The 43414-nt window shown below is 70.6% G+C and carries 39 protein-coding genes and 1 pseudogene; 12 read left to right on the top strand and 28 right to left on the bottom strand.

Annotated features, from left to right (window positions below; genetic code table 11):
* The first annotated feature begins 276 nt into the window (after positions 1-276).
* Positions 277-2091 (top strand): right-handed parallel beta-helix repeat-containing protein, encoded by a 1815-nt coding sequence (locus tag VGD70_RS21915; protein WP_414638024.1) that lies wholly within the window; start codon positions 277-279, stop codon positions 2089-2091.
* A gap of 143 nt (positions 2092-2234) precedes the next feature.
* Here the strand turns inward: VGD70_RS21915 and VGD70_RS21920 are convergent, their stop codons facing one another.
* Complete coding sequence (locus VGD70_RS21920; protein WP_331084217.1) at positions 2235-2849, bottom strand: TetR/AcrR family transcriptional regulator; 615 nt, start codon at positions 2847-2849, stop codon at positions 2235-2237.
* Positions 2850-2957: 108 nt separating this feature from the next.
* Between VGD70_RS21920 and VGD70_RS21925 the strand changes: the two genes are divergently transcribed.
* Entirely contained in the window at positions 2958-3920 is a 963-nt protein-coding gene (locus VGD70_RS21925; protein ID WP_331084219.1) for an ABC transporter ATP-binding protein, read from the top strand.
* Positions 3917-4738 (top strand): hypothetical protein, encoded by an 822-nt coding sequence (locus tag VGD70_RS21930; protein ID WP_331084220.1) that lies wholly within the window; start codon positions 3917-3919, stop codon positions 4736-4738. Before VGD70_RS21925 ends, VGD70_RS21930 begins: the two co-directional genes overlap by 4 nt.
* Positions 4739-4827: 89 nt before the next feature.
* Here VGD70_RS21930 and VGD70_RS21935 read toward each other — a convergent pair whose 3' ends face one another.
* From VGD70_RS21935 to VGD70_RS21945, 3 genes are all read right to left on the bottom strand, one after another.
* Positions 4828-6045 carry a cytochrome P450 gene (locus VGD70_RS21935; protein ID WP_331084222.1) on the bottom strand — a complete coding sequence of 406 codons (1218 nt, stop codon included), beginning with the start codon at positions 6043-6045 and terminating at the stop codon, positions 4828-4830.
* A 146-nt stretch (positions 6046-6191) separates the two neighbouring features.
* A complete protein-coding gene (locus VGD70_RS21940; protein WP_331084224.1) occupies positions 6192-7259 on the bottom strand; it encodes a cytochrome P450 in 1068 nt (355 codons plus the stop codon).
* Positions 7260-7569: 310 nt separating this feature from the next.
* Positions 7570-7998, bottom strand: coding sequence for an SUKH-4 family immunity protein (locus VGD70_RS21945; RefSeq protein ID WP_331084226.1), 429 nt, complete (start codon positions 7996-7998; stop codon positions 7570-7572).
* A 185-nt stretch (positions 7999-8183) separates the two neighbouring features.
* On the opposite strand from VGD70_RS21945, the gene VGD70_RS21950 reads away from it, so the two are divergent.
* Complete coding sequence (locus VGD70_RS21950) at positions 8184-9443, top strand: MFS transporter (RefSeq protein WP_331084228.1); 1260 nt, start codon at positions 8184-8186, stop codon at positions 9441-9443.
* 15 nt (positions 9444-9458) lie between these two features.
* Here the strand turns inward: VGD70_RS21950 and VGD70_RS21955 are convergent, their stop codons facing one another.
* The 5 genes from VGD70_RS21955 to VGD70_RS21975 form a co-directional block, all read right to left on the bottom strand.
* Positions 9459-10325: a sugar ABC transporter permease gene (locus VGD70_RS21955; RefSeq protein WP_331084230.1), complete on the bottom strand. Its 867-nt coding sequence runs from the start codon at positions 10323-10325 to the stop codon at positions 9459-9461.
* Complete coding sequence (locus VGD70_RS21960; protein ID WP_331084232.1) at positions 10322-11326, bottom strand: ABC transporter ATP-binding protein; 1005 nt, start codon at positions 11324-11326, stop codon at positions 10322-10324. Before VGD70_RS21960 ends, VGD70_RS21955 begins: the two co-directional genes overlap by 4 nt.
* Entirely contained in the window at positions 11323-12615 is a 1293-nt protein-coding gene (locus tag VGD70_RS21965; RefSeq protein ID WP_331084235.1) for a sugar ABC transporter substrate-binding protein, read from the bottom strand. The genes VGD70_RS21960 and VGD70_RS21965 overlap by 4 nt, the downstream gene beginning before the upstream one ends.
* Positions 12612-13388 (bottom strand): carbohydrate ABC transporter permease, encoded by a 777-nt coding sequence (locus tag VGD70_RS21970; RefSeq protein ID WP_331084236.1) that lies wholly within the window; start codon positions 13386-13388, stop codon positions 12612-12614. Before VGD70_RS21970 ends, VGD70_RS21965 begins: the two co-directional genes overlap by 4 nt.
* A 73-nt stretch (positions 13389-13461) precedes the next feature.
* Entirely contained in the window at positions 13462-15807 is a 2346-nt protein-coding gene (locus tag VGD70_RS21975; protein ID WP_331084238.1) for a WD40/YVTN/BNR-like repeat-containing protein, read from the bottom strand.
* Between the two features lie 129 nt (positions 15808-15936).
* Between VGD70_RS21975 and VGD70_RS21980 the strand changes: the two genes are divergently transcribed.
* Both VGD70_RS21980 and VGD70_RS21985 read left to right on the top strand, forming a co-directional pair.
* The gene (locus VGD70_RS21980; RefSeq protein WP_331084240.1) at positions 15937-16407 is read left to right on the top strand and encodes a hypothetical protein; all 471 of its coding nucleotides are present in this window, start codon (positions 15937-15939) and stop codon (positions 16405-16407) included.
* A gap of 151 nt (positions 16408-16558) precedes the next feature.
* Positions 16559-16780, top strand: a complete 222-nt coding sequence (locus VGD70_RS21985) for a hypothetical protein (protein WP_331084242.1) — start codon at positions 16559-16561, stop codon at positions 16778-16780.
* Between the two features lie 183 nt (positions 16781-16963).
* Here the strand turns inward: VGD70_RS21985 and VGD70_RS21990 are convergent, their stop codons facing one another.
* From VGD70_RS21990 to VGD70_RS22000, 3 genes are all read right to left on the bottom strand, one after another.
* Positions 16964-17233 carry a hypothetical protein gene (locus tag VGD70_RS21990; RefSeq protein ID WP_331084244.1) on the bottom strand — a complete coding sequence of 90 codons (270 nt, stop codon included), beginning with the start codon at positions 17231-17233 and terminating at the stop codon, positions 16964-16966.
* A gap of 138 nt (positions 17234-17371) precedes the next feature.
* Positions 17372-18787, bottom strand: a complete 1416-nt coding sequence (locus VGD70_RS21995) for an aldehyde dehydrogenase family protein (RefSeq protein ID WP_331084246.1) — start codon at positions 18785-18787, stop codon at positions 17372-17374.
* A 157-nt stretch (positions 18788-18944) separates the two neighbouring features.
* Positions 18945-19394, bottom strand: a complete 450-nt coding sequence (locus VGD70_RS22000) for a nitroreductase/quinone reductase family protein (protein WP_331084248.1) — start codon at positions 19392-19394, stop codon at positions 18945-18947.
* A gap of 250 nt (positions 19395-19644) precedes the next feature.
* On the opposite strand from VGD70_RS22000, the pseudogene VGD70_RS36990 reads away from it, so the two are divergent.
* Positions 19645-19730: pseudogene (locus VGD70_RS36990) on the top strand (IS5/IS1182 family transposase); the annotation flags it as partial.
* 21 nt (positions 19731-19751) lie between these two features.
* On the opposite strand, the gene VGD70_RS22005 reads toward VGD70_RS36990, so the two are convergent.
* From VGD70_RS22005 to car, 3 genes are all read right to left on the bottom strand, one after another.
* Positions 19752-20657, bottom strand: coding sequence for an AraC family transcriptional regulator (locus tag VGD70_RS22005; RefSeq protein WP_331084250.1), 906 nt, complete (start codon positions 20655-20657; stop codon positions 19752-19754).
* Between the two features lie 169 nt (positions 20658-20826).
* Positions 20827-21825, bottom strand: a complete 999-nt coding sequence (locus VGD70_RS22010; RefSeq protein ID WP_331084251.1) for a DUF3068 domain-containing protein — start codon at positions 21823-21825, stop codon at positions 20827-20829.
* A gap of 211 nt (positions 21826-22036) precedes the next feature.
* Complete coding sequence (gene car / locus VGD70_RS22015; protein WP_331084252.1) at positions 22037-25498, bottom strand: carboxylic acid reductase; 3462 nt, start codon at positions 25496-25498, stop codon at positions 22037-22039.
* Positions 25499-25648: 150 nt separating this feature from the next.
* On the opposite strand from car, the gene VGD70_RS22020 reads away from it, so the two are divergent.
* Positions 25649-26323: a peroxiredoxin-like family protein gene (locus tag VGD70_RS22020; protein ID WP_331084254.1), complete on the top strand. Its 675-nt coding sequence runs from the start codon at positions 25649-25651 to the stop codon at positions 26321-26323.
* Between the two features lie 11 nt (positions 26324-26334).
* Here the strand turns inward: VGD70_RS22020 and VGD70_RS22025 are convergent, their stop codons facing one another.
* Both VGD70_RS22025 and VGD70_RS22030 read right to left on the bottom strand, forming a co-directional pair.
* Positions 26335-27303 carry a helix-turn-helix domain-containing protein gene (locus tag VGD70_RS22025; protein ID WP_331084256.1) on the bottom strand — a complete coding sequence of 323 codons (969 nt, stop codon included), beginning with the start codon at positions 27301-27303 and terminating at the stop codon, positions 26335-26337.
* 232 nt (positions 27304-27535) lie between these two features.
* Entirely contained in the window at positions 27536-29056 is a 1521-nt protein-coding gene (locus tag VGD70_RS22030; RefSeq protein ID WP_331084258.1) for a BTAD domain-containing putative transcriptional regulator, read from the bottom strand.
* A 307-nt stretch (positions 29057-29363) separates the two neighbouring features.
* Between VGD70_RS22030 and aroQ the strand changes: the two genes are divergently transcribed.
* Positions 29364-29912 (top strand): gamma subclass chorismate mutase AroQ, encoded by a 549-nt coding sequence (gene aroQ / locus VGD70_RS22035; protein ID WP_331084260.1) that lies wholly within the window; start codon positions 29364-29366, stop codon positions 29910-29912.
* Positions 29913-30100: 188 nt separating this feature from the next.
* Here aroQ and VGD70_RS22040 read toward each other — a convergent pair whose 3' ends face one another.
* Positions 30101-31195 (bottom strand): glycosyltransferase, encoded by a 1095-nt coding sequence (locus tag VGD70_RS22040; protein WP_331084262.1) that lies wholly within the window; start codon positions 31193-31195, stop codon positions 30101-30103.
* A gap of 374 nt (positions 31196-31569) precedes the next feature.
* On the opposite strand from VGD70_RS22040, the gene VGD70_RS22045 reads away from it, so the two are divergent.
* Positions 31570-32709 carry a lytic transglycosylase domain-containing protein gene (locus tag VGD70_RS22045; protein ID WP_331084264.1) on the top strand — a complete coding sequence of 380 codons (1140 nt, stop codon included), beginning with the start codon at positions 31570-31572 and terminating at the stop codon, positions 32707-32709.
* A 13-nt stretch (positions 32710-32722) separates the two neighbouring features.
* Here VGD70_RS22045 and VGD70_RS22050 read toward each other — a convergent pair whose 3' ends face one another.
* From VGD70_RS22050 to VGD70_RS22095, 10 genes are all read right to left on the bottom strand, one after another.
* Entirely contained in the window at positions 32723-35143 is a 2421-nt protein-coding gene (locus VGD70_RS22050; RefSeq protein ID WP_331084267.1) for an ATP-binding protein, read from the bottom strand.
* Positions 35144-35311: 168 nt separating this feature from the next.
* A complete protein-coding gene (locus tag VGD70_RS22055; RefSeq protein ID WP_331084269.1) occupies positions 35312-36241 on the bottom strand; it encodes an NADase-type glycan-binding domain-containing protein in 930 nt (309 codons plus the stop codon).
* A gap of 2 nt (positions 36242-36243) precedes the next feature.
* Positions 36244-36804, bottom strand: coding sequence for a phage tail protein (locus tag VGD70_RS22060; protein ID WP_331084271.1), 561 nt, complete (start codon positions 36802-36804; stop codon positions 36244-36246).
* Positions 36801-38759 carry a putative baseplate assembly protein gene (locus VGD70_RS22065; protein WP_331084274.1) on the bottom strand — a complete coding sequence of 653 codons (1959 nt, stop codon included), beginning with the start codon at positions 38757-38759 and terminating at the stop codon, positions 36801-36803. Before VGD70_RS22065 ends, VGD70_RS22060 begins: the two co-directional genes overlap by 4 nt.
* Positions 38759-39166, bottom strand: coding sequence for a GPW/gp25 family protein (locus VGD70_RS22070; protein WP_331084275.1), 408 nt, complete (start codon positions 39164-39166; stop codon positions 38759-38761). The genes VGD70_RS22065 and VGD70_RS22070 overlap by 1 nt, the downstream gene beginning before the upstream one ends.
* Before the next feature lie 22 nt (positions 39167-39188).
* Positions 39189-39509 carry a PAAR domain-containing protein gene (locus VGD70_RS22075; RefSeq protein WP_331084277.1) on the bottom strand — a complete coding sequence of 107 codons (321 nt, stop codon included), beginning with the start codon at positions 39507-39509 and terminating at the stop codon, positions 39189-39191.
* 18 nt (positions 39510-39527) lie between these two features.
* Complete coding sequence (locus tag VGD70_RS22080; protein WP_331084279.1) at positions 39528-41285, bottom strand: VgrG-related protein; 1758 nt, start codon at positions 41283-41285, stop codon at positions 39528-39530.
* A complete protein-coding gene (locus tag VGD70_RS22085; protein ID WP_331084281.1) occupies positions 41282-42004 on the bottom strand; it encodes a LysM peptidoglycan-binding domain-containing protein in 723 nt (240 codons plus the stop codon). Before VGD70_RS22085 ends, VGD70_RS22080 begins: the two co-directional genes overlap by 4 nt.
* Before the next feature lie 8 nt (positions 42005-42012).
* Positions 42013-42441, bottom strand: coding sequence for a phage tail protein (locus tag VGD70_RS22090; protein ID WP_331084283.1), 429 nt, complete (start codon positions 42439-42441; stop codon positions 42013-42015).
* A gap of 8 nt (positions 42442-42449) precedes the next feature.
* Entirely contained in the window at positions 42450-42590 is a 141-nt protein-coding gene (locus VGD70_RS22095) for a hypothetical protein (RefSeq protein WP_331084285.1), read from the bottom strand.
* 1 nt (position 42591) lies between these two features.
* On the opposite strand from VGD70_RS22095, the gene VGD70_RS22100 reads away from it, so the two are divergent.
* Both VGD70_RS22100 and VGD70_RS22105 read left to right on the top strand, forming a co-directional pair.
* A complete protein-coding gene (locus VGD70_RS22100) occupies positions 42592-42939 on the top strand; it encodes a hypothetical protein (protein ID WP_331084287.1) in 348 nt (115 codons plus the stop codon).
* A 255-nt stretch (positions 42940-43194) separates the two neighbouring features.
* On the top strand, positions 43195-43414 hold a 220-nt coding region (locus tag VGD70_RS22105; protein ID WP_331084289.1), incomplete at its 3' end, for a hypothetical protein.

The following is a 43414-nucleotide window of genomic DNA, read 5'->3' on the forward strand; positions in this document are numbered from 1 at the left end:
CCGTGTTCACCTTCACCCCCTGCCTCGGAAGGTGCTCCATGAGGTTGAACCGCCTCCTGCCCGTCGCCGTGCCCGTGCGAGGCCGGCACACCATGCGCATCGTCAACCGCAGCACGAGAGTGGGCATGATCGACGCGTTCCTCATCACCGCCTGACCCTCAGAGGAGGCCGACCGCCGGGTACCGAGCGGTCGGCGGATCCCGAGCACTTCGGGGGAAGTACCCGCTCGCAGCCCGCTGGTCCCTGCCAGTCACTGATCCGATCAAGGGGTGACCCATGTACCGAGGAACCTTGTCCGTCCTGTGTGGCGTCGCGTTGCTCGCCGCCGGCGCTCTGTCCGTTGGTCCGGGCAACGACGTTCGCGCGGATGTCGTTGCCGCGGCTGATGCCGAGCTGATTGCCGCGGCGGGTGCCACGACACCTTTTGTGACCGTGGAAGCCGAATCCGGGACGCTCGGCGGCGCCGCGCGCCGACGCTCCATCAGTCCGGGCGCGCCGGCACCGACCGCCGCCACCCTGGAGACCGAGGCCTCGGGCTACGCGCTGGTCGAGCTGAAGGCCAACGGTGACTCGGTGACCATCCCGAGCAACTCGGGCAGGACCACCAACGCTCTCGTGGTCCGCGCCTCGATCCCGGACGCGCCGACGGGCGGCGGCATCACAGCGACGCTGAACCTGTACGTGAACAACGTGTTCCGCCAGGCGATCACGCTGAGCTCCCGCCAGGCATGGAACTACCGAGGCGCGACCACCAACCCGGACGACCCTCGCGCGGGCGGCATTCCCTACCGCTTCTACAACGAGTTCCCCGTCTGGGTCGCGGGTGCGCCCATCGGCACGGCCAGCACCATCAAGCTCCAGAAGGACGCGGCCAACACGGCGGCCGTCTACCACGTCGATTCCGTTGATCTGGAAAACGTCGGGGCAGCGCTGGCCCAACCGGCCAACTCGATCTCCGTCATCAGCAACGGCGCGGATCCGAACTTCGGGAAAGATTCGACGGTCGCCATCCAGAACACGGTGAACGCCGCCCGCTCACAGGGAAAGTCGGTGTGGATCCCGCGGGGCACCTATCTGACGAACAGCCTGGTTCCCACGCCGTTGGACTTCACCGGGGTGAAGGTGCAGGGCGCCGGTATGTGGTACACCACCATCTACCGCAAGGTCCCGCTGCCGGCCAACTCCTGGCGCTCGCAGATCACGGTGGGCTCGGGCACCACACTGACAGACCTGCAGATCGACACCAACGCCATCTGGCGGGGAGTCGGCGGCACCGGCGGTTCGGACTACGGAATCAACGCCGGCGGTGCCGGCGGCTGGCTCATCGACCGGATCTGGACGCGACACATCGACGCGAACTGGCTGTCGGGCACCAACGGCACCGTGCAGAACAGCCGGGCCGTGGACACCTACGGCGACGGTTTCAACATCAACAACGGCAACACCCCGAACCCGGACAAGCTCGGCCGCAACATCACCGTCCGCAACAACTTCGCCAGGAACACCGGTGACGACTCCTTCGCCACCTACTCCGACGCCGGCGCCAGCGGCACCAACGGCCAGGTGAACGGCGCGAAGATCCTCAACAACACCGCGATCGCACCCTGGTGGGCCAACGGCATCCGGATCGCCGGCGGGCAGAACGTCGAGGTACGGGACAACCTGGTGAACAGCGTGTCATCGAACAACGCCATGGACATCAGCGTGTACGGCGACACGGGACACCCCCTGGAATCCGCCACGGTCAGCGGAAACGTCCTCCTCGGCGGTGGCGGCTGGAACGGCATCCGCAGCGGTGTGCACATCGGTTCCCCCGGCAGCACCTCGCTGTTCCCGAACGCCTACACGAACGTCACCATGACCAACAACATCCTGCGCGGCTCCCTCCGCGCCGGCCTCCACATCGACCGAACACGCATCAGGGTCACGCTGACGAACAACACGATCGACCATCCCGCCAAGCAGGGAATCTGGATCCCCACCGGAGTCACCGGAACCGGGACCTTCACCGGTAACACCGTGCAGAACCTGCTCCCCGGCCAGATCGCCACACAGAACGACTCACCGACCACGTTCACGATCACCGGCTGAAAGTACCCGGCCTGACGCACAGTTCAGCTCGCGGTCGAGCCTGCGCTCCAGTTTGTCCCGCGCACGCTCGACCGCGGCGCGGGCGGTGTGATCCCGGTCGTCCTGGAGCTCCGCCCGCACGCGCGGGAGCCGGAATGCCGCGGTCACCGCCGGTTCGCCGTCGGCCTCCCGCCGGGCTTCGCCGGGCGCACGCCGTTATCCAGCAGGCGCACCACGGCGGCGTTCGTCTGCTCGACCGAACGCCCGCCGTGTGCCAGCAGGTCGTGGGCGGCGTGAAGCATGCTCTGGATCAACGCGGTGGTCGCGTCGACATCCAGGCTGTCGCCGAAGCTTCCGTCGGCGCGGCCGTTGCCGAGGATCTCGGCGAGCAGTGTTCTCGGCCCGGCAAGGTGTTCGCCGAGTTTCTCACCCACCCGCGGGGACACCGCGCCGGTCTCCATCGCCGCGGCCGCCGACCGATGGTCATCCTCAGCGACGTAGTTGACGTGCTCCCGGACGTAGCACTCGAGCTTGCGCCATGCGGTGGGCTCCCGCTCCACCGCCGAAGCGAGCCGGCGATGGAACTCCTTGGCCTGCGCCACCAGGTAGTAGGTGATGGCGGCCTCAACGTCCGGGAAGTAGTTGTACAGGGTCGCCCTGGACACGCCGGCCGTGGTGGCGAGCCGGCTCATGGTCACCGCGGCCAGGCCCTGTGCCGCAGCTTGTTCCATGGCCGTACGGCCGATGTGCAGCGCTTGACGCTCCTTGTGATCGGTCACGGTGTTGGTCCATGTCGATGACGCCACTGACCCCTCATTTCGACAAACTGTCTAATCAGTTGGACATAGTGTCTTGACTCTGGTCGAACTGTAACCCAGACTACCGCCATGCAACCCCTCCCCGACCTAGGCAACGACGCACGGATCGTCGTGTCCGGCCTGACCAAGACATTCGGCCGCAAAGCCGCCGTGGACGACCTGAGCTTCACCGTCGACCCCGGCCAGGTCACCGGATTCCTCGGCCCCAACGGCGCGGGAAAGACCACCACCCTGCGCATGCTCCTGGGACTGATCACGCCGTCACACGGAACCGCCACCATCGCCGGACGCCGCTACGCCGAGCTCGCAACCCCCAGCCGCGCAGTCGGCGCCATGCTCGAGGCGACGGGCTTCCACCCCGGCCGCACGGGTAGGGACCACCTGCGCACCTACGCCCCGGCGGCCGGTGTCGACGACCACCGTGTCGACGAGGTACTCGACCTCGTCGAGCTCACCGACGCCAGCAGGCAGAAGGTGCGCGGCTACTCCCTCGGCATGCGCCAGCGTCTCGGCCTGGCCGGCGCGCTGCTCGCCGACCCGGCCGTGCTCATCTGCGACGAACCCGCCAACGGGCTCGACCCCGATGGCATCCGCTGGCTGCGCGACGTGCTGCGGACCTACGCCGACCGTGGCCGCGCGGTCCTCGTCTCCAGTCACCTCCTCGCCGAGATGCAGAACATCGCCGACGCCGTGGTCATCCTGAACCGGGGCCGACTCGTCGAGTCCGGGCTCGTCAGCGACCTGGCGCACGCGGCGGGCGAGTCCGTGCACGCCCGCTGCGCCGACCCCGACGCGCTGATCGCCACCCTGCCGGCAACCGCGAACACCCAGCTGCGCCCACCCGACCGCGTCGAGATCCGCGGCGTGCCGGCCGACGTCGTCGCCAACCGCGCCGCGACCGCCGGCCTCACCCTCACCGAGCTGCGGACCGAGAGGTTCGACCTCGAGCGGCTGTACTTCTCGCTCACCGCGCCAGGCCGGAAACCGGACTCCCCACTCCCCGATGCCGAATCCTCAGGAGTCAGCCAATGAAGACCCTCGCGATCGTCGACGGCCCCGGAGCACTCGCACCGAGCGAACTGGGCACCGCACTCCGCGTCGAAGTCCGCAAGTTGGTCACCACGCGGGCATGGCTCGTGCTCGGTGCGCTGTCCATCATCGTCGGAGCCGTCATCGCCGCCCTCAGCGTCGCCGGCGCCGAGCCACGGGACATGACCGCGACCGACGTCCTCACCGGAGCGCTCACCGGCGCCGTCCAAACGAGCTACCTGCTCACCGCCGTAGCCGGGATCGCCTGCGTCGCGGGCGAATACCGGCACCGCACCGCCACCGCCACCTACCTCGCCGTGCCCCGCCGGGCCACCGTGATCACCGCGAAACTCCTCACCCTGCTCGGCTACGGGTTCGTCGTCGGGGTCCTGGTAATGGCGGTCTGCACCGCCATCGCCGCACCGTGGCTCGCGCAGCGGGGTTTCCTGCACGGCCAGCTCGGGGCCGCCGGAGTCACTCGCGCGGTGGTCGGCGGGATCGCCGCCATCGCCGTCGTCACCGCCCTGGGCGTCGGCCTCGGCGCCCTGCTCCGCAGCCAGGTGGCCGCCGCGGCCGGCCTGATGATCTACCTGTTCGCGTTGGAACCGATCATCAACACCATCGACGCCACCCGCGGCCTGTTCCCCTACCTTCCCGGCGGCGCCGTCCAGGCCCTCACCTTCAGCGGGGGCCACGCCTTCGGCGCGCCCGACGGCGCGAACCTGCTCAACGCATGGCAAGGCGGACTCCTGATCACCGCCTACGCCGTAGCGCTGACCGCCGTCGCGGTCCGCACCGCGATCAAGCGCGACATCACCTGATCACCGGATCTACGGCGCGGTGAAGGAACCAGCACGAATCGGGCCCGTCGTCACGGGGACCGGCACACCCGGCGCCTGCATGGTCACGACTAACGCCAGCGTCGTGCCGCCGGCTCGCCGGCCGGGCCGGACGGCGTGAAAGACACGGGCAGGCTGGCGGGGCAGCGCGTCCATGGGGACGGCATGAGCTCGATCTCGTCGGCGGGGATCGCCAAGGTCACGCCGTGGAGCCGGTGCAGCGCGGTGTCGACCGCTATCTGGGTGATCATGCGCCCGGCACGCTGGGCCGGGCAGGCGTGCGGTCCGGCACTCCACGCGAGATGTGAGCGGTTGCCGACCTCCAGCCACGGGTCGTCCGTGTGTACCCGGGAATCAGCGTTGGCCGCGGCCAGACCGAGGACCAACGCGTCCCCGCGCTGGATCGGCATGCCCGCCAGCTCGCAGTCCACCAGCGCGTACCTGGCCGGCATGTTGGTCACCGGCGGATCGCGCCACAGCACCTCGTCGAGCGCGTCGTCCAGGCCGAGCCGGCCACCGCGCAGCCGGCCGCCGAACCGGTGGTCGGCGAGCATGAGTCGCAGGGTTTGCGCGATCCAGCTCATGGTCGCCTCGTAGGCGGCGGAGATCGTCATCACCATCGCCTGCTGGACCTCGTAGTCCGTGTGCAGGTTGGCGTGCCGCAGGAACGCCGTGGTGAGGTCGTCCATCGGCTCGGCCCGCCGTGCGGCTATGGCTCCGGTCAGGATGCGTTCGATGTCCTGTGCCGGCGCCTGGGAGTCGGCGGCCGAGCTGACCAGCGCGATCACCGCCGCGCGCAGTCGGTGGCCCTCCTCCACCCCGATGCCGAACAGCCCGGCCACGGTCAGCATCGGCACGACCGCGGCGTAGTCGGACACCAGATCGGCCTCGCCCCGGCCGGAAAGCTCGTCGATCAGATTCGCGCACGTGGCCCGGACGAACCGGCTCATTCGGTGCTCGTCAAGGGCGGCGAGGCCGTCGTCCACCGGCGCGCGGAGCCTGCGGTGCTCCTCACCGTCGGCGAAGTAGGCGTTGTCCCGCGGGAACATCATGGGGCCGAGCCCGGAGTCGGCAGGTACGGCGCCCTCGGCGAACAGGCGCCAGTTGTTGGGATCGCGGGAGAACAGCCGCTCATTGCGTACCACTTGGCACAGCTCGTGGTGACCCATGATCAGCCAGCCGTGGATGCCCGGCTCGAGCTCGACCGGGGCCACCTCACCCCACCGCTCCCGCAGCTGCCCGTAGACCGCCTGCGGATCAGCGCAGTTCGTCGTGGCGAACAGCGGCATAAGACCAGTCAGGTCGGACAGCGGGCGACGGTGCGGAGGTTGCATCAGGCCAGCGCTTTCCGAGAGACGACAAACCGAAAGCGAGGCTATCCCAATGGTCAAGTATTCCGGAATGCCCATGACCACAATGGGCCACAACAGGCCGGCTACCTGGACAGCAGTACGTGAAGGGCATCGGTGCCATGCTGGACGAACCCACGTGCACCGTAATGGAAACTCGGCGGGCGGTCCGGGTCGAGCCGCAGGTCGGGGCAGGCATCCAGCAGAGCGGCGAGCGCCGCCCGGACCTCGATCATGGCGAGGGGCGCGCCGACGCAGTAGTGCGGACCGAGCCCGAACCCCAGGTGGCTCGCGCCCCGGCCGAGGTCGAACCGCTCGGGAGCGGCGTGGGCATCGGGGTCGAAATGCGCGGCGGCGATGCAGAGGAACACCATGCTGCCCGCCTCGAGTCGCGTGCCGGCGAACTCCACGTCCCGCCGCACCAGCCGGTAAAGGCCGGCGGACGGGTTCGCCCACCGGAACGCCTCGTCGACCGCCGCGTCGATCAGCGAATGGTCAGCCCGCACGGCGGCCAGCGCGTCGGGGTTGAGCAACAGCGAGGCGACCGTCGCGGACAGCATCTGGATCGTGGTCTCGAACCCGCCGAGCAGCAGGCTCACCACCGCCGTCGAGCACGCCTCGACCGAGAACCCGCCCTCGGTCAGGTGCGCCCGGATGATCTCCCCGAGCAGGTTGTCGCTGGGGTTCACCCGCTCGCGCTCGACCAGCGCGCCGGTGTACTCGCTGAGCTCGGCGTACGCCTTCTCGCCGGGCCCGACCAACTCGTCGTTCATCGGCGACCCGATCCACGTGACGATGGCGCGAACCCAGTTCAGCCCCTGGTCGCCGAGCTCGTTCGGAACGCCGAGCAGATCGAGGAAGACCGCCATCGGGAACCCGACCAGCACGTCCTCGACCAGTTCGGTGCGAGCCTGGCCAGCCAGCGCGCCGAACACGCGGTCCGCGATCGGCGTGACGCGGGTGGCGTACCGCGCGCTGGCCACCGGGCTGAAGAACCGGTTGTGGATGCGGCGCTGCCGGGCGTGCTCCGGGCCATTGTGGGCGATCATCGCCATGGCCATCGGGCCAACGCCGTAGAACTCGGTGCTGAACGTGGTGCTGTCGCGCATGGCGACGGAGACATCCCGGTGGCGCAACACCAACGGTGCGGCCATCAACTCGTCGTACACAACAGGTTGGTCGCGCCCGATGGCGGCAAGTGTCCGCCCGATCGTCGATGGCGACTCGGATCTGACGAGGAATGCGCTATCCGCACGATTGATCATGGCCGCCCCTCGGTCACACGCATCATGAACCCACTACAGCCCGGTGCCCCACCCCGACGTCAACCGTCCCGTTCGGGTATCAGCCGATCGGAGCAGCATCGCGCCGACGACCGACTACGGCGTAGCGCAGAGTAGCAAGCAAGATCACGACGTCGGCGACGTCGGTGGGTCGAGCGGATTCGGGCGGCTGAGGCGCCCGCTACCTGCCGTAGCCGAGTTCCTCGGTTGCCGTGGACCAGAGCTGGTTCTCGCCGCGCACCGCGTCCGGGTCCACCGCGCGGATGGCCTCCAACGCCCGCTCGCCGTTCGCCTCCAGCGCCTCGTCGTCGTCCTCGTCGATCGACTCGGCCTCGTCGCACGCCGCCTCGAAGGTCTGAGCCGACGCGACGAACCGGTCCAGCGACCGGTTGACCAGATCCGGGTCTTCGCCCACGGCCAGGGCCAGCACCTCGCCGGTGTCCCGGTCCAGCACCAGCCGCGCGATCTCCGGGTCCTCGACGAGAACCGCGAACTTGTGTCCATTGTGGACATGGCTGGGGTAGGGTGCCTGCTGCCACTCGCCTTCGAAGATCGTCCGCCGCCCGGCGACCTTGGCGAGAGCATCGGTGATCTGCTGATCGGTGATCATGCCGCACAGTATGTAGCGTCCACCCGGCCGGTTCTGATCGTCATTGCTCAGCCGCGCATCGTCACTGCTCAGGCGTGCATCACCTCGGCCCGGTCGGAGTGACTGTCCCAACGTTTCGCGGCGTCGGCCAGGCATGCGTGCTGCACTGTGGTGAGTCCGCGGTCCGCACGCCCAGGAAGTCCTCCATGACACCGTCGCCCGCTCCGTCCAGTGCCGCGCCGCCGACCGGGGGACGCCCGTTCGCGGTCGCTGTGCTGGCTCTCGCCGTCGGCGGGTTCACGATCGGCACGACCGAGTTCGTCACCATGGGCCTGCTGCCGCGGATCGCCGACGGGATCGACGTGTCCGAGCCGACGGCCGGCCATGTGATCTCGGCCTATGCCCTCGGCGTCGTGGTCGGGGTGCCGATCCTGTCCTTCTTCGCCGCCCGGTTGCCGCGACGTGGGCTGCTGGTCGCGCTCATGGCCGCGTACGGCGTGTTCAACCTGGTCAGCGCCGCAGCGTCGTCCTACGGCCTGCTCGTCGCGGCCCGCTTCTTCGACGGGCTGCCGCACGGCGCGTACTTCGGTGTCGCCAGCCTGGTGGCCGCGAGCCTGGCCGCGCCCGAACGGCGCGGCCGGGCCATCGCCAGCGTGATGCTGGGACTCTCGGTCGCGAACGTGGTCGGTGTCCCCGCCGCCACCTGGGTGGGGCAGCACCTCGGGTGGCGGGCGGCGTACGTGCTGACCGCGGGCCTGGCACTGCTGACCGTCGTCCTCGTCCTCACGTTCGTGCCGTCGGTGGCGGGCGACAAGAACCTGAACGGCCGCCGCGAGGCGCGCGAGTTCTTCAGCCGCAAGCAGGTCTGGCTCACGATGGCCGCCGGTGCCGTCGGGTTCGGTGGCCTGTTCGCGGTGTACTCCTACATCGCCACCACCGTCAGCGATGTCGGCGGGCTGAACGAGGGCACGGTGCCGCTCTTCCTGCTGGCGCTCGGCCTCGGCATGACGTTCGGTACCTGGCTGGGCGGAGAGCTGGCCGACTGGTCGGTGTTCAGGTCGCTCCTGTGGTCGAGCATCGCCTCCGCGGCCGTCATGATCGTCTTCTGGGCGGTCGCGCCGTACGGCTGGTGGCTGCTGCCCGTGGTCTTCCTGACCACCGCGATCGGCTCGGTCACGGTGACCAACCTGCAGCTGCGGCTGATGGACGTCGCGGGCAACGCCATCACGCTGGGCGCGGCGATGAACCACGCGGCGCTGAACGTCGCCAACGCGCTGGGCGCTTGGCTGGGCGGAATCGTCATCGCCGCCGGTTACGGCTACCGCGCGCCGGCCTTGGTGGGAGCGGCTCTGTCCTCGGCGGGCGTGGTGATCCTGCTGTGGTCCGCCGCCGCCGACCGCCGTACCGCCGACGGCCCGCCTTCCGTCGACGCCCACCGGCTCGATCCGGCGGACGCCCGACCCTGACCGCTCACCCGGCGGTCAGCCGCGGGTTCGCTGGCGTGCGGCGAGACGGGCGGCGAGCAACAGCGGGAGTGCGGCCGCGATGCCGGTGAGCACGAGCAGGGTCACCGACAGCGTGCTCGCGTAGCCGAGTTCGCCGTACTCGAACGCCCGGCGGTAGATCAGCAGGGGCGCTGTGAGCGTCGCGTTCGCCGGGCCGCCGCCGGTCAGGAGCAGTGCCGGCACGAACGCGTTCTGCACGACGACGACCACGTCCCGTACCGCGAGGACGAGCACGATGGGCGCCATGAGCGGCAACGTCACGCGGGTCATCGCGAACCAGGCGGAGCCGCCCTCGACCTCGATCGCCTCGTGGAGCCGCGGCGGGATCGCGATGCGCGCGGCGAGGGCGACCACGAACGCCTCCCCCACCTGGAACGCCATGACGAGCACCAGCCCGAGCCGCGCTCCCCACGGCGTCGTGAGGAACCCGGGGTCCGGGATGCCGAGCACCCCGAGCAACGCCGGCAGCGGTCCGTAGAGCGGGTTGAGGATCCACAGCCACAGCAGCGCCCACGCCGCGTCCGGGATGGCCGACGGCAGATATGCCGCGGCCCGGCCGACCGCCGTCCGCGCGCCGCGGCGTCGGGCCAGGAGGAGCGCCGCACCGACCGCGAGTGACAGCCGGAGCGGCACGACGACCGCGGCGACGAGCGCACTGACGCCGACGGCGGCCCAGAAAGTGTCGTCGCCGGCAACACGCGCGAGGTTGTCGGCGCCGGTGAACTCCGGTGCCCGGAAGCCGAAGTAGTCGGTGAACGCGAGCGCGGCAGCCAGCGCGAGCGGGACCAGGACGAGGAGGACCGACCCCACGAGATAGGGGATCGCGAGCGGCCGTCTCCTCACCGGCGTTCTCCCGTCGCGGCGTCGAAACGGTGCTCGTCCTGGGGTCGCCACGTCACGGTCACCCGCTCCCCGGCGTGCGGAGCGCCGGCCCACGGCAGCCGTGCGAGCAGGTCACCGGCGGCGCCGTCGGGCCGTACCCGGACGAGGCACTCCTCCCCCGCCGGCTCGACCGCGGCCACCGACCCGGCTCGGTCCCCGTCCTCGGCGCGACTCACTCGCACCCGTTCGGGCCGCACCCCTACGACGAACCCGTCGACAGCCGGTAGGAGGTTCATCGGCAGCGGGCCGAAGATGCGGGCCACCGCCGTCGTCGCGGGCCGTGCGTAGACCTCCGCCGGGGTGTCGCACTGGAGCACCCGACCAGCGGCCATGACCGCGACCCGGTCCCCCATCGCCATCGCCTCGGCCTGGTCGTGGGTGACGTGCACCATCGGCACGCCCAGCGCTCGCTGCACCGCCCGGATCGCACCGCGCATCCGCAGCCGCAGCTCGGTGTCGACGGAGGCGAGCGGCTCGTCGAGCAGGCAGACCGTGGGAGAGCGGATCATGGCGCGGGCGAGCGCCACCCGCTGCCGCTCCCCACCGCTCAGCTCGCCCGGCATCCGCGCCAGGAGGTGCTCGATGTCGAGGCTGCGGGCCACCTCGCGGACACGGGTCTCGACCGTGCGCCGCCCGGCCCCTCTGGCCCGTTCCCCGATCCCGATGTTCGCGGCGACACCGAGATGGGGAAAGAGCGCGGCCTCCTGAAACACCATGGCGACGTCCCGCCGGCCGGCCGGCACGGCGGTGACGTCCCGATCGTCGATGACGACGCGCCCCGCGTCGAGCGCCTCCAATCCGGCGACCGCACGCAGCAGCGTCGACTTGCCCGACCCGGACGGCCCGACGATGACGAGCAGCTCGCCGGGCTTCGCTTCGAGGTCCACCCCGTCGAGGGCCACGACGCGCGTCCCCCGGTGTGCTCGGAAGTGCTTGTGCGCGCCTTCGATCCGAAGACTCATCCGCGCAGCAACGGATCGGCCTGCTGCTGGATCTCCGCGAGGACCTCGTCGAGCGGGACGCCGTCCTCGAAGGCCCGCCGCAGCTGGGTGCCGATCACGTCCTCGACCTCCGGCCACGACGGCGTCACCGGCGTGTGCCGCAGGTACGGAATGGCGTCGAGGAACACCTGCGACGACGCGGGGGCCCGGGCCGGGCTGAGGAACGCGGGCGACGTCGCGACCGAGCGCAGCGACGGCACGGTGCGCCCGCCGAGCGCGGTGAGCGTCTGGCCCTGCCGCCCCACGGCGTAGGCGACGAACTTCGCCGCTGCCGCCCTGTTCTCGGAGCTGCTCGCGATGCAGTAGGCGTCGGAGTGCAGCACCGCCGCCGGCTCGCCCATGACCGGCAGGGCGGCGACGTCGAAGTCGAGGCCTCGCTGTTCCCGCAGCGCGGGCACCTCGACGCGCGAGCTCAGGAACATCGCCAGCTTTCCGGTCATGAACTGTTCCGGCAGTCCTTGCGCGGCAAGCTGTTCCTTGCTCGGTGTCGCGCCGGTGCCGATGAGGTCGGCGACGGCCTGGAGCGCGGCGCGGGCACCGGGCTCGTGGAGGGTCGTGCGGGTCGGCTTCTCGTCGTCGTCGACGATCGCGCCGCCGCTGCTCCAGACGAACGGCGCCATCCGGGTGATCGACGCGTCGATGCCGACTCCCCTGACCCCGCCGGTCGTCAGGGCCCGGGCCGTCGTCACGAAGTCGTGCCAGGTCCAGCCTGCCTTCGGCGCGGGAACGCCGGCCTGCGCGAACAGTCCGCGGTTCCAGTAGACGACGAGGGAGGAGATGTTCTGCGGCATGCACTGCAGCGCACCGTCGTAGGTGAACGCGCGCAGCGGTTCTTCGTAGTAGTCGGCCGTGTCGAGCCCCTCCCGTGCGAGCAGTGGACCGATGGGGTGCACGGCGCCGCGCCGCACGAACGGGGCGTACTCGCGGTAGTTGATTCCGAACACGTCTGGCGCGTCGCCGGACGCGAAGGCGGTGGAGAGCCGGGTGAGGTGGTCCTCGCGGCCCACCGTGACGAGTTCGACCTCGCCGCCCCCGGCCTCCTGGTACGCCGTGACGAGGCTCCGGTAGACCGCCGCCTCCTCCGGCTCGGCCCTGATCTGCACGGTGATCGGCGCCGTCGCATTGCCCGCGTCTGGTCCGCTGGCACAGGCGCTCAGGGCGAGGAGCACCGGGATCGCGAGCACGGCAGGTCTCAGTGCGCGGAGCTTGCGGGGCGTTCCGGCGCCGCGGAGCGGGTGAGGGGGTGTCATGCACGCTCCACCGAGGAGAAGAAGGATCGTTGGGCGATGCCGAACGCGAGCAACGCGGGTGCTGACACGAGGACCGCGGCGGCGAGGTAGATCGGGTACAGCGCGGCCTCCAGCTCACCGAGACTCCGCAGGCCCAGCGCCACCGGCCAGTTGCCCGGCGACGACACGAGGGTCAGCGGATCCATGAACGTGGACCAGTAGTACAGGCCGGACAGTGCCGCCACGGCGACCGCCGCGGGGCGGGCCAGCGGAAGCGCGACCCGGCGCCACACGGCATACGGGCTCAGACCCTCGAGCGTGGCGGCCTCGAGCAACGACGCCGGGATGCGCGAGTAGGCAAGCGCGAACAACAACACGTAGAACGGTGTCGTGCCGGCGAGCGCGAGCAGGGCGACCGTGAGCGGGGTGTCCGCGAGGCCGACACCGCGCAACAGCACGACTCTCGGCACCCACAGCGCGGCGGCGGGCACGAGCAGCATGAGCACCGAGACGCCGATGAGCCAACGGCGCGGCCGGCCGCGAGCGGTGACGATCGCGAGACCGGCCATCGACGTGACGACGACGGTGACCGGGACCGCGACGACGACGAGCAGCAGGGAGTTCAGCATGAGCCGAGCCAGCGGCACGAACCGCGGCACGGTCGCGTAGTTCGCCCACTCGGCGGGGTCGGGCCACAGGTCGAGTCCGTTGGGGGGCGGCTGCAGCGGGCGCTGCAGGGAGCCGAGCACCAGCACGACGAGCGGCGCGAGGAACCCGGCGGACAGCGCGATCACCCCGACGGTCCACCAGGTGGTGGTCCGTCGGGGTGATCGGGTGCTGTCCTGCCGGGCCAGCGCTGCGCCTGTCTCAGTCCGCGTCGGCGAGCGAGGTCGTCCAGACGCCGCGCCCGTAGGTCGCGGCGTACAGCGTGTCGCTGCCGGCGGGCAGGTCGATGTCGTTGATGGGCACCAGCGGCAGGTTCGCGCCCACCTTGACCCACGTCTTCCCGAGGTTGGTCGTGCGGAACACGCCGACGTCGGTGGCGATGAAGAGCCAGTTCTTCTTCGACGGGTGGCGGATGACATCGTTGATGGGCGCCTGCGGGATGCGCTTGCCGGTGATGTCGCTCCATGCCTTGCCACCGTCGCGGGTCATGACGAGGTGCGGGTACGTGTCACCGGAGCGCCAGCCCGAGAAGCTGGCCCACGCGACGTCCGGGTCCTGCGGGTCGACGGTGACGCGGGTGACCCAGCGGCCAGGGAAGACCGGGCTCTGCAGCTTCTCCCAGGTCACCTGGTCGGGCGCGGCCATCGCGTTGCGGCTGACCCACATCAGGCCGCTGTCGGTGCCGGCGTAGACGAGGTTGGGGTCGGCCGGCGTCGTGCCGATCGCCGTGACGGTGCCGAAACCGGGAGCGCGGGGCTCGGTGCCCTCGGTGAGGTCCGGGCTGATCCGCTGCCACCCGCGCTGTCCGGCGTCGGTGTTGATCCGGTTGACGAACTCGCTGCCACCGAACAGGATCCGCGGGTCGGCGGCGAACTCGAGCGGAGCCACCCAGTTCTTGCGCGCGCCGGGAATCGTCATGGTGAAGCCGACGCCGTCCACGAAGCCTCGGCAGCCACCGTTCTGCGAGCAGCCGTAGTACTTCCGGTCATTCGACGGGTCGATGCGGTTCATCATCCCGTCGCCGCCGACGAAGCCGAACCAGTCGCCGTTGACGGTGTTGTCGGCGGCCCACGACTTCAGCGAACCGTTGTCCTGGGAGCCCGCGTTGACCCGCGAGCCGTCCTGGACCGAGACGTCCATCGCGTAGAACTGCGTCACGGCAAGGTGCGGCGTCTTGGCCCACAGGCCGCGGGCGGCGCCGTTCTCGGCCGACCAGTAGAAGCCACCGTCGTTGCCGAGGTACACCTTGCCCGGTGTGAAGGGATCCCACTCGAGGCCGTGCTGGTCGGCGTGCGGGGTTTGCGACGTCGTCCACGTGAGACCACCGTCCCGGCTCTCGGCGAGGCTCACGCCCGCGGCGAAGACGTGCTGCGGGTCGAGCGGGTCGACGTAGACGCGGCCGAACCACCAGGCGAACCCGCCGCTGATGCTCTGCAGGGTGCCGCCGCTGGTGGGGCCGACCGGGGTCCAGGTCGCGCCGGCGTCCGTGCTGGTGAAGAAGCCGTTGAAGTTGCCCCCCGCCGTGCTCGAGATGAGGTACGCGCGGTTGGGGTCGGTGTCGCTGAAGTCGACGCCCATGCGGCCGACGTAGGTCGCGGTGACCGGCTGCCCCTCGATGTCGACGCTCTGCGGGAGCGGCGCCCGGTGGATGTTCGTCCACGTGCGGCCACCGTCGGTGGAGCGGTAGACGAAGGAGTTCTTGCCGTAGATGCGCGACTTCTCGTCCCGGATCTTGTCCCAGGTGGTGGCGAGCATGATGTCGGGGTCGGCCTTGTTGATGCTCACGTCGATCGCACCGGTGGAGGCGCTGTCGGGCACGATGACGCGCTGCCAGCTGGCCCCGCCGTTCTCGGTCATGAACAGGCCGCGGGTCGGCTCGGTGTCGTGCAGCGCGCCCATGACGGCGACGAACACCCGGTCGTCGTCGCGGGGGTCGACGACGATCTGGCCGATCGTGTCGCCGTTGCGCAGCCCCATGTTGGTCCACGTCCGACCGCCGTTGGCGGACTTGTAGACGCCCTTGCCGTAGTACGCGGAGCCGCCACCGTGGTCCGGCTCGCCGCTGCCGGCCCAGACGACCCCCCGGGAGTCGACCGCGACGGCGCCCATCGACTGGGGCAGCTGGCTGTCCCACGCGGACGCGAAGGTCGCGCCACCGTCGTCGCTCCGCCAGAGGCCGCCGGTGCCGGTGGCGATGTAGACGACGCCCCTGGTCGTGGGGTCGGCGGCGATGTCACGGACGCGGCCGCCGATGTTGCTCGGGCCGAGCCCGGCCCACACCTGGTCGGTGCTCGGCGAACCCATGGCCGCCGTACCCATCTGGCCGGACTGCGCGATCGCTTCGGTGACCGCGGCGTCCGGGATGGAGCCGTCGGCGTTGGCGCGCTGGACGTACATCCACTCCTCGGCGCCCAACGGGTCGGCCGTAGCCGCCGCGCCGACCGGCGCCTTCGTGCCGGCGTTCCCGGCCGGAGTGGCGGAGACGGCGCCGGCGCCCAACAGGACGGTGATGGCAGTCGCGGCCAGGATCGGTCTTCTGCTGCGCATCGCCACGGGTTGCCTCCAGGGTCAAGTGGGCCGGCCGCGCGCCACGGTAACACCCGAGAAGTCCGATTCGTCTGCCCGCGGCGGTGCCGTGTTTTCCCTGTTTTGCCAGTGCTGCCTAGAGTTACCGCCATGGTCGAACGTGGACACCTGCCGTCGATGGCGGCGATGGTCGTGTTGTCGGTCGTCCTGGCGGGGTGCGCGGGCGCGTCCGGGGGCGACGCGGCCGCGGCGTGTGTGGCCCCGCACCCCGCTCCCCCGGCGGAAACCGCACTCATGCCGGCCGCGCTGTCCTTGGACCGGATCGGCACGGTCACCCACGTCGTGCGCACGGACGGCCACCTCACGGTGCAGGCGGTGACGACCAAGCCCCTAGACGAGGTCACGGTGCTGATCCAGGACGCGGTGACCGCCGCCGGCTACCGCCCGGCCGGGATGGACAACGAGGGTTTCGAGGCGGAGGTCTTCTTCACCTCCGGGTCCTTCGCCGCGGGACAGGCGCTCGTGCGGCGGGCCGCATGCGAGGGCCAGTGGGACATCGACCTCGTCCTCGTCGACCCCGATGCCGTGCCATCGTCAACGGCCGTCCCTACCGCGACGTAACAGGGACCACACCGGTCAGGAATCGAGAAGCGCCGGCCCCCGGGCCGCACCTAGCGTGACCGCCAATGGACACCACCATTCGTGCGATCTCGACTCGGACCACGAGCAGGTCGCCGGAGCGTGGGTTTGCTCGTCTTCAGAGGAGGTCCCATTGAACTGGAACAAGTGGGTTCGGCAGATCCACCGCTGGCTGGCCATCGCCTTCACGGTCACCGTCGTCGCCAGTGTCGTCGCCTTGGCGCGGGAGGAGCCTGTCGTCTGGGTGTCCTACCTGCCGCTGCTCCCGCTCGCCTTGCTCCTGTTCACCGGGCTGAGCTTGTTCGTGCGGCCGTATGCCACTAAGTGGCGCAGTGGGCGACGCACCGCTCGCTAGTGCGAGTGGGCAGGAGGGCGGCCATGGCGTCCGGGCCTCCGTCACCCGGGTGGCGCGATTGCGCTCTGACGCAAGGCGAAGAACGCCAGCGTGCACCAGTTCCGACACCCTCAACGCCGCGCGGTATGGCGCCGGGGCACGGCCTTGCGGTGCCCCGGCGCCACGCGGAAGCAGACGTCACGATCACATCCCCAGCGCCGCGAACACGACCGACGCCACCACCGCGAACACGACCAGCCCGAGCGCGATCCACACCCGCTCGACCGCACGCCGCCCGGCCCCGGCAACCAGCGCTCCGATCGCGAACCCGCCGGCGGCCACCAACGGCACCCCGACCACGACCCCCTCCAGTGTGGAGCTGTGCGTGATCACGTAGGCCGCGAACAGCGGCCCACCGGCCCCGGTGAACACCGCCACCCGACGCCGCAGCGGCCCCCACACGTCCCCGGTCAACGCATCCTCCGATGGGGCGACTTTGGTACGGACCGGCCGATTCCCCCACCTCGCGCCGCCCACCGGGCGAACGTACACCGACACGCGTACCGGGACCCGACACGCCAGTTGTGCCGATCAAGCCGTGGTCCTGGACGGTCAGGCCATCACGGCCCGCGCTTCGAGAAATTCCTCAAGACCGAAGGTGCCGTATTCCCGCCCGATGCCCGACTGCTTGAACCCCCCGAACGGAGACAACGACTCCATAGCACCGTTGATCGCCACCCGGCCCGCCTCAAGCCGCGACGCGACGCGATGCGCTCGCGCGGTATCCGACGAAAAGACATAGGCATGCAGGCCGTAGTCCGTGTCGTTGGCGATCTCGACGGCATGATCTTCGTCGCGATAGGTGAGGATCGAAAGCACCGGCCCGAAGATTTCCTCGCGCGCGATCGTCATGTCGTTGGTGACGTCCGCGAACAATGTCGGTCGCACGAAATACCCGTCCGCAAGTCCCTCCGGGCGGTCGGGTCCACCAGCGACGATCCGGGCGCCTTCCTCGACACCGCGACGGATGTAGCTCTGGACACGCTCCCACTGCCGTTCGCTCACCATCGGACCGATGGCGGTCGCCTGGTCGCGCGGATCGCCGGCTGGGAAGTCAGCCATCTTCGCCGTGGCGATGGCGAGCATCTCGTCCAGTCGGCTCTCCGGGACGAGGATGCGGGTGCCGGCGACGCACGCCTGGCCGCTGTTGGCGAACCCGGCCATGAGCGCGCCGGTGACGGCTTCCTCGAGATCGGCGTCGTCGAGGATGATCGACGGAGACTTTCCGCCGAGTTCGAGCGTCACCCGCTTGATCGTCTCGGCCGCCTCGCGAAGGATGATCTTGCCGACCGCGGTCGAGCCGGTGAAGGAGATCTTGGCGACGTCGGGGTGACGGGTGATTGCGGTGCCGACGACATCGCCGCGCCCCGTCACGATGTTGAAGACACCTCGGGGCAGTCCGGCCTCGTGGAGTGCTTGGGTCACGACGTGGGTCTGCGTCGCACTCATCTCGCTCGGCTTGATGACGACGGTGCAGCCGGCTGCCAAAGCGGTCGCGAGCTTGTCGCAGATGAAGAACGCGTCGGAGTTCCACGGCGTGATCAGGCCGGCGACGCCGACCGGCGCCAGCTCGACGGTCGCTTTGCCGACTTTCCGTGTGAAGTCGAAGCTCTCCAAGGTCGTGATCATGTCGGCGAACGCACTGACGGTCGTATCGACCATATAAGAGTTGCGCAGCGGCGCGCCGTACTCCACGAGGATGGATTCCAGAATTTCGTTCCTTCGCGCGGCGACTGCGGCCTGAAGCCGGCGCAGCGCGGCGATCCGCTCTTCTTTCGATGTCGCGGACCAAGCCGGGAGCGCACGCTTCGCCGCTGCGACAGCCGCCGCCGTATCCACCTCGTCGGCGAGCTGGACCTGCCCGATCACTTTCCCAGTGGTGGGATTGAACAGGTCGGCGAGTTCCGTGCCGTGCGGGGTGACGAACTCACCGTCGAGATAGATCTTGTTGATCACGTTCTCTTGCATGGTGGTCTCCTGGAGTTGTTCGCCGCCGAAACCCGCGGAGCGGGCCGGGCGGTTTGTCTGGTCAGCGGCCCGCCGCGCCAGTTGGGCGCACGTCAAGGCCCACACCTGGACAGGAAGGGACGCCGCACCCGGCGTCGCCGATCACTGAGGTTCGGAACTATCCGGACCGCGTCGAGGACGCTGTCCGCAACTGCTCGTCCTCGAACACGATCTCGACCAGCGGGCTGCGCGCGAACCAGTCGTCGAAGTTCTGGCGCCGGCTGACCCGCGCCGCGATCTCGGGCCGGTTTTGCAGGTCGAGGACCGCGGTGATCACCCGCCGCCGGGTCGGCTCGTCGACAGGCGCCGCGGTCGCGGGCAGGTCGGCCGTGACCCCGTGCTTGAGATGCACGACGAACCGCGGATGGGCGCGCACGTTCGCGTACCAGCCGCGGGGCCCGGGCATGCCGGTCAGGTACCAGCGACCATCGACGCGGTGGAACCAGATCTCGATGCGGCGCGGGGTGCCGCTACGTGCGCCCAGTGTCGTGATGTCGATCGTGCGCTCGGCCGCGGCGGAGTCCGGTCCGATGTCGAGGGCGCGGATGACGGCGTCGTTCACGGTCACGGTCCGGTCTGCCGCTCGTCGTCGAGGGCCACGTCGCCGTCCTCGATTCCAGTCCGCCCCAGCGTGCGGTACTTCATACTTCTCCCCTTGAAGGCGTTTCGGTGACTGGTCGGCGAGCTTCATTACCCGCCTCCTGCTTCGTGGTGACTGCCCCGGAATCCGTGACACTTTCCGGTATCTCCATGAAAGCAACGCCGCGGGCGCCGGGCCAGCAAGATCCTCTCGCGTGGTTGCACAATCCTCTTCGCTTATCGTCCGCATCTACCGCAAAGGGATCGAGACAGTCGGAAAGTGGGCAAACACCGTTGGGTGATCGAGCGATCCATCGCCTGGCTGTGAGACACCCTCAGGCGGCTTTCACGGCAGTGCCGCGGCAGCGGGACCGGCTCCGTCCCGCATGCGTACCGCGTCAATGCTGGGCGGGGCACCGAACTGGCGCCGGTACTCCCGGCTGAACTGGGCCGGACTGTCGTATCCGACGCGGTGGCCGACGCCGGTGATGTCGTTCGGACGGTTCGCCAGCAGCAATCTCGCCGCCTGTAGCCGGATGTGCTTCTGGAACTGGATCGGGGTCATCGCCGTCACCGCCTGGAAGTTCCGGTGGAAAGCGGAGACACTCATCCCCGAAAGTTGGGCTACTTCCTCGACCCGGAACGGCCGGGTGTAGTTCTCCCGGATCCACCGCACAGCACGTCTGATGTGCGTCAGGCTGCTGTCGGCCAGGCCGAGCTGACGCACGACGTCACCTTGTTCCCCGGTCATCAACCACCAGAGGATCTCGCGCTTGACCAGCGGGACCAGTGCCTTCCGGTCCCGTGGCCGGTCAAGCAGGCGCAGCAGCCGCACGATGGCGTCAAGCAACTCGTCCGGGGCGTCACTGACCGCGATTCCCGGCCGTGCGGTGCCCGGGGACCGCGGCAGGTCCCCCGGCCCGGCCTGCAGCAGCAGCTCCGCGATGGCGGCAGGCTCCAGAGTCATCCCGAAACCGAGCGCGGGGCGGCCCGGGGTGGCATCGATGACGTGCCCCGTCACCGGGAGGTCGACCGAGGCAACGAGGTACTGACCAGGGCCGTACTCGTACACCCGGTCCCCCAGTGCCAGACGCTTGCCACCCTGAGCGACGACCGCAAGCACCGTGCCGGACATCGAGGACTCCGGCGAAACGGTGTGGTCGACCTTGCAGATCCGGACGCCGTCGATGGCCGTGGTCAAATCGGGACCCACATGCCGTTCCAGCAGTTCGCGAAGCTCGCCCAGAGACATGTCACCATTGCAACACAAAACTCGCGGTCACCGCCCGCGGCGAGAGGATCGTGCAAGGAGTCGCGAGCTTCATGAAAGCGTCCGCCGAAGGTGCCTCCGACCTTCCACGACCCGTACCGTTCCGGCAGACCACCCCCGCGATTCCCCGTCTTCGCCTTGTCCGGCCTCGTCACGATCGCCGGCGGCGGCGGTTGCCGCTTGGGCTGCGGACCAGCAGCGGCACCCCGACGACGATCAGCACGCCACCGACGATCCACAGCACGATCGGCCCGGACGTCAGCAACCCGAGCTTTCCAGTGCTGTCCTTGGCCGCCCGGACGTTGTCGTCCACGCTCTTCTCGTTGAGGATCATGGTGCCCTCGTAGACCGTGGTGCCCTCGCCGGGACTCTGGCCGGGTGCGAGCAGCTCCTGCTTGCCCTTGTCCTCCGCCGCGATCACCGCACCGGTGGCCGGCTCTACCCACATCGTCCGCCGGTCCTGGTAGAACTGGTCCACCGGCACCGAGTCCGCCTCCATGCCGACCATCGAGCCCGGCACGACCTGCTCGCCGAGCTTGGTCGGCTTCGTCTCCGCGACAAACCGGTAGACGTCGACGCCCTTGATGTTGTCCGTACCGTCGAACCGTGCCTCGACGGTGCGCTTCAACAACGCGTCGTACAGCTGGTAGCTGTGCTGCTCGGTGCCGAACGGGAACGAGAAGCTGAGTCCGGGCTGCTGCACGGTGTGCCGGTCCGCGGTGACCCGCTTGCCCTGCTGCTCCTCGATGTACTGCCCCTCGCACGGCGCCACCGCCTCGCCGGTGTGCCGGTCGATGCACAACGACCGAACGGACGCGTTGATCAGGATCCCGCTGCCGTCGTCGACCGTCCTGGTCGCCTGGATCCAGACCGAGATGTCGCCGCCCTCGACAACCTCGGGTTGGGTCAGGTCACCGGTGATGTGCGTGGTCGAGGTGACGCTCAGGTCGTGCCGGATCTCCGGCATCGGCACCCCGTTGACGCTGTCGATCACGACCGACGTGACGCCGCTGCCGTGCGCGACCGACACCACGTCCATGTCCAGCGGGAGCTTGACTAATCGCGGGTAGGCGTAGAACCGCAGCAGCAACCCGAGCACGACCCCGAAAACGCCCATCCCAATCAGGACATAGCTGACAATTCGGCGCATGAACTTCCTCGTTCCGCGTGGGCCATCTAGACTATCTCATAAAAGATAGCGCTAATACGCGTGACGTCCAGGGCCAGTGCTCCAGCCGAGCCCGGTCGTACTCGCGGGCCGTGACCGCCGGCGCCGGCCGACAGTCGTCGCCACGCCCGCGCGGGCAGCACGGCGACCAGCTCGTCGGCGCGCCGCTCACCTGCCGTGCTCCCGGCTTGTCTCAGCTGAGGTTCAGCTGTCGCAGGTCGGTCGGGTACTTGCGGATGAGCGACGCCGACACGTGCGGGATGTCCTTGTCGGACCCGATCTTCGCGGCCTGCACGGCGGCGCGGAAGCGGTCGGCGGGAATACCGGAACCGCGGACCACCGCACTGGGCCGGGCGAACGCGTGCAGCAGCGGCAGCAGCGAGTGCTGCCTCTGCTTCTCCGGCATGGCGCGGAGGGCGATCTCGAAGCGGGTGAACCATTGCTCGTAGTCGTCGATCCGCTGGATGGCGTGGCCGGCGTCGTTGAGCCAGTCGACGAAGACGTCGATCGAGATCCCGTCATCGTGTGGGTTGAGGACGTTGAAGGTCCGGTACCCCTCGGTGGCCTGCTCGCCCAAGGTCGCGATCGCCTCGGCGGTGAAGTCGACCGGGAGCCCGGCATAGTGTGCCGACCGACGGTTGCCGTCGGGGTCGGTGTCGTAGAAGGAACGTGGTGCGATACCGGTGCTGATGAGGCTGAGCAGTAGCCGGGTGAACACGTCGGGCACGTTCAGCTGCCCGGTGTACCGGCTGTGGGCGAGGATCATGTCGGACCTGAAGACCGCCACGGGCAGATCGCACAGGTCGTGCGCCTCTCGGAGCAGGACTTCGCCTGCCCACTTGCTCGTCGCGTAGCCGTTGGCGTAGCTCTGGTCGAGCTGACGGACCGGGCTGGTGACGCGGATGTCGGCATCCTCGTCGGTGACCGACACCTGCGCGGAGATCACGGCCACGGTGGACACGTAGGTGACCGGCTTGATCCGCTTGGTCATCGCCATCCGGATCAGCTCGGCCGTACCGACGACGTTGGGAGCGAACAGCTGCTCGTAGGGCAGGACGTGGTTGACCAGGGCTGCTGGGTGCACGATCAGGTCGACGGTGTCGGCCAGTCGCTGCCAGGTCCGCTCGTCGAGGCCGAGGTTCGGTTCGACGATGTCGCCCGCGAGGACCTCCAGATGCTCGGCGGCCAGGTCCTGGACATGGCGGAGCAGTTCGGCGTCACCGCTGTCGAACGCCTCGTCGAGCCGCTTCCTCGCCGCGTCGGCGTCCTTGCCCCGGACAATGCAGATCAGCTTGCCGCCCGTCTCCGCCAGCCGTTCCAGCCATTCCAGGCACAGGAAGCGGCCGAGGTAACCGTTCGCACCCGTCAGGAGGACGGTGCGGACGGGACCATCCGGCCGCGGCATCGTCCTCGCCTCGGCGAGCGTCGTGGCGTCGATGAACTTGTCCAGTGTGAGGTCGCTGGCCCGGACCTGCGCGCCGCCGGTGCGGTGCACGGTCCCGAACGCAGGTCGTCTCCCCCGGGTCTTGAACGCCGTCTCGATGTGGTTCGCCACGTCCCGCAGGTCGTTCGCGGGGTTGATGATGACCCCCACCGGAACCTCGGTATCGAAGATCTCCTCGAGCAGGTTGGAAAACGACAACGCCGACAGGGAGTCCCCGCCCAGGTCCGTGAAGTGCGCGTCGGCGCTCAGCGCACTGGTCGAGTGCCCCAGCAGCGTCTGAGCGGCCCGCATGACGGTGTCGAACACCGGCTGCTCACGACCAACGTGACGCAGCGCGTGCAGCTCGCTCGTCTCCCGTTCGGCGATTTCGCCGTACAGCTGCTCCAGACGCTCGCCGTACAGGTCGGAGAGCCGCGGCCGCAGCAGCTTGCGGGCATCGGAGAGTAGGCCGTTCTCGATGCTGAACGGCACGGTTTCGATCAGAAAATCGCGCGGGACCTCGTAGGAGCTCAGCTCCGCGCCCTTCGCGATCTGCCGCAGCGACTCGCTCAACAGTGGCTTGAGATCCTCGACGTCGCGGGTGCGCTTGATCGCGTCCTCGGTAGGCACGATCACCGCGAGCAGGTACGCGCGTTCGCTGCTGCCGTAGACGAAGATCTGCCGCACCAGGGGGCTGTTGACGAAGACGGCCTCCAGCCGGGACACGGCCACGAACTCGCCCTGCGACAGCTTGAGCACGTTCTTGCGACGGTCGACGTAGACCAGCTCGTCCGGCCCGAGCTCGGCCATGATGTCGCCGGTTCTGTAGTAGCCGTCTTCGTCGAAGATCTCCGCTGTGACGTCGGGGCGCTTGTAGTAGCCGGAGATGCTGGTCCGCGTCCTGATCAGCAGCTCTCCCCGTGGATGCGGTGCGTCCGTGCGGAAGTAGCCCAGCTCGGGAACGTCGACGAGCTTGTAGTCCAGCACCGGCGGCCGCGACACCTTTCCGTCGAGCAGCACCGTGCCCGCTTCCGTCGAGGCGTAGACGTCGTTCAGCGGAACGTCCACACAGGACTCGACGAACGCGGACATCTCGGCGGACAGTGGTGCGGACGAGGTGCCCGCCCACAGGAGACGGCCGCCGAGGACCTTCTCCCGCAGCTCCGCCTTCACGTCCGCCTCGATCGCGGCCCGGTCGCCCGCATCGCCTGCCCTGCGGTTCACGTCGCTCTGATACCGCTGGAACAGCATGTCGCAGATGCGAGGCGGCATGGCCAGTTCGGTGGGCCGGACGAGGGCGACGTCCTCGAACAGCGTCGACAGGTCACTCCCGGCCACGAAGAAGCAGGTGCCGCCACTGGCGAGCGCCCCGAACAGCATCACGCGGCCCATGAGATGGCTCATGGGCAGGTAGTTGATGCCGATGATGGGCAGGTCGGCGGCCCTGGGCACGATCCCTTGCCACAGGTTGCCGAGCAGCCGGTCGGTGTACCTGGCGCCCTTGGGCGTCCCGGTACTTCCGGACGTGTAAAGGAGCATGGCCAGTCGGTCCTCGTCCGGGGCGGCCTCGAACAGGGGCGCTGGCGGCAAGGTCCGTCCCCGTTGGACGACGGTGGCCAGCGCGTCGAGGACGACCGGGCTACCCGAGTTCGCCAGACGCCGGCGCGCGGCTTCGACCTTTTCGCGCTGGTCGTCGACTCCCGGGTGGTAGTCGAAGACGACCAAGCGCCGCAGCGACGTGCTGTCCAGCGCGCACTCGACGGCGGCGTCCAGGAGTTCCACACTGGACGCGAGGACGCGCGGCCCGGTCTCCGCGATGATCGATTTCTGTTGGCCCACCGAGGCGCTGGACTGCAGCGGCACGCAAACCGCGCCGAGCCGGACGCAGGCCAGGTCGATCGTTGTGTAGTCGCTGCTGGTGAAGCCGAGGACGCAGACGAACTCGCCCGCGCTCAACGGATAGGCGGAGTTGTGGTGCCACTCGGCCGCGACCGCGCCGACCCGGGACCACAGCTCGCCGTAGCTGATCGTGTCGAACCGCGGCAGGAGGCGCAGTGACGTGAGACCCGTCGCGGGATCCGTGGCCAGTTCCTTCGCCCGCTCCCCCAGAGCCGGCCGGTCCGCGTAGCCTTCCATGACCGTGGCGACGATCCGCGTGATCGACGTCCCGGGCTGTCGTATCGCGGCGGTGATCTCTTCGAGTGGTACGGCGTCTCGCACCTGCTGGTCCATGCTTCGATCGTCGCCTCCGGAGATAAACGTTTCGTGGACGTTCCGCGGTTGCACGCGTGGACAAGAAGCTTGCAGGGAGAAACAAAAGTCATTCCGGCTCAGCGTCTAGCGTCACTTCCGACAGCACAATTGTGAGACTGGGACGGCCGAATGAAGAACTTGATTCCCGATCACCCTTACGACCTCACCGTGGAGCTCACCCGGCTGCGGGGCCTACGCGACGAGGTCATCCCGCCGGAGGTGGCCGCACACATGGACCAGGCCACTGCGGCACTGGTCGAGTCGAAAGCCGCCGATCGCGCCGTGGGCGTGGGCACTCGCGCTCCTGACTTCACGCTGCCCAATGCCGCCGGCAAGGACATCTCCCTCAAGCGACTGCTGAACGAGGGAGCTGTCGTCGTCTCGTTCTATCGGGGAATCTGGTGCCCCTTCTGCAATCTCGAGCTCCGTGCGCTGCAGCAGTCCGCGGCGGAGCTCACCCGACTCGGGGCCCGCCTGGTCGCCATCTCCGGGCAGACTCCGGACAATTCCCTGTCGACGGCCGAAAAGAACGGGCTCACCTACGAGGTGCTCAGCGACGTCGGCCTGACGGTCGCCAGATCATACGGGCTCGTCTTCGCACTGCCCGAGTATCTTCAGGCTGACTACCGCGAACTCGGCCACCCGCTTTCCCAGTTCAACGGCACCGACCAGAACACCCTGCCCATTCCGGGCACGTTCGTGATCGATCCGGCGGGAGTCGTGCGGTACGCCTACGTCAACCCGAACTACATGTACCGGGCTGATCCGGCGGCCGTCATCGCCGCGCTACGAACACCGGCATGACCCGATCGGCCTCACCGGCGACGTACCCGGCTCGGCGACACACCGTAATGCTGCTGGAAGACCCTGCTGAAGTGGGCCAGGCTCGAGAATCCCCAGCGGCGCGCGATCAGTCCCACCGGATCGGAACCGAAAACCAGATCGTCGTGGCTGCGCGCCAGCCGTCGGGTCCTGATGTAGGCGGCCAACGTCACGCCCAGCGAGTCGAGGGCGTTGTACAGCGTGCGCACCGACACCCCGTGGGCGGCCGCGACCGTGGCGGGCGCCAGTTTCGGGTCACCGAGTCGGGTGTCGATGTAGTCCAGCGCCCGCTCCCGCAGCTCCAGCCTCGGTCTCGGCGGCGCCGGCTCACCCCTGCCGTGTAGGGAATCCAGCGGTTTCAGCAGTTCGCACACCAGTGCGGCGGACGCCTCGCGCGCTCCGGCGTCCATCGTCGGCAACTGTTCGCTCAGCAGGGAGAGAACGGAGATGAGCGCCCGAGTCGGCGGATGCTCCTTGGGCAGGACCTTGACGAAGGAGTTCCGATAGCTCGGCAGCACCGTCGCGGCCACCGCACGCGGGACTATCAACGTCTTCTTGGTCAACGGTTCCAGGATTTCGTACTCCCCGGTCGCCGCGCCATCCCAGATCATCGCGTCCCCCGGCCCGAGTATCACGCGCTGGTCGCCGAGACCGACGGCCTGCCTGCCGGACTCGACGAAATGCAGGCCGATGACGTCCCGGGTGTTCGCCGACACCTGCCGCCGGGTCCGCTGCCCGCGGTGCGGCAGCACGGACGTGTCCACAAGGGACATGGAGCCGAGGGCCTGCTCGCGGACGTCGGCCGCGAAGTCGTCGCGCAGCCGCCGGGAAATGTCCGTGGCGAACGCGAGATGCGTCGTCGACAGGATTTCGCACCAGGCGGCGAATCGGTCGCGAGGAGAGATCTCGCCCACGTTCCAACGCCGCTCGTACCCGCGGCCCCGCTCCATGTCAGCCACCACGGCTCCAGGCTACGACCACAAGTCGACGGCACGGATTCCTGCTGGCACCTATTGCGCGTACCTGCCAACCGGTAGCGGAGACACGCACAGGCCGCGACGACACAGCGGCCGGCGGGCTCTCGGCCGGCCGAGCACCTGACGCGAGCTGGTCCTATCGGCGTGGGCACAGCCGTGCAGGGCCATCCGGTGGCCGGGGGAAGGCACCGTCTCGGTCGACTCGGTGAGCAACGCCTCAAGCACCTCGCCTCCGGTCGCCGCGGCTGGTCGCGGAACCGCGACGCCGGGCCATGTCGGCGGCCAACGACAGGGCCAGTGGATGCCCGCCGAAGAATGCCGCCACCGACTTGCGGGCTCCGGCTGGCACTCCGCGCGATGCCAACAGCTGATCGGCCTCGGGCCGAGACAGGTCGCCGAGGCCGCGCACCAGCAGGGCGCCGGACCAGGACGGGTCGGTCCGCCACGCCGGCTCCGGCGGTTGCCGCCCGGCCAGCGCTACCAGAACACCGTCGGGCAGCTGGGGCAGGAACTGCTCGCGCAGCCACCCTTCCAGCTCACCGCACCGCTCGAAGGCATCGATCATCAGCACCGCTCGCGGATCGGCCAACGCAGGCGACGCCGCCTCGACAAACGCCGCCACCGAAGCGCCGACGACACGACCACAAACGGGCACGACGCGTCGGCGGGCCGCCGTCGCGTCGTCCGCCAGCTGCCGCAGCAAGGCGGACTTCCCGATCCCGGGCGGGCCATACAGATACAGCGCGGCGAAGCGCTGCTCCGCCCGATCCAACGCAGAGGCGAACAACGCTCGCTCCACGCCCCGGCCGACGAAGCCGCGCTCGCGACCTGCCCGTAGGCGCGCGGCCAGCAAGCCCTGGACAGGAGTCGGCCAACGCCCCTCCGATGTCGTCCACTGGGCGTCGCCGTCGCCGTCGTCCTCGGCAAGGCTGAGCGAGGCGCGACCGACTCTCTCGGCGGGCGGTCGGACCGGGCCATCGAGGTCCGGGTCGGCACGCAGTATCCGACTGTGCAATGCTCGCAGGTCCCCTCCCGGCTCGATACCGAGCTCCGCGACGAGCAACGTGTGCACGTCCCGGTACACCTGCAGGGCATCAGCCTGCCGCCCGGTGCGGTGGAGCGCGAGCATGTGCAACTGCCGCAACCGCTCGTCCAACGGATGCGACCGCGTCAGCGTCACCAGCTCCGGCAGCACCTCCGCATGCCGCGCCAGCTCGATGTCCAGCGCGATGCGGTCCTGCAGCGCGAGCAGGCGCAGCGCCTCCAGCCGATCGCGCTCGGCGCTGACGTACTCGCCCCTGGCCCCGCCGAGCGCTTCGCCCCGCCACAGCGCAAGGCCCGTACGCAGCTCCGTCACCGCCCGGAGAAGATCGCCGGCTTCGCGTGCCTGGCGAGCACGCCGAACCCGCCGGGCGAACAGGGTCAGATCCAGCGACCCGGGCTCGACCGACAATCGGTAACCACCACGCACAGAGGCGATGCTCGATCCTGGCCGATCGCTCGGCAAGACGCGCCGCAAACGGGACAGATAGGTCCGGACCGTCGCCACGGCCGAAGCAGGCGCGCCGACTCCCCACAGACCGTCGACGAGCTGCTCGAGCGACAGCGCGCGGCCCTCCGCAAGCAAGAACAGTCCCAGTACCGCGCACTGTTGCGGCGTCCCCAGGTCGAGCGAGCGCCCGTCGTGGGATACGTGTACCGGTCCGAGCAGTCCGTACGCCAAGGCCACAGAACTCACCGCTGTCCTTTGCTCGGCGGCTTCCCGTCTGACGGGTGTCAATACGAACCACAGTATCGAGTCAGCCGGGCGGGATTGGCCTGCGTGCGGTGTTCTCTTGTTCACAGCCGTGACGGTTTGCACGCGTGGACAAGAAGGTTGCAGAGAGAGCCAAAAAACCGGCCGGCTCGGTTGATACCGTCGAGTGTCGAATTCGGCCCGTCAGCAGAAAGCACACTCAATGCCTGGCACAACGTCAACTCGTCGGTTCGCGGTAGTCGCTACGATTGCGGTCGGGGTATCGATCCTCTGTGGGGTGACCCCGGCCATGGCCCAGCAACACGACGTTCCGGCCCCGTCTCGGAACCGAGTCGACTCTCCGCGTGCCACCTCAGGTCTCGGCCCGCTGACCGGCCTGGCCATCGCGCGGTTGCTGGTGAGTGACCAGGTCGCGGCGTCGAAGTTCGGCACGGGTCAGCCCATCGACGACCCCGCCCGGGAACAGCAGGAACTGGACCAGGTCCGGCAACAGGCGGTGGTCCTGGGTATCGACCCCACAGCGACGGTACGGTTCTTCCAGGACCAGATCGCCGCGAGCAAGATCGTCCAGCGCGGACTGTTCCGGCTGTGGACGGCGCACCCCGACCTGGCCCCGACCACGCGACCGGACCTGGGCACGATTCGGCAGGAGCTCGACCAGCTCACCACCCAGATCCTGCGCCAGCTGCAGTCCACTCAGGACATTCGGCACCGAACCCCGTTGTGCGGTGTGCGGCTGTTGGAAGCCCAGTGGTCCGGGGAGATCACCAACCACCTGGACGCTGTGCATCGCCACGCGCTGGACGTAGCCCTGAGGTCAGTATGCTCACCACGATGACACCGGGTGGCAGCCCCGGCCGCCCGGCCCACAAGGCCCCCAACCTCGCCGAGCGGCGGACTAAGGCCTGTCTCGTAGATCATCGTGCGAAGTCATGCCCCGACCACCGGAACCTCAGGGGACCGTGACGGCACCCAGCCACCACCCACCCCCGTACCCGCACCATTCGCCGGGACGCAACCCACACTTTAAATCCCGGGGAGGCGGACTAGAAGCGTCGCCGCCACCTCGGCCGGGGACGGCATCGCCGCGATCTCCGTCGCGATGCGTCTGGCTGCCAGGCGGGCCGGGTCCTCGGTCAGCAGCGCGCCGACCGCCTCCTCGATGGCGCCCGGGGTCTGTGCGTCGTTGGCCAGGGCCCGGCCGGCGCCGGCCCGTTCGACGGCCGCGGCGTTGAACGGTTGGTCCGCGCCCTGCGGCAGGATCAGCTGCGGCAGCCCCGCGGCGAGGGTGCCGAGCATCGTGCCGGCGCCGCCGTGGTGGACCACCAGGTCGACGTGGCGCAGGACCTCGGCCTGTGGCACGAACTTCTCCAGGTGCACGTTCGCCGGCACCACACCAAGCAATGCCGGATCACCGTCGGGGCCGACCGCCACCAGCACCTCGACGTCGTGGGCCGCCGTCTCCAGCACCGCCTGCCGCAGGACCTCGACCGCGCCGAACGCGACCGTGCCCAGCGTGACGTACACCGTGCGGCGGGGCGACGCCGTGAGCCATGCCGGGAGCGGACCGGCGGGCGCCCACGCCACCGAGCGGACCGGACGGCTGTTCGCCGGCAGCGGGACCCGGTTCTGCACGGACGGCGGCATCGGGTCGAGGTAGCCGCCCGGCAGGGTCGGGTCGGCGCCGGCGATCGTGTAGAAGCTCGCCAGGATCGGGTTCCACAGGCCGAGTCCGAACGCGACAGCGCGGACGCCGGCCGCCGCGGCGGCCACTGCCGCGCCGATGTTCGTCACCTCGTACACGACCAGGTCGGGCCGCAGCTCCGCGAACAACCCACGCAACTCGGGCGCGACGTGCCGTGCGGTCGTCTCGCCGAACATGTACGCGGCGAACTCCGGGCCCGGGGACAGCTCGGGGTGGTTGCGGAACGTCTCCTGTTCGATGTCGCGCAGCGACACGTCGGCGGGGATGCCGCGCACGGCCGGTGCCGGCAGCCCGTCGAGGAACGGCTCCCCGGTCGCGACCGTCACGTCGTGGCCGGCGGCCGCGCAGGCCGAGACCAGGGGCAGCATCGGGTACAGGTGCCCGTACGCGGGCAGGCTGGCGAACACGATCTTCACGAGACGATTCTCCCACCGAGGTAGCCGGCACGGACGTCGAGCAGGGCGGCCGGGTCTGACCAAGAGGGGCCACCGCGACCAGGTCGGCGTCGAAGCCGGGCGCCAGTCTGCCATCGCGGCTCGCGAGCCCGCACGCGCCCACGTCGACCGACGTCACCGGCCGCGGCGCGTCTGGCGGGGACATGCCGAGCGCCCCAGCCGGGCCACCGCGAACCCGCATTGGCAGGGCATTATCTGTGCCCGGCGGCTGCCTTTTCTTCCCTGTCGCGCGGCTGTTCGGCGCACCTAGCGTTCCCGGTGTGACTACCTCCGCTGAACCGCCAGGAAATCACCGGACCGGTCGGCACCGTATTCCGGCACGACGGGCGCGCGAGGTGATCGCGGTCGCGGGCCTCGCGCTGCTGGCCACGTCGGCCACGGCGCCGGCCACGCCGGTGAAGGTGTCCGAGAAGCCACCGAATGTGGCGCCAGTGGAAAGCCTGCCCCGGGGACGGGTGACAAAGGTCGACCCACCGCCGGTATTCCAACCAGTCGCGGTAGCCGGGCTCGACGAGACCGGGCCGACGATCCCGGTGACGTTCACCGGGGAGATCCCGGCCACGCTGCTCGACGCGTACCGGCGCGCCCGCGACGCGGTCAACCTGGCTCAGCCCGGCTGCCGGCTACCGATGGAACTGCTCGCCGCGATCGGCAAGGTCGAGACCAACCACGCGCGGGGCGGCCAGGTCGACTCCAACGGCACCGCGCTGCGTCCCATCCTCGGGCCGGTGCTCGACGGCGCCGGGTTCGCCGCGGTCCCCGACACGGACGGTGGCCTGCTGGACGGTGACACCAAATGGGACCGCGCCCTGGGACCCATGCAGTTCCTTCCACCGACCTGGCGGCGCTGGGAGGCCGACGGCAACGGCGATCACCGCGCGGATCCGAACAACGTGTACGACGCCAGCCTGGCGGCCGCGAACTACCTCTGCGCCGGGAACCGCGATCTCGCTACCCCGCAAGGACTCGACGAGGCGATCCTCAGCTACAACCATTCCGCGAGCTACCGGAGCCTGGTGCTGAGCTGGATGGCCACCTACACCAACGGCACCGTCATCGTGCCGGACACCGTCGGCGGCCCGGTGCCGGCGGTGCTGCACCCGCCGGCGTCGTCGACCCCACCGGCCGCGCAGCCGGTCGGCGGGGCCCAGCCCACGCCCACGCCGCCGCCGTCGCCGACACGGCCACCCGCCGCCACCCCACCGCCGGCCAGCGAGCCGGCCCCGCCATCGTCGCCCGCACTTCCGCCGCCCCCGGTGCCGATCCTGACCGTGGTCTGCGACCTGGGCGCCAGCGTGACCGGCATCGTGACCGGCATCGTGGGCGCCATCCTCGGCCCGATCACCGGGACCTCCGAGCCGCCGCCGTGCTCCACCGTCGCTCCGAACGGGACGGTGCCTGTGCCGACGCCTTGCCCTGCGGGACTTCCGGCCGACCACCTGTGCGCGCTCACCGAGGTCGCGCCCGGCCGGTAGTGGTGCCGGCCGGTCACCCGCGGGCCGCGGCGAGGCCGGCCGACAACGACGCGGCCAGGGCGCGGGACCGGGCGGTGTCGAGCTGGCCGCAGATCTCCAGTGCCCGCTCCCGGCCGGCGCGTGCCCGGCCGGGATCGAGCTTGTCCAACACGGACGAACGGCGGTGCAGCACCCTGGCCTGCAGCCAGCGGTCGCCGATATCGGTGAACACGCTCAGCGCGAGGTCCAGGTGCTGCTCGGCCCGTCGCAGGTCGCCCAGCTCGTGGCGGCAGCGGCCGCAGCCGAACCAGGCGAGCGCCTCCACCAGGTGCGAGTCCACGCCGACCGCGATCGCGCCGGCCTCTCGGAACGTCGCGTTCGCCGCGGCCAGGTCGCCGGTCGCCTCCAGGGTCTCGGCCAACCGCAACAGGCCGAGCGCCAGCACGTTGCGGTCCGCCACCGAGTCGGCGTCCCGAAACCCGGCGACGGCGTCGCGGTGAGCGGCGACGGCCTCGTCGTAACGGCCGAGCTCGTGCAGTGCCGACCCGAGGAAGGACCGCGCGATGTGCTCCTCGAAGATCTGGCCGGCCTCCCGGAACACCGCGATGGCCGCGGTGAACAGGCCCATGGCGGCCTGGGGCCGGCCGGCGTCCAACTCCGTGCGTCCGCAGAGCTGCAGGGACCACGCCTCCTCGGCGCGGTCCCCGACCGCCATGGCGACAGCCAGCGCGCGCTGGTGGGTGCGGGCCGCCTCCTCGTGCATGCCGTCGATCCGGTTGAGCGCCCAGCCGAGGAAGTTCAACTGGGTGGCCTGCTCCCGGCGCAGCCCCAGCGCGGTGGCCGCCCGGACGCCGTAGGTGAACACCTCGCGCCACAGCTCGCCGGTCGGCCGCAGGTCGCAGTACCAGTTCATGGCCCGGGTGAACGCGAGCACCTCGCCATGCCGCTCGGCCCGCGCGGTGTCGCGCAGCGCGGCCAGCCAGTTGACCTGCTCGGCGTCCAGCCAGCGCACCGCGTCGGCCGGGGTGCCGGGCGTGTCGTCGGGTCGGGGACCGCCCGAGCCGGCGTGCGCGGCCGGACCGAGCAGCTGGCCGGCGCGGATTCCGTTGCGCAGGAACGAGGTCGTCAACCGCCGCTCGGCACGCTGAATGTCGGTGGCGGCGTGCTCGCCCGCGAGCCGCTCGCGGGCGAACAGCCGCAGCAGGTCGTGCAGGACGTACCGGCCGTCCGTGCCGCTGGTGTCGAGCAGGCTCGCGTCGACCAGGTCCTCGAGGCGCTCCGCCGCGGTGTGGTGGCCCAGCTCGGCCAGGATGGCGGTCTGCGCCACGGTCACGTCCGGGCCGGGCACCAACGACAGCAGCCGGAACACCTTGGCCGAGATCGCGTCGCACTGCCGATAGGACGTCTCGAACGCGGTGCGCACGCGCAGGTCGCCGGCGGTCAGCGCGCTCAGCCGGTGGCGCTCGTCGCTGAGGTGGTGGACGAGGTCGGCGATCCGCCAGCGCGGCCGGCTGGCCAGCCGGTTGCCGGCGATCCGCAGCGCCAGCGGCAGGTTCGCGCACATCGTGACCACCTGCCGCAGCGCGACCGGCTCCCCCGCGGCCCGGTCCGGTCCGACGATGGACGCCAGCAACCGCGTGCTGTCCGCGGTGTCCAGCACGTCCAGCTGGATCCGGCCGACCGCCTCGAGACCGGAGAGCACGCGCCGGCTGGTGACCAGTATCAGGCTCCCCGGGCTGACCGGCAGCAGCGGCCGAACCTGGGCGTCGTCGGCGGCGTTGTCGAGGATGACGAGCACTCGCCGGCCAGGCAGCAGCGACCGGTACAAGGCGGACCGTTCGGCCAGGCTCGCCGGCAGTTGCGCGGCACCGACGCCCAACGCGGCCAACAGCCGGCCGAGCGCGTCGTGTGCGCTGAGCGGGACCGGGTCCGTGCCGCGCAGGTCGAGGAAGAGCCGCCCGTCCGGGTACCTGCCGCGCAGCCGATGCCCGACGTGCACGGCGAACGCCGTCTTGCCCACCCCAGGCGCGCCGGACAAGGCGACCACCGGCGTGGCGGCCCTGCGGTCGGTGCGCAGCCGCGCGTCGGGCAACCGCAGGGTGCGCTCCACCTCCCGCCGCCGTCCGATGAAGTCGGCCACCTCCGGCGGCAGTTGGCACGGCGGCGGGTTGACCTGCTGAGGATCGTCGACCTGCTGGCCGGGGGCGCCGGTCCGGGCCCGGCCCGCCTTGGCGAGGCGGAGGAACTCCCACTGCGCACGCTTGTCCAGGGTGAGCGCCGTGGCCAGGGCCTGGACGGTTCGTTGCTGCGGCGCCCGCACCCGGCCCCGCTCCATGTCGCTGATCGACCGGGCGCTGATCCCGGACGCGGACGCGAGCTCCTCCTGGGTCAGCTCAGCGGATCTGCGGTACCGGGCGAGCAGAGTGCCGAAGCTGTCCACCGGTTCGAACCGCATTTCAGGGTCGGTGTCCGACATCCCCCACCGCTCGACTTGTCAGGTTTCATGCCGGTGCAGCGTGTTAATTCTGGCAGCGATCACGATCCGGCAAAAGCCGCCAGAAGTGTGACCCTTCGCACCCGTTCTTCGACGCGAAAAGTCCTGTTCGATCTATTCGCATCGGGCCTACGGGCGTTTGAAGAACTCGATCTCGCCGAGGGCGATGTCCTTGCCCGCGCCCATTCCGGCGGCGGCGCGGATCACGACGCGGATGGCAATCACGTTGCTGATTCCGGTGTCGGTGCTTTGTGCGCCGGGCTTGTCGGCGAGACTGATCGGCAGCGTGGTGGTCGTGCCGTCGGATGTGGACACGACGAGGTCCAGCGCGGTGGGGCGAGCCTCCGCGTCGAACTCCGACGGGACGGTCGAGGCCCCGGTGTGGATGGCCACGCCGAGGAGCCGGAACGGCGGGGAGAAGTCGAACTGGGCCCAGGCACCCACCGCCGGGGCGCCCCAGTAGCGGTTGGTGGCGCCGTCCACTGCCGCGCTGACCGGGTGGCCGGGCACCGCGGCGCTCGCCGTCTCCCGAACCGGGCTGACGGCCGCGGGGGTCGCCAGCTTGTCCCGTACGTTCTGCACCAGATCCCCGGCGAGCGGGTACAGCACGATGCCGGCCACGACGAGCGCGACGAGCACGAGCAGCACCACGAGCCGGCGCGGCCACGGCGACCCGCCACCGCCCCAGCGCAACCAGCGCGGCTTCCGCAGCCCTCGCCACCGCCGGCGTTCGGCGACCGGCGCGGTCTCGGTGAGCGGCGCGGCGCAGCGCCGGCAGAACTTGGCCCCGATCGGGTTCGCCGTCCCGCAGACCTTGCACGGCGGTCCGTTCTGCGCGGTCTCGGTCACCTGGCCGGTGGACCGGGTGCGTTGTGTCACGGGTTTGGCCGGCGCGACGGCACCGGGCTGGTCCGCCGCGGGGGTGGGCCCGGCCGGGTCGGCGGGGGCCGGCTCCGGCTCGGGCGACTCCGGCGTGATCCAGCCGAGGTAGGTGCCGCAGTTGCCGCAGAAGTCGTCGGTGTCCGCGACGTTCGCACCGCAGTTGGGACATGTGCGCACGGCTACTCGCCTTCCTGTGCGGGCGGACCGGGAAGCAGCTCGACCCGGCAGGTCAGGTGCGCCGGGCGGACCGCGTCCACCATCGCGGTCACCTGCGCCGTGTCGACCGCGCCGCGCCCGGGCCACACCCGGACGACGACCTCGGTGGTCGCCGTGCCGGGGAGGTTGGTGTCCGGCGTGCTGGACCAGCCGGCCCCCGCGCCGTCGGCCACCTCCGCGTGCACGCCGAGACACAGCCACAGCCGGTCCACCAGCCCCCGCGCGGTGCCCTGCCAGCGATGCAGGTCGACCGCGTGCCGCACGACCAGGCGCCGAAGCTCCGCCGACCAGCCGGGGTCGAGGTCGACCGCGACCCAGGATCCCAGCCAGGAAAGGAAATCCTCCGGAGCCAGCCGGGCGTCCAGGTAGGCCGGCAGATTGTCCAAAGTAGACACAACGGCCGCGAGCACGGTGTCGAGGCCGGCCGCGAACCGCTGCGCGAAGTCGTCGGAGGCGTACATCGCCGGCAGCATCCCGCCGATCGGATACCGGTTCGGCAGGCCGGGCAGCGCCGCCCGGCTCACGACGGTCCCCCGGCCGTGACGACCACCTGGTGCTGGTGGGAGAAGACCAGCGCGTTCGGCTCCAGCTCGACGCGTTCGACCAGCCCGCCGCGCCGCCCGGTGATCGGGTCGGCCGGGAACAACCGGACCTCCTCGACCAGCCCGGCGCCCGGAACCCGTTGCAGCACCGCGAAGACCTCACCGAACTGCACCGCCCGGCCGAACTCCCAGCCATTGCCGGCAAGGCCGCCGTGCAGCGGGTTGAGGTAGGCGTAGAGGGCGGCCAGCGCATCCCGTTGCACCGCGTCCGCCTCGGCATCGCCGGCCGTCGCCAGCCGGGCCACCACGGTGATGCCCTGGTAGCGCGGCGGTTCCACGACCAGCCGGGTGCCGATCAGCCGGCGCCCGGCCAACCGGTCGGTGATCGTGGTGAGCAGCGAGTCGGGCGGGATCAGCTGTTCGAACCGCAACCGGTCCCCTTCGTCGGCGACGGCCTGCGGCACCACCAGCACCCGGACCGCGCCCGGCTCGGCGCCGTCTCCCGCCGGCAGGCAACGGATCCGCGCCGCCGACGGCCCGGCCTCGCGGGCGAGGTGCTCGTAGTCGGCCGCGGTCACCGCCCGCTCCTGCACACGCAACTGTTGTGGGGCGCGGATCTTCGCCTCGGCCACGGTCTCGCCGTCGACACCACCGCCGGCCGCCTCGCGGTTCGCCACGCCGGCGACGTACGGCACCGAGCTGCGCAGCACGGAGATCGCCGCGCGGGCGACGTTTCCCGCCCGGCCACCGCCCGTGCGGTAGCGCATCACCCTGATGTGCTCGCCCTTGCCCGGCACCGCGCCGAACGCCCGCAGGGTCCCGTCGGCCTGCCGGACCGCGGGCGGGAACAGCAGCTCGCCAGCGGCCGCGTCCAGGACGACGTGCCGGTCGTCCGGGCCCGACCGGCCGAAGTGGTCCACCACGGTCCAGTCCTGCCAGCCGTCGGCCGACGACACCTGCACGGTGATCGGTTCCCCGTCGAGCAGCATCGGCGCGCGGGGCGCGGTGAACCGTTGCCCCGGCACGCCTTCCGAGGTGCCCAGCGGGACGTCGGTCAGGGTCTCGGCGTGCTCGACGGTCATCGTGCCGCCGATGGTGAACGCCTCGGCGACCCGGACGGTCGGCGACTCGGAGTAGAAGGGCTGGTCCGGCCGGCGTTCGGTGATCCGGCACCGGATCCACCCGGCCCGGATGCCGCCGACCACGGACAGCGCGTGCCCGGCCGGGATGTGCAGCACGACCTCGCCCGGCCGGTTCAGGCCGCCGGTGGTGTCCTCGTCGGTCGGGCACTCGGTCCAGGCCAGGCCGTCCCACGCCTCCCAGACCAGCGGCGGCTGGGTCGGGTCGACGCCGATCCCCTCGACCCTGCTGTCCAGCCGCACGGCCACCATGCACCGCGGCACCGCGGCGGACAGGCCGAACAGCATGGCGTCGCCGGGCGCGGGCCTCGCCTGGAAGCACGGGACGTCCTTGCCGGCACGCAGGTCGTTGGTGCGCTCGGCCTGCTCGCCCGAGGCCGAGATGGTGACGAGGCGCGCCAGCTCGCACGGCACCACCGCGAGGTCCTCGACCGTCGCGAACACGACCGCCTCCCGGGTCTCGGTCCGCGCGGTGGCGACCTCGGTGCCCGCGCGCAGCAGCACCGTCTCCGGTTGCGGCGCGGACAGCCGGAACGTGACGTCGGCCCTGGCCGCGGCGGGTGGGAACAGCCGCACGCCCAGCAGGTCGAGGAACGCCAGGTAGTTCTTCTCCGGCACCCGGTTGAGCCGGTAGAGGAGCTGGTCGACCATCTGCGCGAAGACCTCGATCAGCGTCACGCCCGGGTCGGACACGTTGTGGTCGGTCCACTCCGGACAGCTCTGCTGCACGTACCGCTTGGCCTCGTCGACCAGTTGCTGGAAGCGGCGGTCGTCCAGGTTGGGCGCGGGGAGCACCATCAGGCACCCTCCCCGTCGGACGGGATGGTGTAGAAGGGGAAGACGAGGTTGCGCTCGTCGTTGGTGGACCGCACGGTGAAGTGCACGTCGACGTAGAGCGTGCCGACCACGACCGAGTCGAACGCGATCACCACGTCGGTCACCTCGATCCGGGGTTCCCACCGCTCCAGCGCGATCCGCACCTCGTGGGCGATCCGCCCCGCGGTCGCGCCGTCGGCCGTGGCGAACACGTAGTCGTGGATGCCGCAGCCGAACTCGGGCCGCATCGCCCGCTCGCCGGGCGCGGTGCCCAGCACCAGCCGGATCGCCTCGTCGATCTCCTGCTCCCGCTCGACCATGCCGATCCCCCCGGTCGGCCCGACGCGCATCGGGAACGCCCACCCACGGCCGATGAACCGCTCACTCACGATGCCTCCCCGTTCGCTCCGCTCACAGCGCACCGCCGATCAACACGTCCAACGCGCCGGTCACGATGGTGGCCTGGCACGTGGTGCGGTCACCGACCCGCGCGGCAGGCAGCCCGCCGATCAGCACGACGCCGCCGGCGGCCGCGCTCGGCGACGGCATGATCACGTTCGCCGGGCCGAGCGCCGCGTCCTCCGGGATCACGCACACGTGCAGGCTGCCCACCACGGCGGCGGGCCGGCCGCCGATCAGCACGGTCGCCACGGCCACCGCCGCGGTCGGCGGCGGGATGGTGATCGTGCCGGCATGGGACGTCTCGTCCCCGGTGCGAGCGGCGGGTGGCATGGCGAACTCCTTGTCAGCTCAGTTGATCCGGACGATCCGGCCGCGCAGCACGGCCTGCGCGCCGCCGTCCACCCGCGCACCGGTCGTGCCGGTGATCGACACGTCCCCGCCGCGCAGGGTCAGCTCGCCGCGCCCGGCGTCGATGGTGATGCCGCGGTCGGTGAGGGTGATCGAGCTGAGCGCGGTCCCGCCGCCCGCGCCCAGCACCGAGAGCGTGAGCTGCTGGCGCTGCTGGTCCAGCCGGACCTCGAGCTTCTTGTCGCCGCTGGCCAGCCGGACGCCGGTCGGGCCGCCACTCGCGTCGAGCAGCTCGATCCGCTGGCCGCCGCGCGACACCAGGGAGCGGCGGTTGAGCTTGCCGGTGGTGCCGTCGACCAGCCGCACGTCGTGGTCGGACGGCTTGTCGACGCCGTTGTAGAGGCCGCCGAGCACGTAGGGCCGGTCCAGGCTGCCCTGCTCGAAGCCGACCAGCACCTCGTCGTTCACCTCGGGGCTGAACACCCCGCCGCCGCCGACGCCGCCCCACTGGACGGTGCGCACCCAGTCGGTGACGTAGTCCTCGGCCAGCCAGGGGAACCGCAGCCGGACCCAGCCGCGGTCGGCCGTGCCGGGCTCCTTGATGTCGGTGACCACGCCGATCGCGAGGCCCGGCATGCGTGGGCCGCGCGCCGGCGCGTTGCCGCCGGTGACGAGGCCGGCCAGCGACCGGTCCGGTGACGTGCTGACCAGAACCGTGGTCCGGTAGCCGGATCCGGGCTCGACCACGTGGTGCGCGGCGGTCGCGGTGTAGCGGCCGGAGAACGCCGGTCCGGCGTTGCCCAGCGCGACCGGCACCCCGGCCCGCAGCTGCGGGTTGCCCTCGGCGACGGCCTCGATCTCGCCCACCCCGGCGCTCACGGCGGCGGCGAGCGAGCGGGCCGCCGTCGTGGTCTCGGCCTGCGTGCCGTACGGGGTGTCGGTGACGGTCAGCCGGGTGCCCGAACCGGCCGGCCGGACGGGCATCCCGGGCACCACGGTCGTGCTGGTGACGGCCGGCTCCCTGGCGACGAGCGCGGACTTGGCCGCCACGTCCCAGCCGCGGACCTCGACGGTGTCCACCTGGTCGGCGCTCGTGAGCACCGCGCGCAACGCCAGCAGGTTGCGGCCGTACTCCAGAACCAGCGGGTTGCTGTCGGCCGACGTGGCCGGTGCGGGGGCGCCTGACGCCGGCTTGGGCCGTTCGAGCTCCAGCTGCCCGGTCCGGTCCACCCGCAGGGTCGTGCCGTGCTCCTGGGCGAGGCCGTGCAGGAACTCCCAGTCGGACACGTTGGCCTGGCTCAGCTGCTGGTAGGTGATCGGCGCGGTCTCGACCTTGCCGGTCGGCAGCCCGGCGCCCGCGGCGACCTTGCGCACGATGTCCGCGGCGGTCATGTTCTTGAACGCCAGCACCTTGCGGCCGCGGAACAGGCGGTGCGCCTTGCTCAACGCGCGCACCACGGTGAACGAGCCGGTGCGGTCGGTGTCCAGCTCCAGGGTGGTCACCTCGCCGGAGAACAGCAGCTCCTGGGCCTGGTCCCGGACCGTGGCCACCGAGACCCGCAGCGGTGTGCCGATGGTGATCCCGGTGTCGGTCAGCATGTCGTGGTTGGGGTCGCGGAAGGTCAGCGTCGCCGCGTCCGGCAGGCCGACGTTCTCGTCGACGACGCAGGAGACCAGTTGCTGCGCCCACGCGGGTGGCAACGGTCCCGGTGCGGCGACGATCGGGTCGGCCGCGAACGACCGGCCGGTCGCGGTCATCGCTCACCGTCCACTTCGGACTCGACGGTGCCGGGCACCAGCAGCTCGCTGCCGGGCACGAGCACGTGCGGGTCGTCGATGTCGTTGGCCTCCGCGATCACCCGCCACGCGGTCGCGTCCCCGTACTCGTGCCAGGCGAGCTGCGGCAGGCTGTCCCCCGCCACGACCCGGTGCGTGCGCCGGGCCGCGCGCGACCCCGAGGTGGGGTTCTGCCCCGCCGCGGCGGTGCTCGCCTCCTCCAGGGTCAGCGAGCACGTCGCGCGCAACGGCTTGCCGTCCACGTCGAACAGCGAGTAGTCCACCGACAAGCTGCCCAGCACGCCGTTGAAGGAGGTGGTGCGCGCCGTTCCCCACTCGAACCGGACCCACGGGCTGGCCGGCTTCTTCGCCGACAGACTGCGTGGCGTCGGCACGCACGCCCGCATGAGCCGCTCCACGTTCTGCTCGACCGAGTTGTCGTGGGTGGCGGTGGCGTCCAGGAACACCTCGACCGACAGCGACCGGGGACCGCTGCCGACGAACTCCGGCATGGCGGACTGGCTGGCCATCCGCGACGGCTGCCGGCGCCACTCGGTGCTCTTGGTCAGCGCGAGCTTGTTCGGGTTGAACTGCAACGAGACCACGGCGAGCGCGCCGCCCGGACCGGCGCCGACCGTCGCCGGCGGCTCCATGATCCGCAGCGTGGCCCTGGCCAGGCCGGTGGCGGCTGGGGATGACATCCGTTCTCCTATCCGGCGGCCTGCAGGCCCTGGTGCGCGATTTCCAGGCTCTCCACCGCGGGCTGGGAGTTGGCCGGGTCGAACGACGGGCCCTGCCAGCGCACCGGCACGATGCCCACCACCTGCCAGTTGGCGATCGGGGTCAGGTCCGGGCGCAGCGCGACGATCTCGCCGTCCTTGCGGTCCACCCGGTTGACGGTGCGGGCCAGCCAGTTGGCCACCTTCGTGGTGTCCGCGGTGACCGGCCTGGTCAGGGTGATGTTGGACCAGGTGATCCGGGACGGAAGCTGCCAGGCGAACCCGTTGTTGCCGCCCTCCACCACCTGTTCCACCTGCATCTCGGCGCCCAGGCCGGTGCAGGTGTGGAAGGCACCGAGGTCGTTGCCGCCGATGGTGAGACGGAAGAAGAGGGTGCTGGCGTACACGCTGGCTGTCATGGGTGCTCCTAGCGTCGGCGGTCATGGCCGCGGCCTGCTCGTTCCCGGCCCTGCCGCAGGTCGGCCCGCAGCAGCCGGCTGACGGGTTCGAACAGCTGCCGGGCCAGCTGGTCCAGGTCGGTCCGGGCCACGGTGGGCGCGGTCGGCACGGTGTCCACCTGGGACGGCGGCGGCCCGGCGGCCGTGCTCCTGGAGATCGTCGGCGCCCGCGTGACCACGGTGCTGACCGGGAGCCGGCCGAGCACGTCCGGCGAGGGTGCGGTGGACACGGTCGGCGAGCCGGTCGTGGGGGGCGGGTTCCGGGCGGCGGCGAGCGGCATCGCGGGTGACGTCACCGGCTGGCCGGCCCGTAGTCGTTGCAGCACGGCCGGTTTCGCCGGCCTGGCCGATCGGGTCGCGGACTGCCGGGCGGGCTCGTGCGACGGGACCGCGGGCGCGGCGGGCGCCATCGCGACCAGGTCGACGCCGTGGCTCCCGTGCTGCCGGGTGGGTGGCTGACCGGCCGGGCGGACCGGGTCGCGGTGGTGGTCGTCAGCCGGGCGGCGCCACACGGCGCGGGGTACCGCTGGCGGTCGACTGTCCGCAGTGGACCGTTGGACCCGCGGAACGAGCTGCCTGGCAGGCAACAGCGGCAGGATCCGCTCCGCCCGCCCGGCAGCCGGCTCGGTTCGCCCGGCCCCGTCGTCGGCAACCGGCTGGATCGGGACCACGGGGCGCCGCGGGGTCTTCTCAGCCGCCCTTTGCACCACCGGCATGGCGGACGGTGGGCCAGCGGCCGCGGCGACGCGGGGCGCGGCCGCCGGCGGGGCAGCGGCCGGGACGACCGGCGGGGCAGCGGCCGGGACGACCGGCGGCGCGACCGGCGCTCCCCACGGCAGTACGGCGGTGGCCGGGATCGACGGCAACGGCGCCCCGACGCCGGTGGCCGGGCCACCGCGTGACGGCGGGGAGTCGGTGGGGCCGGACGCCAACG

The sequence above is a fragment of the Actinophytocola sp. genome, from assembly GCF_036402745.1.
GTDB lineage: Bacteria > Actinomycetota > Actinomycetes > Mycobacteriales > Pseudonocardiaceae > Actinophytocola.

Excerpts from the sequence above, each read along its gene's own strand:
- VGD70_RS21915 (WP_414638024.1), top strand. The coding sequence starts at position 277 with ATGTACCGAGGAACCTTGTCCGTCCTGTGTGGCGTCGCGTTGCTCGCC.
- VGD70_RS21925 (WP_331084219.1), top strand. The coding sequence starts at position 2,958 with ATGCAACCCCTCCCCGACCTAGGCAACGACGCACGGATCGTCGTGTCC.
- VGD70_RS21980 (WP_331084240.1), top strand. The coding sequence starts at position 15,937 with ATGGTCGAACGTGGACACCTGCCGTCGATGGCGGCGATGGTCGTGTTG.
- VGD70_RS22020 (WP_331084254.1), top strand. The coding sequence starts at position 25,649 with ATGAAGAACTTGATTCCCGATCACCCTTACGACCTCACCGTGGAGCTC.
- VGD70_RS21945 (WP_331084226.1), bottom strand. The coding sequence starts at position 7,998 with ATGATCACCGATCAGCAGATCACCGATGCTCTCGCCAAGGTCGCCGGG.
- VGD70_RS21975 (WP_331084238.1), bottom strand. The coding sequence starts at position 15,807 with ATGCGCAGCAGAAGACCGATCCTGGCCGCGACTGCCATCACCGTCCTG.
- VGD70_RS21950 (WP_331084228.1), top strand. The coding sequence starts at position 8,184 with ATGACACCGTCGCCCGCTCCGTCCAGTGCCGCGCCGCCGACCGGGGGA.
- VGD70_RS21965 (WP_331084235.1), bottom strand. The coding sequence starts at position 12,615 with ATGACACCCCCTCACCCGCTCCGCGGCGCCGGAACGCCCCGCAAGCTC.
- VGD70_RS22005 (WP_331084250.1), bottom strand. The coding sequence starts at position 20,657 with ATGTCTCTGGGCGAGCTTCGCGAACTGCTGGAACGGCATGTGGGTCCC.
- VGD70_RS22075 (WP_331084277.1), bottom strand. The coding sequence starts at position 39,509 with ATGCCACCCGCCGCTCGCACCGGGGACGAGACGTCCCATGCCGGCACG.
- VGD70_RS21995 (WP_331084246.1), bottom strand. The coding sequence starts at position 18,787 with ATGCAAGAGAACGTGATCAACAAGATCTATCTCGACGGTGAGTTCGTC.
- VGD70_RS21960 (WP_331084232.1), bottom strand. The coding sequence starts at position 11,326 with ATGAGTCTTCGGATCGAAGGCGCGCACAAGCACTTCCGAGCACACCGG.
- car (WP_331084252.1), bottom strand. The coding sequence starts at position 25,498 with ATGGACCAGCAGGTGCGAGACGCCGTACCACTCGAAGAGATCACCGCC.
- aroQ (WP_331084260.1), top strand. The coding sequence starts at position 29,364 with ATGGCCCAGCAACACGACGTTCCGGCCCCGTCTCGGAACCGAGTCGAC.
- VGD70_RS21940 (WP_331084224.1), bottom strand. The coding sequence starts at position 7,259 with ATGGCCGCACCGTTGGTGTTGCGCCACCGGGATGTCTCCGTCGCCATG.
- VGD70_RS21935 (WP_331084222.1), bottom strand. The coding sequence starts at position 6,045 with ATGCCGCTGTTCGCCACGACGAACTGCGCTGATCCGCAGGCGGTCTAC.
- VGD70_RS22065 (WP_331084274.1), bottom strand. The coding sequence starts at position 38,759 with ATGGTGCTCCCCGCGCCCAACCTGGACGACCGCCGCTTCCAGCAACTG.
- VGD70_RS22010 (WP_331084251.1), bottom strand. The coding sequence starts at position 21,825 with ATGCGCCGAATTGTCAGCTATGTCCTGATTGGGATGGGCGTTTTCGGG.
- VGD70_RS22050 (WP_331084267.1), bottom strand. The coding sequence starts at position 35,143 with ATGCGGTTCGAACCGGTGGACAGCTTCGGCACTCTGCTCGCCCGGTAC.
- VGD70_RS22090 (WP_331084283.1), bottom strand. The coding sequence starts at position 42,441 with ATGACAGCCAGCGTGTACGCCAGCACCCTCTTCTTCCGTCTCACCATC.
- VGD70_RS22085 (WP_331084281.1), bottom strand. The coding sequence starts at position 42,004 with ATGTCATCCCCAGCCGCCACCGGCCTGGCCAGGGCCACGCTGCGGATC.
- VGD70_RS22080 (WP_331084279.1), bottom strand. The coding sequence starts at position 41,285 with ATGACCGCGACCGGCCGGTCGTTCGCGGCCGACCCGATCGTCGCCGCA.
- VGD70_RS21930 (WP_331084220.1), top strand. The coding sequence starts at position 3,917 with ATGAAGACCCTCGCGATCGTCGACGGCCCCGGAGCACTCGCACCGAGC.